A 54,843-nucleotide genomic window follows, 5' to 3' on the forward strand; every position below is an offset into this window, starting at 1 on the left:
GTCCTGACCGAGGGAAGAGCGGCTTCCGGCCGGCAGGCGGCTGCCCGTCCGAAGTCGAACTCCCTCGCCGCTAATCGCGGTAGGGATGTCAGAACGCCTCTAACGGCGTCCGCCAGGCGCTTGTGACATCGCTTCAGCGGCGCAGACGGCGCAGTTGTGCCAGATCGTCTGCGATCGCGTCCCGGCAGCTCGCCTCCATGCTGCGGTAGAGCGCCAGGACCTGATCCCCCAAAGGCGTCAGCGCCGCCCCGCCGCCGCCCTTGCCGCCGGTCAGCGTCGCCGCCACCGGCGCACCGAAGTAGAGGTTCATCTCCTCGACCAGCTGCCACGCCCGCCGGTAGCTCATCGCCATGCGTCGTCCCGCGGCCGAGATCGAGCCCGTCTCGCGGATCCCGTCGAGCAGGTCCGCCTTGCCCGGCCCGAGCATGATGGCATCGAGACGGATCCGCAGCTGGAAATCGAGGCGTTCGCGCATCCGACCAGCTTAGTGGACTACACGACCGCGTAGAAGCGACGCGCGCCGAACCCTTCGCCGGCTCCTCACCGTCCGCCGACGCGTCCATTGCGAGGGTGGGGGCCATGTCTGTCGAACCGCCAGGCCCGGTCGCCTCGTCGTGGATGGCCAAGCCCGTGGATGCGATCCCGACCGGTGCGCTGTCGCGACTCCGCGCCGAAGCCGCCGGGTGCCGCGCCTGCCCCCTGTGGCGTCCAGCGACCCAGACCGTGTTCGGCCGCGGGCGCGCCGCCGCGCGGCTGGTGCTGATCGGCGAGCAGCCAGGCGACCGCGAGGATCTCGCTGGGGCGCCGTTCGTCGGTCCTGCTGGACAGCTGCTGCGCGAGACGCTCGCGCAGGTCGGCATCGATGCCGCCTCCGTGTACTTCACCAATGCGGTGAAGCACTTCAAGTTCGTGCCGCGCGGCAAGCGCCGGTTGCACCAACGCGCCAACGCCGCCGAGCAGGCCGCCTGCCGGCCCTGGCTCGCCGCGGAGCTCGCGCGCATCGCGCCCGAGGTCGTCGTCGCGCTGGGCGCAATGGCCGCGCAGACGCTGTTCGGCAACGCCTTCCGCGTCACGGCCCAGCGCGGTGTCTGGCAGACCCTGCCCAACGCGCGGCCCGCGCTCGCGACCTGGCATCCGGCCGCGCTGCTGCGCATGCGGTCACCTGAACGCGCGCAGGCCGAGCGACAGTTCGCCGAGGATCTGGCCCGGGTCGCCGACCGCCTGGCCCACTGACGCCCTGCCTGCGGCCATTCGCCCCGCGCGGCCCGGTCCGCCCCTCGTGTATCGTCTGGCCCTCGTCCAGCGAGAGGCCAGACGCGCGCCGATGAGCATCTACGCATTGGAATCCGTGTTCCGGCCGGCCTCGGTCGCCGTCGTCGGCGCCAGCCCGCGTCCGCGCTCGCTCGGGCGACTGGTCCTGCAGCAACTGCGCGAGGGCGGCTTCGCGGGCCGGATCGGCCTGGTCAATCCGCGCCATGCGCAGATCGACGGCGTGGACGCGGTCACCACGCTCGAGGCGCTTCCGTTCGCGCCGGAACTGGTGGTCATCGCCGCCCCGCCGGCCGATGTGGCCGACGTCGCGCGCGCCGCCGCAGACCGCGGCGCCAAGGCCGCGATCGTGCTCACGCGTGACATGGGCGAGGGGCCGGGTTCGTACAACGCCGCGCTGGCCGACGTCGCGCGCACCCGCGGCCTGCGCATCGTCGGACCGAACTGCCTGGGGGTCATCGCGCCGCATGCCCGGCTGTTCGCGAGCTTCGCCGCGCATGCGCCGGCACCGGGCGAACTGGCCCTGATCTCGCAGTCCGGCGCCGTGGCCGCGGGCATGATCGAATGGGGCCGTTCGCGCGGGATCGGCTTCTCGGCCGTCGCCTCGCTCGGCGACGCGCTCGACGTCGATTTCGCCGACCTGCTGGACTACTTCGCCACCGACCGCCATACCCGCGCGATCCTGCTCTACGTCGAGCGCGTGCACGACGCCCGCAAGTTCCTGTCGGCGGCGCGTGCGGCCGCGCGCGCCAAGCCGGTCGTGGTGGTCAAGCCCGGCCGGCATGCGCGCAGCGCCGATGCGCCGCAGACGCACACTGCCGCGCTGGCCAGCCCGGATGCGGTCTACGACGCGGCGTTCCGGCGCGCCGGGCTGCTGCGCGTCCACGCGCTCGACGAACTGTTCGCGGCCGCGGCGACGCTGTCGCGGCTGCGGATGCCGCCGGGCAACCGCCTGGCGGTGATGACCAACGGGATCGGCGTGGGCATGCTCGCGCTCGACCGCCTGGTCGATCTGGGCGGCGAGCGCGCGGCGCTGTCGGACGCCACGCTCGAGACGCTCGATGCGGTGCTGCCGCGCGGCTGGTCGCGCCGCAATGCCGTCGACATGCTCGGCGACGCCGACGGCCCGCGCTATGCGGCGACGCTCGCTGCATTGCTGCAGGACCGCGACAACGACGCGATCCTGGTGATGAACGTCCCCACCGTGCTGTCGTCGCCGCCGGAGGTCGCGCGCGCCATCGTCGAGACGCTGCGCGCGCATCCGCGCGAGGCCGCCCGCAAGCCGGTGTTCGGCGTACTGGTCGGCGAGCATCCGGAGGCGCGGCGGATCCTGGCTGACGCCGGCGTGCACGCGTTCACCAGCGAGGCCGGCGCGGTGCGCGGCTTCATGTACCTGGTCCGTCACCAGCAGGCGCAGCGCGCGCTGATGGAGACGCCGCCCAGCCTGCCCGACGACTTCAATGTCGACGCCGCCGGCGCGCGCGCGGTCGTCGAGGCCGCGATCGCCGACGGCCAGCGCTGGCTCGATCCGCCGGCGATCGCCCGGCTGTTCGCCGCCTACGACATCCCGCTCGCCGAGGCGGTCCCCGTGCCCGATGCCGCGGCGGCGGCCGAGGCCGCAGCGGCGCTGCTCGAGCGCGGCGGCGCGGTGGCGGTGAAGATCTGGTCGCGCGACATCCCGCACAAATCCGACATCGACGGGGTCCGGCTGAATCTGGCGAGCGTGGACGCGGTGCGCGAGGCCGCGGACGACCTGTTGCGTTGCGCCCGCGCCGCGCGCCCACAGGCGCGGATCGACGGTGTGACCGTGCATCCGATGATCGTGCGGCCCAAGGCGCGCGAGCTGATCGCCGGCATCGCCGACGATCCGACCTTCGGTCCGGTCGTGGTGTTCGGCCGCGGCGGGACCGCGGTCGAGATCATCGACGACAAGGCCCTGGCGCTGCCGCCGCTGGACCTGCGCCTGGCGCACGAGCTGATCGGGCGCACGCGCGTGGCGCGCATCCTCAAGGCCTACCGCGACGTGCCGGCGGCCGACGAGCGGGCGGTCGCGCTGCTGCTGGTGAAACTGGCGCAGATGGCCGCCGACATCCCCGAACTCCAGGAGGTCGACGTCAATCCGCTGCTGGCCGATCGCGACGGCGTGATCGCGGTCGATGCGCGGGTCGCGGTCGGTCCGGTGCAGCGGCTGCATCCCGGTCGCGGGCACCCGCGCTTCGCGGTGTTCCCGTATCCGAAGGAGTGGGAGCGCACGATCGCGCTGGGCAACGGCACCGACGTGTTCGTGCGCCCGGTGCGGCCGGAGGACGAGGCGATGTTCCTGCGCTTCTTCGAGCAGGTGAGCACCGATGACCTGCGACTGCGCTTCTTCAGCGCGGTGCGCCACTTCAGCCATGAATTCATCGCCCGGCTGACCCAGCTCGACTACGCGCGCTCGATCGCGCTGGCGGCCATCGACCCGGCCAGTGGCGAGATGCTCGGCGCGGTGCGCCTGCTGGCCGACGCCAACTACGACACCGGCGAGTACGGGATCATGGTGCGCTCCGATCTCAAGGGCGCCGGTCTGGGCTGGCGGCTGATGCGGATCATGATCGAGTACGCCCGCTGGCAGGGGTTGCGGATGGTCGAGGGCCAGGTGCTCCGGGAGAACACCACGATGCTGGCGATGTGCCGCCAGCTGGGGTTTTCGATCACCGCCGATCCCGACGACGCGACGGTGGCGATCGTGCGGCTGCCGATCGCCTCCGAGCCACCGCCGCCGGTCTGAACGCCGGCGGGCGGCATCGCGCCGGTCACGACCTTGGCGGCGATAATGGCGCGGTGCGCAAGATCCTCCACATCGACATGGACGCGTTCTACGCGTCGGTGGAGCAGCGCGACGATCCGTCGCTGCGCGGGCGGCCGGTCGTCGTGGCTTGGCGCGGCGCGCGTTCGGTGGTCTGCGCGGCCTCCTACGAGGCCCGGCCCTACGGCGTGCGCTCGGCGATGCCGGCGGTGACCGCCGAGCGGCTGTGCCCGGACGCGGTGTTCGTGCCGCCGGATTTCGCGCGCTACAAGGCGGTGTCGCGTCAGGTGCGCGAGATCTTTCTGCAGCACACCGACCTGGTGCAGCCGCTGTCGCTCGACGAAGCCTATCTCGACGTCACCGCGCCCAAGATTCCTTCGCCCAGCGCGACCGCGACCGCGCAGGCGATCCGCGCGCAGATCCGCGAGGCGACGCAGCTGACCGCGTCGGCGGGCGTGGCGCCGAACAAGTTCCTGGCCAAGATCGCCTCGGACTGGCGCAAGCCCGACGGTCTGTTCGTGGTCAAGCCGGCGCAGGTCGAGGCGTTCCTGACCCCGCTGAAGGTCGGCCTGATCCCCGGCGTCGGCAAGGTGATGGAGAAGAAGCTCGCCGAGCTCGGGGTCACGACCGTGGGCGAACTGCGCGGGCTGTCGCGCGACGCGCTCGAGCAGCGCTTCGGCACCTTCGGCGCGCGGCTCCACCAGCGGGCGCGCGGCATCGACGACCGGCCGGTGGAACCGGACCAGCCGGTGCAGTCGATCTCCTCGGAGGACACCTTCGAGACCGACCTGCCGCTGGAGGACCTGGCGCCGATGATCGAGCGTCTCGCCGAGAAAACGTGGACGGCCACGCGCAAGACCGCGCGCGTGGGACGGACGGTCGTGCTCAAGCTCAAGACCGCGCAGTTCCGCATCCTCACGCGCAGCTTCACGCCCGAGGCACCGCCGGCCTCGCAGGCCGAGCTCACGCGGATCGCGCTGGCGCTGCGCGAACGCGTCGAACTGCCGGCCTCGACCCGCTACCGGCTGGTCGGCGTCGGGCTGGGCGGCTTCCGTGAGCCGGAGGAACTGCCGCTGCAGGCCGGGCTGTTCGGCGATGCCTGGCCCTGAGGCGGCTCAGGCGGCCTGCCAGTCGAAGGCCAGCGTCTCGTCGCGCGCGAAGCGCTGCAGGTGGTTCTCGATGATCTGCTGGTAGCGTGCCGTGGCCTCGGCATCGGGTTGGGTGAGCACGATCCGCAGCGCGTCGCCCTCGACGGCGAAGTCGGCACCCGCGTCCTCGCCGGCGAACGGGATGAAGGCGTGCGCATCGTGATCGCGGCGGATCTCGAACTTGTGCCGCCAGTGGTTGCACAGCGTGCGCAGCAGGCGCGTCGCGTCGTTGGAACGGGTGGTGGCGGTCGTGGTGATCGGCATCGCAGGGCTCCGGAGCAGGCGGCAACGCCGCCGGGCGAGCATAGGCGCGCGATGCGGCGCATGCACGCGTATCGGGGCGAACGCTGCGTTGCAGGCCGCCCGCGCGCGGGATGATGGCCCACACTAGGGCGCTCTTGTAGACGACGAGGCTCCGACGTGAACGATGCATCCGCGAAGACGACCGGCTTTCCCTGGCCGGTTGCGCTGTTCGATCTCGACGGCACCCTGGTCGACAGCGCGTCGGACATCGCCGCATCGGTGAATCGTCTGCTGGCCGACCTCGGCCATGCCGAGGTCGACGAGGCCACCGTGCGCAGTTGGATCGGCGACGGCGCGCGCCAACTCATCACCGCGGCATTGCGGCACGCCGGCGACGAGCGAGAGGTCGAGACGGTGATGCCGCGCTTCATGCAGCACTACCGCGATTGCCTGCTGCTCGATCCGCGCCCCTATCCCGACGTACCGGAGACGTTGCAGGCGCTGCGCGCGGCCGGCGTGCGGATGGCAGTGTGCACGAACAAGCCGGCGCCGTTCGTCGGGCCGCTGCTCGAGGCGCTGGACCTGGCGCAATACTTCGACGCGGTGCTCGGCGCGGGCGCGCTACCCGAGCGCAAGCCGCATCCGCTGCCGCTGCTGCACCTGGCCGGTCATTTCGGCGTCGACATCGAGCAGTGCCTGATGGTCGGCGATTCGTCGGCCGACGCGGGCGCGGCGATCGCGGCGGGCGCGCCGCTGGTGCTGGTGGCCTACGGCTACCGGCGCGACTTCGACCTGCACGGCTGCGGGGCGCACGCGGTCATCGACCGGTTCGGGCAACTGCTCGACCTGTGAGCGTTCGTCGTCGCCGGCGCGCGACACCCGGCGCGAGCGGAGGCGCGCCATGTTGTCCGGATGCACGGTGCGGCTGACATGCCGACATCGGGTCGAGCGCGCGTCTGCAGCGTCGATCCGGTTCAGTCGGGCGTCGAGCCCCGGCGCCCCCCTTTGCGCGCACGCGATGTCGACCTGCGCCTGGCGCGGCGGCCGAACGCCGCGATCAATCGCGCGAGCGCGTCGTCCTCGGCATAGAAGTAGGCGAGCGGCATGTCGAGCGCCTCGGCCAGGCGCTGCTGGATCCGCAGTGCGGGCTGGTGCACGCCGCGTTCGTAACGGTTGATCCGGGTACTGGCCACGAACTCGTCCAAGCCCACCTCGATGCCCAGGTTGCGCTGCGAGATGTCGCGGGTCTCCCGCGCTTCTCGCAGCCGGCGGCCGTAGACGGATGGGGGGTGTTCCTCGGACAAGCGCGCACGGATCCAGGGCGATCGTGCAAGAGAGCTTCCGGACCGCCGCGCGTCGGCGAAACTACGTTTAACGTAGTTCGCCGGAGCGGCCCGTGATCGATCGCGGTCGTTGCGGGGCGGACGCGCGTCGGGGGCCGGCGCGGTGTTGGCTGCGTGGGTCGTGGTCGGGGTGCAGGCGAATCCGCGCAGTGCCTGCCGGGTACCACGCCGAGTCGCGGCCCGATATCCGCTTGGTCGTCGCGGCACCCGGCAGGCGCTTCCGGGCGATCCGTCGGCGGGTCGGATCCAGGCGATCCGTCGGCGGATCGGAGAGCGCGGGTGCGTGAGGTCGATCGTGTGCGCGAGGCCTGCAGGTTCGACAGCGCCGGATCAGCGGTCCTGCGCGGGCACGGAGGCCTGCTGCGCGGCGTACCACGCGGCATACGGCGAATTCCGGGCGAGATGCCGGGTGTAGTCCTTCGCGCCGTCCGTCCACCAGACCGGCCCGCGTTCGCCGAGCGCATGCTTGGCGAGGTCGACCCGGCGGCGCGCGTCGGCGAGCGCAGCGGCGTCGTCCGCGCGCTGCGCGTGCTGGACGGCGCGGCGTGCCGCCATGAGTTCGGAGACCAGGCGCTGGTGTGCGTCCGGGTCCAGGCCCGGATCGGCGGTGCGCCACAGCCGCCCGCGCACGACCAGGTAGCGGCCGTCGGGCGTCGTCAGTGGCGGGGCGCGTGCGGGCATGCGGTCTCCAGGGCGCCCGAGCTTAGGCGGGACGATGTCGTGCGAGCGACACGGGGGAGACGACATCCGCTTCACGGAAATCCAAGGAGGCGGTCGCCAGGATCGGGAATCCGGGCCATGTTGCGACATGGCCGTCCCGCAGGAGGTTTCGATGTCCGCAATGCGCTTCGCTCGTCCGCATGTCCGCCGTTTCGCCCGCGCGGTCGCCCTGGGGCTGGTGTCCGGCAGCCTGCTCGCCGCGTGTTCGTCCGGCGACGACGTGCCGGCCGGCGCGCAGCCGCCCGATGCGCCGGCGCCTGCCGCGCGGCCGGCGCCGCCATCAGCGCCGGAGACGCCAGCGCCTGCGGCGGATACGGCCTCTGCGCCCGCCGGAGAAGGCGGCACGGTCGGCGGCGACGGCTCTCAGATCGAACTCGGTGGGTTGAGCGAGCAGGAGGTCGGCGACGCGGCGCTCGAGGGCGAACTGGCGTGCAGCTTCTCGCAGAACGGCGCGCCGCCGTTGCTGTTCGCGAAGGGCAGCGTGGGGTCGGGCGATCCTTCGCAGGGCGTCGTGAAGGTGGGCAGCTACGTGGAGCCGGTGCGTGCGCCCGGCGGTTTCGACGGCATGACCAGCAACCCGACGTTCTCCGGGCAGGGCAAGACGATCCGCATCGTGGAGACCGGGACGGCGGTCGGGGGCGGCGAGTCGCCCCCGCGTCCGGCGACGCTGACCTACCTGCGTGCCGATGGCGCGAGCCGCACGTTCGAGGGGCAGTGGCAGTGCGGGCCGTGAGCCGGTGCGTTGCCTGAGGCGCCAAGCGCGCCTTTCGGGCGCGTCTGCATCGCAACGGGCCGCAAACGGCGCGATCGGCGCCGTCTGCGCCGCCGCTCAGGGCGCGACGGTCCCTTCGATGGAATCGTCGAGCGTCTTGCCGATCGCGGCGCCGATCGCCATCTTCGTGGCCGCGACGAAATCGCCGTGCTTGTTGTCCCAGTAGTAGCCGGCGACCGGCTGCACGCGGATGACGGTGATCCGCGGGTCGTCCTTGCCCTCGGTGAACCAGGTCTTCATGACCGGGCTCCACAGCGCCTCGATGCGGTCGCGGTCGCGACTGATCGTGGCGTGGCCGTCGAGCACCAGGAAGCCGGCATGCTTGGATGCCTGCAGGAACAGGCGCACGTTCGGATCGGCCTCGATCTCGGCGTTCTTGTGGCTGTCGGCGGCGCTGAGGAACCACAGCGCGCCGGTGTCGTCCGCCTGCTTGATCGACATCGGGCGCGTGCCGCCGGTATCGCTGCCCGGCAGCGGCGTGGTGCAGAAGAAGCAGGAGCCGGCATCGTCGGACATGTCGCGGATGCGCGCGGTTGCGTCGGTGGCGGACAGGTCCCGGCGATTGTCCTCGGGCTGGTTGCGGTTGATCGAATCCATGGCTGTCTCCGTCGTGAGAAGTGGTGGGCCCGTCGCGCCGCGAGGCGCCGGCCGGTGGGACAGCGTGGAAGCGCGGGGGTGATTTGGGCGTGACCCCCGTGGCGCCGCGCCCATGGCGGCCGGGCGGTGTTCCAGCTTGCGTCGCAGCGCGAGGCCTGCGACCGTCGCCGGATGACGAAGGTGATCTCCTCTCCAGCGCTGTCGCCCGCCGGCCGCGCCTTCTCGGTCGTGGCATTGGTCGAAGCGTTCACGTGGGCCGGCCTGCTGGTCGGCATGGTCCTCAAGTACGGCACCGGCACCACGGAAGTGGGCGTGTGGTGGTTCGGACGCCTGCACGGCGCCGCGTTCCTGGCCTATCTGGCGGTCGCGCTCGTCGCCGCGTGGCGGCTGCGCTGGCCCTGGTGGGCCTGCGCACTGGCGATCCTGGCGGCATTGCCGCCGCTGGCGACGCTCGCGCTTGAGATCTGGTATCGGCGCCGTGGGCTGTTGTCGCGCGAGCGGACGGCGGCCTGACGGCGTCGACGGGCCGCACTCGCGCCGTCGCCCGAATGCGCGGCGACGCCTCGCTCAGCCATCGCGACCGAGCTGCTGCGAAAGCTCTCGCGTGAGACGCCGCCGCGCGAGCAAGCCCTGCAGCTGCCGTGCCTTGATCGTGGTCGGGCGCAACTGCGCGATGCCGTCTGGTCCGTCCTCGACCCGATAGCGCCGCGACGCGCCGCACAGCTCGGCGTGGCTGGCGGTGATCGTCACGACGGTGATCTCCACGCACTGCAGCGGCATGTCGGGCCGGATGTCCGGATTTTCGGTGCAGGCGCGTTCGATCATCGTGCTGAAGCGGCCGAGGTCCTTCTCCTCGCCGCTGCGCAACGGGCCGACGTTGGTGGCGCCCCGCGCGTCGTCGGCCTCGACCTGATGCCGGTCCTGCCAGCGCTCGTTGCGCTCGGGAATGACCGCGCGGACGACGCGGCCGTCCGGTCCGGTGAGGTCGAGGACGATGTCGAGCAGGTAGACCGGCTCCAGGCCCAGGTTGGTCACGAAGCAGTGCGCGCTCATGCCGCGTCCTGCGCCGGACGTGATCAGGATCGACGGGCGATGCTGCCGCCGGTAGCTCGACAGGAACACGTTGAGGTAGACGATCCAGATCAGCGCCGTCAGCCCGCTCATGCCCGCGGCGATGAGCGGTGCGTAGTCGAGCAGCGTCTGCAGCACGGAGACCTCCTGGGCCGGCATCGGGCGGGGGAAGGCCGGCCACTGTGACCGCAGCGCCGTGGGGCCGGCGACAAGGCCGGGCACGCGCTGTTTGCCGATCGTGCCCAATCGCATGCGGCCGGCCGCGGCGCGGCGTCGCCTGGGACGCGCGGCGTAGAATGCGGGCTCCCTGCACGCTAGGAGAGCGTCGATGCGTCGTTTCCGTCTGTCCGCGGTTTTCTTCCTGATGTTCGCGACGCTGGCGCTGGCCGCCTGTTCGTCGGGCAAGCCCGAGGCGGCGGTCGAGGCGTTCTACGAGGCCGCGGCGAAGGGCGATGTCGAGAAGGCCACCGCGCAGGTGTCGTTCGCCGACGTGCCGGCCAATGGCATGGTGCAGGCCAAGGGCAAGGTGCAGATGATCGTCGGCGAGATGCAGTCGCGGATCGATGCCAACGATGGCCTGGACGAGGTGGAGGTGCTCGAGTCCACCGTCGACGAGGGCGGCGAGACCGCCCGCGTGCAGGTGCGCGTGGTGTTCGCCAACGGCAAGGACCTGACCGAGACGCATCGCATGGTCCGCGACGACGGCAAGTGGAAGATCCGCCTGCGCTGAGCCGCAGGCAATGATCCGCTGGGCGCTGGCGCTGCTGGCATTCTGCCTGGCGTCGGTGTGCCTCGCAGGCGGCCCGGCACCGCCCGCCGATGCGCAGGCCGGGGATCTGGTGTTCCGGCGCGGGACCGAATCGGTCAGCGCGATGGTGCTGGCGGTCGACGGCGGCGAGTTCAGCCACGTCGGCATGCTGGTCGGCCATGCCGGCGCCTGGCAGGTCGTGCACGCGACACCATCGGAAGTACGCGGCCGCGCCGACGGCGTGGTCGTCGACGACCTGGCCTTCTTTCTCGATCCGGCCCGCAGCCGCGGGCACGCGTTCTACCGCGTCGACGCACCCGCCGGCCGCCGCGACGCCGCCGTCGGGCATGCGCTGGCCAGGCGCGGCACGCCGTTCCGCATGGCCGACCCGGCCGGCACCTACTGCACGCTGCTGGTCTGGGAAGCCTGGCGACGCGCCGGGATCGACCTGGACGTGCACTTCACCCGGCTGGCGCTGCCGTTGATGCAGGGCGACTACCTGCTGCCCACGCCGCTCAGCCGCTCGGCGCGGCTGCGGCGCCGAGCGGTTGCTGAGGACGGCGGTTGACCGCCCATACGGCCCGGATCGCCGCGCGCCTGCGCTGGGCCGGTCGAATCGCTCTGAACGGGCGGATCGCCCGGAGCGATGCCGCCCGGCTGTGACCACGGCCCCATTCGCGCAGGGCGCGGGCGATTAGGCTGGTCCACGGGGGATCCTTCCGACGGACTGGAGGCAGGCACGATGAACAGGCGTGGACGCGTGATCGCAGGGATGGTGGCGTTGGTGCTGGGGATCGTGACGGTGGGCAGCGTCGCCGCGCGCTGGCCGATCCTGGGGCAGGAATGGGCCGAGTGGACGCGCTACGACGCGGCCGGCAATGCGATCGGCGGGGGACGGATCGAGTGCGACGGCACGGTCCAGACCTGGGGCGATGCTGGCCGGGCACAGGGCTTCACGATTTATCCCTGCCAGTAAGTACGGTAGCGGGCGGACGGTGTCCGCCCGCTGTTCCGGCGCCGAAGCAGGGTGCGCCTTCGTGATCGGACACGACAGGTTCGAGTAGGCGAAGAACGGCACCGGCGTGCGGTGCCGGCGCCAGCAAGGCCAAGAGTACGACGGGCAGGATTGCCTTCACACACTGACAAGTTCGGATGTCGCGTCGCGAATGTGCATCGGCGCTACGGTGTGTCATGCGTCGAAATGTTGCACGCCTGCCATCGACTCTGATCGGAGGCAGGACCATTGCGCACCTGCCGCACCTCGAGGCCCGATACGCTTTGGGCCAGGCAGAATTTGCCGGCGTAACTTCGGTTGCTCCAGCCCCGCCGTGTTTCTACCGATGCATTGATGAAAGCGTCGTATCGCACGCCCAGGCGCAGAGCACCCACGCTGCCGCGGGTCTTCAGGCTCGGTCGATCCACGCCGTATTGGATGCAGTCGGACACGGCTAAAGGATCGATGCCATCGGGCGCGACGGCCGTCCATATCTCCCGCACTTCCGCGCCTGCCGCATCGATCTCCGACACGATGATGGCGTCGACCTTGAGGTCCGTGCCCGATGGCCGTGTCTCCGCCGGAATGCTGAAGCAAGGAACTCCTTCCTTGTTTTGGATCGCCATCGTCAGCATGCGTTGGTTCGCATCGCACGCAGGGGCGACCGTGAGAACCGCGAGCATGATGGCGGCAAGGCCGGGCGTGGTTCGTACAGGGCTCATGGCAGGCTTCTCCGGTCGGTCGGATCTTCGATGAAGAGCGACAGCGCATCCTCCAGCAAGACCAGCGCATCGGGATCGTTGCGATATTTGCTCTCGTACATCGCGTGGCGTGCGTTCCTGAATTTCACGAGGTAGTAGTCCGCGATGATGTTGCCCTGGGCTTCCATGTTGAAGTCGCCGATTTTCTTGCCGGGCATCAACGTGTAGTCGTACGAGAGCCCGATCCTGAAGGCGCCGCGCGCCTTGACCGGGTAGTTGAGTTGGTGCTGCCACACATGCACCATTTCGTGCATGAACCAACGCTGGTCCCGGAGGCCGGACGAAGAGAAATCTTCCTGAAAGTACTCCGGATTGAAGTACATCTCCCCGTTCGGCGTCATGGCCGTATCGTCGGGCTGCAGCCCGAACCACAGGTACTCGCCGTTGTGGATGCGGACCTTGTCGTAATCGACGGCGTCGCCGAACACCAGTCGCGACATGGCGATCTCGCCCGCCGTCATCGGCCGCGATTCGCCTTCCGGCGTGCTGACCGGGCGCGTCGAGCTGCCCACCTGCGCATCGGTCGTCGCGACACCTTCGAGATCGAAACGCAGCATCGCCTCGTCGTCGGCGCCGTCGGTTCGCGCGGCGCAGCAGCCAGCCGAGGCCCTGCCGCGAAGCTCGGCCTTCACGATGGCCACAGGCGTATCGGTCGCGATCCGCCGCGTGCGTCCGGCATCGTCGGTGGTGCCTTCCACGATGCGGCCGTCCTCGAGTTCCAGCCGGTAGTCGACGTCGGCCAGCAGCGCGCCGTTCGCGTTGGCGAACTGCAGTTGCTCGTCGTAGCGCGCAGCGCCCACCGCGGCGAGCGCAGCGGCCGCGGCCAGCAGGCCGCCCGTTCCGCCCGACGATGCGCCGCTCGACGTTCCGTCCTCGATCAGGACGCGTCGCTGCGAGCCGGCCACGAGTACGCAGCCGCAGGCGCAGCGGTCGCCGTCGCGCGCCACGGCGGCGCCGTCGATGCGCGTCGTCGGATCGCCCGTGGCGATGCTGGTCGCGCCGTGCCGGCCGCAGACGACCGCATCGCCGACTCGGGCGACGGGCTTGCCCTCGATATCGGTGAACGGAGAGCCGGCGACGATCGCGCCGCCGCTGCTGGTGCCATCGCCCACGACCGCCCACATTCTGGACATCCTTTGTCTCCCGGTGCATCCCTTCGCCTGCCGAGGGTAGCAAAAGGCCGCGACGGCGAGGCGCGGACCGGCACATGCGATCGCGGGGAGGTGTGGAGCGACATGCACGGGCGGCGGCGCGCCCGCCATGCCCGCGCAAGCGGACATCCAGGCGCCAGGCTGCCCAGGAGACGGCGTGCCCCGGCTAGTACACCTGCCGCGCTTCCGGCGGTGGCGGGTTCCACTGGTAGAGCCAGGTCTCGCTGAGCGCGTCGCCGGTGGCCGGGTCGCGCAGGAACAGGCGGATGTCGAGCTGGCCGGTGCCGGGGCCGGGCGGCACGACGTCGAACATCACGCGGTAGCCCTCGACCGCGTGCAGCGGGCGGGCCGAGACGGTCTCCAGGCGGCCTGCGGTGGCCTGCAGGACCGGTTCGACCGTGGCGTTGCGGGCGGCCAGCGCGGCCAGCACGCCGCCGGCGAAGTCGACCGCGAAGCGCTGCGACCACTGTTCGCGCGCGAAGCCGATGCGCCCGCCCAGGCCGGTGCGCGTGGCGACGCACGTGGCCAGCGGGGGGCGCGCAGGCATCGCCTCGCCCCAGAACAGGCGGTAGCCGAACAGCAGCTCGCGGCCGGGCTCGACCGGCTGCGCGGGGTGCCAGAAGGCGACGACGTTGTCGAAGGTCTCGTCGACGGTCGGGATCTCGACCAGCTGCACCTCGCCGCGCCCCCAGCCGTCGCGCGGTTCCACCCACAGCGAGGGGCGGCGTTCGTAGAAGACGCCATCGTCCTGGTAGTGGTCGAAGTCGCGGTCACGCTGCAGCAGGCCGAAGCCGCGCGGGTTGTCGTCGGCAAAGGCGTTGAAGCGCAGCGCACGCGGGTTCTCCAGCGGGCGCCAGAGCCACTCGCCGCCGCCGGTGTGCAGTGCCAGGCCGTCGCTGTCGTGGATCTCGGGCCGCCAGTCCCAGGCCATGCGACGGTCGTTCTCGCCCGTCTGGTACATGCTGGTCGCCGGCGCGATGCCCAGGCGTTCGATCGCGGTGCGCGGGTAGAGCGCGCAGTCGACGTCCATCACCAGCGGCTCGCCGGGGGTGATGGCGAAGCGGTAGGCGCCGGCGACCGACGGCGAGTCGAGCAGCGCGTAGACGACGACGGTGTCGCTGTCGGGCGCGGGACGCTCGAGCCAGAAGTCGGTGAAGTCGGGGAATTCCTCCGGGCGCGGCAGGCCGGTATCGACCGCCAGGCCGCGCGCCGACAGGCCGTACTGGCCGCTGGCACCGACGGCGCGGAAGTAGCTCGCGCCGAGGAACGCGGCGAAGTCGCGCTTGGGATCGCTGCGCCGGTTGAGGCGGAAGCCGGCGAAGCCCAGGTCGGCGGGCAGCGCGGCGCCGTCCAGGCCCGAGGCGCCGTAGTCGAACATCGCCGGATCGTAGGCGATCTCGCGCGCCTGGCCGTCGGCCAGCGCATGCATGCGGACCGGCCGCTTGAAGAACAGGCCCAGGTGGAAGAACTGCGCGAGATGACGCGTGTCGTCCTCGTGCCACAGCGCGTGATCCTGACGGAAGCGCAGGGCCTGGTAGGCGTCCCAGTCGAGCGCGGCGACCGCATCGGGCGGCGTGGCCGGGCGCGGCGCGTGCGGCTGTGCGGCCAGCGCGCGGGCGCGGCCCTTGAGCGCTGCGAAGTCGAACGGGGCCGGCGCGCCCAGGCGCAGCGCGGCGAGGACGGAGGTCGGCAGGGCGGCGGTGCAGAGGGCGGCCAGTCCGCCGTGCAGGAACGAGCGTCGATGCATGGAGGGCGCAGCTTGGGGCGGAGCGCGCATCCTAGCCAAGCGGCGGCAAGGTCCCGTTATGGTGCGACGGCACTGCCTGCACGGGCGCTGCACATCGGCGCCCCTAGGCTGGCGCACCCTCGAAGAGGCCCCGCACGGCCGCGATCCATGTCCGGATCGGCCCCCGCGCGGCGACCTGAGCGCAGCCGGACTTCTCCCATGCAGTTGTTCAAGTGCGACCGTTGCGGGCAGGTGCTGTACTTCGAGAACACCGAGTGCGTGCGCTGCGGCGCGCGACTGGGCTTCGTGCCCGAGCGGGTGACGCTCGGCGCGCTCGCGCCCGACGGGGAGACCTGGACGCTGCAGGCGCATCCGGGCACGCGCTACCGGTTCTGCGGCAATGCCGCGCATTCGGCCTGCAACTGGCTGCTGCCGGCCGACGATTCCGATCCCTACTGCCGTGCCTGCCGCCACAACCGCACGATCCCCGACCTTTCCGACGACGACCGGTTGCAGGCCTGGCGGCGGATCGAGGTCGCCAAGCGCCGGCTGTTCTACAGCCTGCTGCGGCTACGCCTGCCCACGCCCACCGTCGACAGCGGCGATCCCGAGCCGCTGTCGTTCGACTTCCTGGCCGATCCGCCGGGCGGGCCCCGGGTGATGACCGGCCACGACAGCGGCCACATCACCATCGCGCTGTCGGAGGCCGACGACGCCCGCCGCGAGGCGGCGCGGGTCTCGATGGGCGAGCTCTACCGCACGCTGCTGGGCCATTTCCGCCACGAGATCGGTCACTATTACTGGGATCGGCTGGTGCGCGACGGCGGCGAGGCGGAACTCGCCCGTTGCCGCGCGCTGTTCGGCGACGACCGGCAGGACTACGGCCAGGCGCTGCAGCGCTACTACGCCGACGGCGCGCCCCCGGACTGGCAGGACGGCCATGTCAGCCCATACGCCACGATGCACGCCTGGGAGGACTGGGCCGAGACCTGGGCGCACTACCTGCACATCGTCGACACGCTGGAGATGGCCGCCGCGTTCGGCATCCGCATCGCGCCCGACATCGTCGACGACGAGACGATGGAAGCCGAGATCACGTTCGACCCCCACCACGTGGCCGACCTGCAACGCCTGATCGACGCCTGGCTGCCGCTGACCTACGCGGTCAACAGCCTCAACCGCGCGATGGGCCAGCCCGACCTGTATCCGTTCTCGATCGCGCCGCCGGTGCAGGCGAAGATGGCCTACATCCACGGCCTGATCCGGCGCGCGGGCGGGCAGCGGGGCGCGGCTCAGCCGTAGTAGGCCAGGAACATGTCCACGGCGGACTCGGCGACGCGCGTCTGCCGTTCGGCCGATAGCGGCGGCTGGCCCATCGACAGCTGCGGCCACAGCGCGAAGCTCTTGACCAGCCCCTGCAGCTGCATCGACGCGAACGCCGGGTCATCGGTCCTGAGCCGGCCGTCGGCCGCCGCAGCGCGGATCCAGACCGTCATGCCCGCCTCGCGATCGCCCAGGCGCGCGAGCAGGTCGCGCGCCAGAGCGGGGGAATGGATGCCCGCGGCGATGGCGACGCGCGCCAGGTCCACGAACTCGGGATCGTGCAGCAGCCGCAGCTTCTGGCCCACCAGTTCCAGCAACTGCGGGCGCAGCGGGCGGTCGGCGCGGTAGGCGAGGTCGGGGCCGCAGACGCCGCGCTCGAGCATCGACTCGAGGATGCGCAGGAACAGCACGTCCTTGCCGGGGAAGTGGTTGTAGACGGTGCGCTTGGAGACGCCGGCGCGGGCGGCGATGCGGTCCATGCTCGTGGCCTCGTAGCCCGCGGCCCGGAACTCGGCCACCGCCGCGTCCAGGATCGCCAGGCGCTTGCGGTCGGTAAGCCGGGCGGGGGGCAGGTCGGGGTCCATTCCCCGGATTCTACACCGATGGGTTTACTTTCGACCCCGGATAAATAAACTGCACGGTGTAGTTCATCCGGAACCCTGCGATGCGCGGCGCCCTGCCCTCGTCCATGCGGCCACACCGCCGCCGCGTCGTCACCGCCCTGTCCCTCCTCGGAGCCTGCATCGTGAGCGCCTGCCTGCTGTCGTTCTTCCGTACCAGCCATCCGGTCGCCGACTACGCGACCTCTCCCCAGACCGCTGAGGGGCGTTTCCGCAATCCGCTGCCGCGGCCGCCCATGGGTGTGGGCAAGACCGCCAAGCTGTTCTGGGAGATGCTGTTCCGCAAGCCGGCCGGCACGGTGCCGGCCAGCGCGCCGGCGGTGCTGCCGCTGACCCGGACCGAGCTCGAGGCCGCCCCCGACCGCAGCGCGTGGCGGCTGGGTCACTCGACCGTGCTGCTCAAGCTGCGGGGCGGGTTCTGGATCACCGATCCGGTCTTCGCCGAGCGCGCCTCTCCGGTGGGATGGGCCGGGCCGAAGCGGTTCCATGCGCCGCCGATCGCGCTCGAGGCGCTGCCGCCGCTGCGCGGCGTGCTGCTCTCGCACGACCACTACGACCACCTCGACCGCGAGACGGTGCGCGCGCTGGCCGAGCGCGCGGGCGTGTTCTTGACGCCGCTGGGCGTCGGCGACCGGCTGGTCGCATGGGGCGTGCCGGCGGCGAAGGTGCGCCAGTTCGACTGGTGGCAGGGCACGACGATCGGCGGCCTGCGCTTCACCGCCACGCCGGCCCAGCATTTCTCCGGGCGGGGGCTGTTCGACAGCGACCGCACGCTGTGGGCGTCGTGGGTGATCGAGGACCGTGCGACGGTCGACGGCGACCCGGGCCTGCGGCTGTTCTTCAGCGGCGACACCGGCTACTTCGACGGGTTCGCGGAGATCGGCCGGCGCTTCGGGTCGTTCGACGTGGCGATGGTCGAGACCGGCGCCTACGACCGCCGTTGGGCGTTCGTGCACATGCAGCCCGAGCAGACCGTACAGGCGCACCTCGACCTGGGGGCGCGCGTGCTGCTGCCGGTGCACAACGGCACCTTCGATCTGGCGATGCACGTCTGGGACGAGCCGTTCGAGCGTGTCGGCGCGCTCGCGGCCGAGCGCGGCGTCGCGCTCGCGACCCCGCGCATGGGCGAGCGCGTGGATCTGGCTGCGCCGCAGGCCACGACCGCATGGTGGCGGGAGTGAGGCGGCCAGCGATGGCCGCCTCCGCTCACCACAAGCCCAGCACCTTCCACCACAGCAGGCCGACCGTCGCGTAGACCGCCAGCTGCATCACGCACATCGCCAGGCCCACGCGCCACCAGGTGCCGAGGGTCACGTAGCCGCTTCCGAAGATCACCGGCGAGGTGCCGGTGGCGTAGTGGGTCAGCGTCATCATCGCGGTCGAGCCGGCGACCATCATCAGCACGAACGGCACCACGTAGTCCGCCGGGACCAGCTGCACGCCGACGGTGAGAAAGGCGAGCATCATCGCGCTGATGTGCGCGGTGGTGCTGGCGAACAGGTAGTGCGAGAACACGAACAGCAGCACCAGTACCGCCGCGGCCGCCTGCCAGCCCATGCCGCTGCCGGCGATCGCGTCGCGCATGCCACCGGAGAACCAGCCGATCACGCCGAGCTTGTTGAGCTGCTCGGCCATCATCACCAGCGCGCCGAACCAGATCAGCGTGTCCCACGCGCTCTTCTCCGACAGCACGTCGTCCCAGTCGATGGTGCCGGTGATGATCAGCGCGAACAGGCCCAGGAACGCGACCACGGTGGGGTCGAGCAGGAACGCATCGCCCAGCAGCATCGCCGGCACGTTGGCCCACAGCAGCAGGAGCATCGCGAAGGTGCCCAGCATCACCTTCTCCTTGGGCGCCAGCGGCCCCATCGCGACCAGTTCGTCGTGGGCGAAGCGCGGCGCGTCCGGTGTCGCGCGCAGCTCGGGCGGCGACAACAGATGCACGACCAGCGGCATCGCCAGGATGCACACCAGACCCGGCAGCAGCATGCACAGCGCCCAGGTCGTCCACGACAGCTGGAAATCCCCGCCGGTCGCGCGCGCCACGTAGTCGACGACCAGCGGATTGGGCGCGGTGGCGGTGACGAACATGCCCGAGGTGATCGGATTGGCGTGCATGTTCACCAGCGCCAGGTAGGTGCCGACCTTGCCCTGCGTGCCCTTGGCCGGATCGGAGCCGAACGCGCTGGCGATCGAGCGCATGATCGGGTGCACCACGCCGCCGCCGCGCGCGGTGTTGCTCGGCGTGAACGGCGCCAGCAGCAGGTCGCAGGCCGCCAGGCCGTAACCGATGCCGATCGAGCGCCGCCCGAGCAGGCGGATGAACAACAGGCCGATGCGGTTGCCCAGCCCGGTCTTCTTGACGCCGCGCGAGATCAGGATCGCAACGACGATCAACCAGATCAGCGGGCTCGACAGGCTGCCCAGTGCATCGCGCATCGCGCCGGCCGACGAATCGGCGGTCACCTGCGACAGCGCGACGATGACGATCGCCATCATCGCCATGACCCCGATCGGCATCACCTTGAGGATGATCGCCACGATGGTCGTCAGGAAGATCGCGACCAGGCGCCAGCCCTCGGGCGTGAGACCCTCGGGACGAGGCAGCAACAGCAACGTCAGCAGGACCGCGGTGGCGATCGCGGCCGGCACGATGCGGAACGGCACGACGTCGCGGAAGTGGGCGAGGGTGTCGCGGATGGCGCGCAAGGGGGGCTCCGTGCGCGCGGGTCGAGGCGCGCCTCGCGCCCATTGTCGCCGATCGCCGCGGGCGCGCGGTGTCAGCGCCGCGTCGCGAGCACGCCGTCGAGCGCCGGCCGCGCCTGGAAGCCGGCCGCTTCGAGTCGGCGCGCGACCTCGCGCGGCACGTCGCGTCCGGAGGTCAGGCGGTTCGGGCTGCCGGTGTAGTGGAACAGCCGCCCGCCGCGCCGCGGCACGCGCGCCAGCTGCTCGTAGAAATGCCGCGAGTAGAGCTCGCCGGCGATACCGAAGCGCGGCGGATCGTGCAGCGCGACGTCCATCGAAGCGTCAGCGACGCCTGCGATGGCCTCGGCGACGTCGGCATGCGCCAATGCCAGCCGCCCCTGCGCATCGGGGGCGTCGGGATCGGGCGACCACGGATTGAGCGTGCGCAGCCACAGCACGTCCGCGTTCTTCTCGAACGAGCGGACGTGTGCGGCGCCCGCTTCCAGGCAGCAGGCGGCGAAGTAGCCCAGGCCGCCGCAGGTGTCGAGCACGCGCGCGCCGCGCGGCGACACCAGCGCCACCTTGCGCCGCGCGTCCTCGAACGGCGACTCCCTGGCGGTGGGCAGCATCTTGATGCCGTCGATCTCGAACGTGGGCGCGCCCCAGGGCGTGGGGACGAGCTTGATCAACGCGCCGTCGTAGCGCGAGACCGGGGCCCAGTCGTCGCCATCGCGGACGTAGAGCGTGCGGTCCTTCAGTCGCGCGGGCCAGGGATAGCGGATGCCCTGCCATGTCCAGTGCGACGCGGCGAGCGTCGCGACGCCGGTGCTGCGGCCCAGGTCCAGCGACCCGGCCCACTCGGCCGCTCCCATGCGCTGCGCGGCCCGCATCGCCTCCGCGGTCTCTCGGGTCAGCAGGGGGCCGGGGGTCTGGAACACGGGAGCAGGCGGGCGAGAGGTGGGCAGGCATCGTAACCGAGGCGCATCGCGCGCCGCCGCGCAGTTGCAATCGCAGGCGGGTCATGCCTTCGCTCGCAAGTTCCTCATCCCGGTAAACCTGCCTTGAACGCGATCGGCGCGAATGCGTCGAGCGGGGGTGAAGGTTTGCGTGCCCTTCAGGCGGCCCGGTCTTTACTGCGCCCCGCGAGGCTCCCCCGGGCCTTGCGCAATCTCCCGCAGATGCGCGCGTCGCGCATCCAAGAACAAGAAGGATGGCCCCGATGAAGAAGCTCCTGATCCCCGCCGCGATTGCCGCCGCGCTGTGCGCCCCGTCCGCGTTCGCCCAGAGCATGGGCGGCGACACCTACCGCCCCGACCTGCAGGTCGGCGAGGGCAATGCCTTCATCGCGGGCAGCGTCGGCCGCACCGACGGCGGCACCGCCGGCCGCTTCGGCACCGGCGACTTCAACGTCTTCGAGAGCCGCGACGGTCGCAAGACCGGTTACGGCCTGGTCGGCGGCTACCGCTGGAAGGTCGCGCAGAACTTCGGCCTGGGCCTGGAAGGCGGCTACACCGACCTCGGCAACCTGGTCGTCAAGAACGCGTTCAACAGCGACGACATCAACCAGCGCGAGGACACCAACGCGCTGCGCGGCTGGGTCGCCGGCGGTAACGCGCGCCTGAACATCACGCCGCAGTGGTATGTGGGCGCACGCGGCGGCTACTTCCGCGCCTCGGACAACAATGCCGACTACTACAACAACGTCGGCCAGGACCTGGGCCTGGAAAGCGGCGGACGCGATGGCCGCAACAGCTGGTACGCCGGCGTGGGCACCGGCTGGAATGCGACCGAGAACTTCAGCATCGGCCTGCACTACGACTACTTCCGCGCCAAGTCCGGCGACCTGCGCGACCCGGTGTCGGGCGTGAAGTTCGAAGGGCCCAAGCGCTCGACCGCGCTGCTGGGCCTGACCGCCGAATACGCGTTCTGACCGACGCGCAAGGGCCGGGGCCGAATGGCCCCGGCCAGGACGCATACGGGCGCCTTCGGGGCGCCCGTATGCGTTTGCGGAAGCCCGCGGATCGAGCGGCGCGAGGCCGGGGCGTCATGGCGCTCGCGGTGTCGTTGCACGGTGCCCGGTGCCGAATGCCCACGTACGCGCGGACGTGCGCGATGCACCGCGCGCCGTCCGCCGGCGGGGTGGTCGGAATCGAATGCGAAGGTGTCGTGGACCGGCTCGCGCGGGAGCCGCAGGCTGGCGCATCGACGCGCGCCGCCGGACCGCAGCGAACGTCAGCCGGCGGCGAGCATCGTGGGCGCGGCAGGCGAGCCGGTCGCGGGCATCGCGGGAGCGAGCCGGTCGGCCAGGCCGTCCTGGTAGCTGCCGTCGGCGTTGCGGATGCGCAACCGGGCGCTCGGTCCGATGAGGTCGCGCAGCGTCGAGCCTTCGGTGGCGCTCTGGCGGCTGAGGAACGAGGCGACCAGGCGGCCGGACCCGTCCTGGCGCAGGACCCACAGGCGCAGGCTCATGTCGTATTCCAGCGTGAAGCTGTCCATCGATCGCATCCTCGAAAACGGGCACCGTGCGCGCAGGCGCACGAAGACAAGAAGGGATGCGGCGATTGTGCGCAGCGGGGCATCCGGGACACGTGAACCGTGCCGGGCGCGGCGTGCAATGCGTGCAACGAGTCGCGGGTCGAGCACGACGCGTGCGTGGCGCGTTCGGCGAGCCGGAAACGACGGTGGGCTCAGCGCGACGGCAGGCGGCTGCGGCGATGGTGCGCGGCGATCATGCGCGCGAGCGCCTCGTCCTCGGCATAGAAATACGCGACCGGCAGGTCGAGCACCGCGGCCAGGCGCTGCAACGTCTGCAGGTCGGGCTGGTGCACGCCGGTCTCGTAGCGGTTGACGCGGGTACTGGCGACGAAGTCGTCGAGCCCGGCTTCGATGCCGAGGTTGCGCTGCGAGACGCCATGGGCCTCCCGCGCCTCGCGCAGCCGACGGCTGAAGACAGGCAGGTTCTCTCGGACGGCCACGCTCGCATCGCATCCCGGACTTCGGCGTCGGGAAGCTTCCGGAACGTCGCTTGACTTCGATACTACGTTAAACGTAGTTTCGGTGTCTGTCCGCGTCCGGCCTCGCGTGGCCGGGCCGCCCTGCCGGCATGCCGGCGCCCATCCGACGGAGTGCGACATGGACGAAGCCCGCCACCCGGCGCGACGCGGGATGCGCATCGACGACCTCGCGCTCGGCGCGTCGACCCAGGGGCCGCTGCGCCGGATCCTCGACCTCGTGCAGGGCACGCCCGGCGCGGTGCTCGCCGACGTGCGGGTCGCGACGCTGGAGCGCGCGCAGATCGAGACGCTCAGCCGGCTCGCGCTGCGCGAGGCCGACGCCTGCGTCGACCGGTCGAGGATGCTGCTGCACCTGCTCGAACTGTCGATGCCGCGGTGTGCGCCCGATCCGCAGCGCGTCACGGAGATCACCCAGCACGCGGCCCGGCTGATCACCGATGCGAAGATCTGGCGGGAACTGGCCGGCAACGCGACGTTTTACGTCGAGCATCCGGACGTCGCGGCGCGGCTCAGGCACGACCTCGCCGGCGCGCCGCGGGCACCGGTCGAAGCCTGAAGGGCGGGCAGGGCCGCCGCTCGGTCGGGATTACAGCGTGCGGATCGTCTCGCCGCTCGCGGCCGCCAGCGCCTCGCCGGCCCGATCGCGCTCGGCGGCATCGAAGGCGTGGACGACGACGGCCGCCTTGCCCTCGGCCAGCGCCTCGCGAACCTTGAACAGGTAGGGATCGTGATCGGGGCGCAGCGTGACCAGACCGCCGAACATCAGACCGAACACGCCGCCGTAGCCGACGATCAGGCCGGCGGCGAACCAGGGCGAGTTGGTCACCGCGGTGATGCCCGCCGCGTACAGCACGCCGAACACCACCGCACCGATCGCCAGGCCGATCAGTCCGAGCTTGTAGTGCGCGACGATCAGCGTGCGCAGGATGCCGCGGTTTTCAGGCTCGAGCTTGCGCCCGGGCTGGCGATCGTGACGGGTGACGACCTTGACCTGCGATGCCTTGAAGCCCCGTTCGCTCTGCAGCTGCTGTGCGACGCGACGGGCGGTTCGCTCGCTGTCGAAGATCGCGGCGACCTTGCTGTCGGACACCTCGCCGGTCACGGGAGAAATCGTGCTCATGGGACGGGACTCCGCGGGAGGATGACGACCGCAGGCTAGGAGCGCGGCGATCAAGGCGCCGTGACCCCCGCGCGAACGCGCGCACGGGCCATTCAGGGGGACGGGAACGCCGTGCCGCGCCGCGAACGCCGATGCTTCACGTGGGCATGGGCCGGGTTTGCGCAGCATGGTCGCCTGTCCGTTCGCGAGTGCCCCCCATGTCCAGCGCATCGTCTTCGCCCCGGGTCCGCCTCCATGTGGAGGATTCGGGTGGCAGCGGCCGCCCGGTCGTGCTGATCCACGGCTGGCCGCTGTCGGCCGAATCGTGGCAGGCCCAGGTGGGGCCGCTGCGGGCGGCCGGCCATCGCGTGGTCGCTTACGACCGTCGCGGCTTCGGCCGCTCCGACAAGCCTGCCGACGGCTACGAATACGACACGCTTGCCGACGACTTGGCGAGCGTGCTCGAGGATCTCGACCTGCGCGACGTGACGCTGGTCGGGTTCTCGATGGGTGGCGGCGAGGTGGCCCGCTACGTCGCCCGGCACGGCGAGGCGCGGCTGCGCAGCGTGGTGTTCGCCGCTGCGGTGCCGCCCTACCTGCTCAAGACCGACGACAACCCCGAAGGCCCGCTGCCCCAGGACAAGGCCGACGCGATGCGGGCCGGACTCGAGCGCGACCGCGAGGCGTTCTTCGACGACTTCACGACCCAGTTCTTCAGCGTCGACGGTGCCCTCAAGGTCGACGAAGCGCAGCGCCAGGAAGCGATCGCGCTCGCGCGGCAGTCCGACCAGACCGCGGCGCTGGGCTGCATGCACGCCTTCGCGACGACCGATTTCCGCAGCGACCTCGAGGCGATCACGGTGCCGGTACTGGTGCTGCACGGCGACGGCGACGCGACCGTGCCGTTCGAGGGCTCGGGCGCGCGTACGCATGCCGCGATCCCCGGCAGCACGGTGTCGCTGATCGAGGATGCGCCGCACGGCCTCAATGTCAGCCATGCCGGCCAGTTCAACCGCGCGCTGCTGGATTTCCTCGCCCGCTAGTCGCGCAGCGCCCCGCCGCACGCCCGGCATGGGCGTGCCCGACCTCGCCAGGAGCCACGATGTCCGTTCCCAGCCCCTCGGATTTCCAACGCTACGATCCCGTACTCGCCCAGCCCGGCCCGGACGAAGCCGCGCTGTCGGCCGAACTCGACGAGGTCCTGCTGTCCATCTCGCGCAAGACCTGGGAGGACGAGGGCCAGGGGCTGCGCGCGGTGCACGCCAAGAGCCACGGGCTGTTGTCCGCGGTCGTCGAGGTGCCGGCCGGGCTGGCGCCCGAGCTCGCGCAGGGCCTGTTCGCACAGCCCGGGCGTTACGACGCGGTGATGCGGCTGTCGACGACGCCCGGCGACCTCCTCGCCGATCGCGTGTCGACGCCGCGGGGCGTCGCGCTGCGAATCTGCGACGTGCCGGGCGCGCGCCTGGACGGTGGCGACGGCCCGGGCGCGCAGGACTTCATCATGGTCAACGGTCCGCAGTTCAATGCGCCCGACGGCCGCGCGTTCCTGCGCAGCCTCAAGCTGCTGGCCAAGACCACCGACCGCATGGACCGCACCAAGCAACTGATCTCGGCGATCCTGCGCGGCACCGAACGCGGGCTCGAAGCGATGGGCGGGCAGAGCGCCAAGCTCAAGGCGATGGGCGGCGAGCCGCCGCACCACATCCTCGGCGAGACGTTCTTCGCCCAGTTGCCGCTGCGGCACGGGGCGCACATCGCCAAGCTGCAGCTCGTGCCGGTCTCGGCGTCGCTGCGCGCGCTGACCGACGCGCGGCTCGACCTGTCCGACGACGACGCGCTGCGCGAGGCGGTGGTCGCGTTCTTCGCCGGGCAGGGCGCGGAGTGGGAACTGCGCGCGCAGCTGTGCACTTCGCTCGAGGAGATGCCGGTCGACGACGCCACCGCACGCTGGGACGAGGCGCGCAGCCCGTTCCGCACCGTCGCGCGGGTGATCGCACCGCCGCAGCCGGCCTGGTCGCCCGAACGCAGCGCCGCGATCGACGCGGGCATGGGATTCAGCCCCTGGCACGGGTTGCAGGCGCATCGCCCGCTGGGCGAACTGATGCGCTTGCGCCGCTCGGCCTATGCCGCCTCGCAGGCGTTCCGCGCGCGCAAGAACGGCGTCGCGCTGCATACCGGGTGCCCGTTCGGGCACGCAGCGCGCGATCGCGCCGGCTGAGCGCGCCGTCCGCTTACTCGGCGGCGTCGGCCGGCATGCGCTCGAGATCGGGATACAGCGCCAGCAGCGCCAGCGTCACGCCGTTCGACCAGCCGAAGCCATCCTGCAGCGGGTACTCGCCACCGCCGCCGCCCTGCAGCGCGCCGTCGGCGTCGTACTTCTCGACCAGCTTGCGCTCGCGTTCGAACACCGTCTGGACGTTGCCGACGAATCGGGCCGCGATGTCGCGCGCGAGCGTGTGCTCGCCATAGCGGCGCAATCCGTCGACCGCGATCCACTGCAGCGGTGCCCAGACGTTGGGCGCGTCCCACTGCTGGCCGCTGTCGACCGGGGTCGTGACCAGCCCGCCGGGTCGCAGCAGCGTCCGACGGACCGCATCGGCCGTGCGCCGCGCGCGCTCGGGCGAGGCGATGCCCGCGTGCAGCGGAAACAGCGCCGCGGCGGTCAGCGGCTCGCGGACGCGCCCCGTGCGCAGGTCGTGGTCGGCGTAGTAGCCCGCCTCGTGCCAGAGGTGGCGCGCGATCGCATCGGCCCGGGCGTCGGCCATCTCGCGGTGCGTACGTGCGCAGTCGGCGTCGCCCGCCTGCTTGCAGGCCGCGGCGATCGTCGTCTCCAGGTGGTGCAGCAGGCTGTTGAGGTCGACCGGCACGATCGTCGTGGTGCGGATCGTGTCCAGTCGCATCGGATCGTCGAGCCAGCGGCTCGAGTAGTCCCAGCCGCTTTCGGCACCGGCGCGCAGGTCGCGCCAGACTTCGGCCGCCGGCCGCGACGAGGCAGCGGCGGTCTGGCGGTCCTGCTCGAACGATTCGGGCCGGGGCACGTCGCGGTCGTCCCAGTAGCGGTTGAGCAGGCTGCCGTCGGCCAGGCGCACGACGCGGCGCGTCGCCTCGCCCGGCGCGAGCCCGTCGGCGCCATCCATCCAGTACGCATGCTCGCGCCGCAGCTGCGGCAGGTAGCGCACCGCCAGCGCGGGGTCGTCGCGTGCCTCGAGCGCGACCATGTGCGAGAAGAACGGCGGCTGCGAGCGGCTGAGGTAGTAGCTGCGGTTGCCGTTGGGCACGTGGCCCCAGTCGTCGATCAGCTGCGCGAAGTTGTCGAGCATCCGGCGCGACGTCGCCGTCTCGCCGCTTTCGACCAGACCGCGCATGGTGAAGTACGAATCCCAGTAGTAGATCTCGCGGAAGCGCCCGCCCGGCACGACGTAGGCGTGGGGCAGCGACAGCAGGCTGTCGTGCGGCAGCGGCGCGGGACGGGCGCGGGTCAGCAGCGGCCACAGGGCGTCGATGTGCGCACGCAACGTCGGGTGCCGCGCGATCCGGGTCTCGGCCGCTGGCGCGGGCAGCACGAAGTTCGCGTCGACGAACGCGCGCAGGTCGAAGTCGGCGCGGTCGTGCCCGTCGACGAACGCAGCCTCGATCGCCGCGGGCTCGCGGCGCGGGACCGCGTCGGCGAAGGTCTTCTGGTCCTCGAACAGCCAGGCCGCCTGCACCGCGGCGAAGGTGCGCGGCCAGCCGACGTCGGGCGTGACCGGCGCGGCACGCGTGGCGGGCTGCGCGGGCGGTGCGGGGAGGTCCACGCGCCCGCCGGACGCGCAGGCGGCCAGCAGTGCAGCGAGCAGGCAGGCGGCGGGACGGAGGGGGGAGGCAACGCGCGGCATGGCGGTCTCGCTGTCGGGGCGATGCGGGCAGTGTCGCATCGCGGTGCGGGCGGCGTCGCGTCGCGGGCACGGGGGACGCCGGATGCGCCGGGAATGACGAAGCTGCGCGCGGACCCGCCCGTCAGGTCGCCGGCGCGTCGGCGGCGGCGAGCTCGACGCGGTTGCGGCCGTTGCGCTTGGCGGCGTACATCGCCTTGTCGGCACGGCCCAGCAGGCGCTCGTAGTCCGGGTGGCCGTCGTGCGCCGCCACGCCGAGGCTCGCGGTCAGTGAGAGCCGGTGGCCGCCGTCGAGCTCGACCGGGCTGTCGGCGATGCGCCGGCGCAACGTCTCGGCGATGTCCCGGGCGCGGTGGCCGTCCGCCGCGACCAGCGTGACGAGGAATTCCTCACCGCCGAGACGGAAGACATAGTCGCTCGAGCGGACCGACTGGGTCAGCAGCGCCGCCACGTGCTGCAGTGCGCGGTCGCCGGCGCCATGGCCGTGACGGTCGTTGATCTGCTTGAAATGGTCGATGTCGAGCAGCACCACGGAGAACGCATGCCCGTGGCTGGCAGCGAGTTCGATCTCATGGCGCAGCACCGTGGGCAGGAAGCGGCGGTTGAGCAGGTTGGTCAACGCGTCGGAGCCGGCCTCCAGCGCGCCGACCCGGCCGAACAGCTGGCCCAGCAGGTCGCGGATCGAGGCCAGCCGGGCGCGGATTGCTTCGAACGCGGCCGGCTCGAGCCGTGCCTCGCTCGCGCCGGCCGGCGCGAGCATCGCGTCGATCTGCGCGATCAGCGCCAGGATGTGGCGGGTCTCGCTGTTGTCGCCGACGATCGGGATGCCCTTGTGCAGGAACCAGAGCCCGAATTCCGACTCCGACAGCCGCCGCGGACGCAGCGCGCCGCGTGCGCCGGCCAAGGCGTAGAGCAGCGCGTTCTCCCAGTCCAGCAGCAGCGCGCGCTGCCGCTCGCGCTCGGTCCCCACGTTCTGCGCGAGCGAGAACAGGCGATAGGCCGCGTCGGTGCGCGCCGAGCGGTCGTGCGCGTCGGCGTACGCGAGCGTCATCGATTCGAGCGCGAGGTCGATCGAGGCGTTGACGGCGCGGATCGCCGCGAATGCCGTCTCCGGCGCCGCGCCGGCCTCGGCGATGCGCGCGACCATGCCGTCGCGCAGCAGGCGGGTGCCGCGGCTGACCAGGTCTACCGGCATGCCGATGCGCGCGTGGACGACGCCGACCTGGCGGTTGGCGGCGATCAGCGCGTCGATGGTCGCCGGCCCGGCGCGCAGCAGGTCGCCGAGCCAGCGCTGCAGGCTGGCGTGCAGGCGCGTGCGCACCTGGTCGCGCGAGAGGAAATGCGCCGCGCGCGGATCCTCGAGCAGGACCGCGTAGAAGCGGTCGGCGAACGCGCCTGCATGGCGGACCAGGTCGGCGACGAGTGCGGTCGCGGCGGGTGGCGTGGCGGCCAGGCATTCGCGCCAGGACGTGGACAGTCTCGTCGAGGGATCGTCGTCCCCGGCGAGGTCGGTTGACTCGTTCATGGCGGCCAGGAGGGTGGGGCCGGGCCATTCTAAGAGGGATCGCCGCGGGTTGCGGCGACCCGTCCGACGGTGGCTACCGTCGCGTACGGCAAGACCGGACCGCTGCGGGGCCGCCGCGCGGGCGGCCCCGTGGACGCGCTAGAGCCGGAAGCGGATGCCGAGCATGTAGCTGCGTTCGGGCGAGGCGCGGTCGCGCAGGAACTCCGGGGTGCCGAAGTAGTTGTGGGTCTTGCTGCCCAGCAGGTTGGTGGCCTCGAGGAACACGGTGACGTTCTCGTCCATCGCGTAGTTCAGTGCGAGGTCCAGCCATTCCTCCGGACCGTGGAAGACCTCGGACGGCTGGTCGCCCGACGCGCTGAAGCTCACCGCGTAGTCGTCGCGCCAGTTGTAGGCCAGGCGCGCGGAGAACGCGTCGTACTCGTACATCAGTACCGCGTTCCAGGCCCGCTTCGACACGTTCGCCAGCGGCTGCATCACGCCGTCGGGGGACTCGGCCTCCGCATCGATCCACGTCGCGTTCAACTGCGTGCCCAGGCCCGACCAGGCGCCCGGCAGGAAGTCGTAGAACTGGGTGTAGCCGACCTCCACGCCGCGCAGCGTGCCGCTGCCGGTATTGCGCGGCCGGGTGATCTGGTACGTGGTGCCGTCGATCGTCTCGTCCTCGGCGTAGATCTGCACGTAGCCGTCGACGTCGCGGTGGAACGCGGCCAGCGACAGCAGCGCGTTGTCCTGGAAGTACCACTCCAGCGAGGCGTCGAGGTTCTTCGACTCCACCGGGGCCAGGTCCGGGTTGCCGCCGCTGCCGCGCGCGGGCAGCGTGTCGGTGGACTCGAACAGCGCCAGCTGCGGGTTGAGATCGGCGAAGTGGGGCAGCGTGATCGACTGGCTGTGCGACAGGCGCAGCATCAGGTCCTCGCGCAGCGAGACGTTCGCGCTGAAGCTCGGCAGCCATTCGTTGCGCGCGCTGGCGGTCTGCACCGGGGTCTCGACGCCGTCGACCAGCGAGGTGCCGTTGAGCTCGCTCTCCAGCCGCACGTGGCGCACGCCGATGCGGCCGTCAACCGGGATCGCGCCGAGCGTGAAGCCGTAGTTGGCCTGCAGGTAGGCGGCGTGGTTGTCCTCGCGGTTGTCGAAGTACACCGCGGGATTGGCGCCCGGCCGGTCGGGGCCGTGGCCCATCGCCTGGCGGATCAGCGCGGTGTTGCCGAGCAGGAAGTCGCGGTTGGCACCGAGCCAGCGGTCGACGCCGACGTCGCGGTCGCCGTCGATGATGCCGCCGGGTGTGACCTGCGACAGGCCGGGGATGTCGGACATCCGGATCGGCGCGCCGCTGAGGTTGTCGCGCGCGCCCGGGTCGCCGCCGATGTTGGAAGCCTGGCGTCGCGCCAGGCGCACGCCGGCGTCGATCGAGCTGACGATGCCGCCGTCGAACGCGAAGTTGGCGTCGCCGCGCCACGACCACTCGTCGCCTTCCTGCCGGCTCCAGCTGTCGTAGTACTGGCTCAGCCGCCAGGCGTCGGGGTCGGTGACGTCGTAGGGCGTGCCATCGGCGTTCGTGGCCGAGGTGAACGGCACGCCGCTGCTGCTGTCGACGCTGAGCCGCGGCACGGTGGTCATGATGTCGAGCACCATCGACCGGTTGTCCGACTCGCTGTAGGTGTAGGCCAGTTCGCTCGACAGCTTCAGCCGCTCGCCCTTCCAGCTGCCGCCGATCGCGGCCTGCCAGGTGTCGGAACTGTTCTCGTGCGCCTGCGTGCTCGACAGCACGTCGCTGTCGCGCAACGCAATGCGCTGCAGGATGTCGTTGCCGGGCTGGGTGGCCAGCGATTCGGTGTTCTCCGGCGTCAGCGACCCGGGGAACGGCATCCAGTAGTTGACCCGCGGGGTGTTGCGGTAGCCGACGTAGAAGCCGTCGGCCCACAGTTCGACGTTCTCGCTGGGCGCCCACTGGAACGCGACGTTGGCGGCCTTGCGCCGGCGGAAGCCCTGCGCCTGCAGGTTGCCTGCGTTGAACGGCACCAGCAGCTGCCGCGACGGGTCGAGCGGGTCGTCGACGCGGTCGTAGGTGCCGTGGAAGGTGTTGGACTCCAGGTACGGCGTCTCCTGGTACGACACCGCGCCGAGCACGCCCATGCGGCCGGCCCCGGTCTCCCACTGGCGGCTGCCGGTCAGGCTGCCGTTGGTCGCGGTCTCGCGGGCCTGGTCGGCGTACAGCGTCGACACGCTGCCGGCGATCGTGCCGTCCTCGTCGAGGTCGAACGGCCGGCGCAGGCGGATGTCGACCGCGCCGGCGATGCCGCCCTCGATCTGCTCCGCGCCGCTGGTCTTGTAGACGTCGACCTGCTGCAGTTGGTCGGCCGGGATGTCGGCCAGCGCGACGCCGCGCCCGGTGGTGGTGAAGATGTTGCGGCCGTTGAGCGTGGTGACCACGTTCGGCAGGCCGCGCACGAGCACCGTGCCCACTTCCGCGCCGCCGCGTTGGACCTGCACGCCGGTGATGCGCTGCATCGCCGCCGCGACGCTGTTGTCGGGCAGCTTGCCGATGTCCTCGGCGACGATCGAATCGGTGATCTGCGGCGAGCCGCGCTTGGCGTCGAGTGCGCCGGCGACGCTGGCGCGCACGCCGCGGACCTGCACCGCATCGAGATTCTCGACCTCGCCGGCCGGCGGCTCGGCGTCGGGGGCCGCGGTCTGCGCGAATGCGGGCGTGGCGAGGATGGCGGTGGCGAGCGTGGCCAGCGCCAGGCGGCGGGGGTGGGAATGTGCGGCGGACGTCATCGTGCTGCGGAGCCCTCTGTGATCGGTGATCGTCGAGGTCCGTGTCGCCGGCTTGCGGAGGACGCGATGACGCCCCGCCGGACACTGCCGGCAGCCACGCCACCTCGCCCTTCGCGCTCCCATCACATCCGGGAACGGGCGCGGATTAGAGCAACCGGGATCTTAGGATCGTGTGGAGAAGCCGTAAGCAATCTGAATGCGGTAGCGATGCGTTCATGCAGCGTTTTCGCGCCACCGCGTTTCCGCTCACGGGCACGGCACGCCAGCGTGCCTAGCGTGTCGCCTTCCCCCAGACGACACGGAGACGCGACGATGAACCAGCCCGCGCAACAGCAGGACGTGCCCGGCGTGGAGCGCAAGCTCGACCCGGCCGCCGACCACGGCGAGGACAGCTATCGCGGCAGCGGCCGGCTGCAGGACAAGGTGGCGATCATCACCGGTGGCGACAGCGGCATCGGCCGCGCCGTCGCGCTGGCCTACGCGCGCGAGGGCGCGGACGTGCTGGTGAGCTACCTCAACGAGGACGAGGATGCGCAGCAGACCCGGCGTCTGGTCGAGGATGCCGGCCGCCGCTGCGAACTGATGCCCGGCGACATCGCCGACCCCGCGCATTGCCGCGCGATCGTGCGCAAGGCCGTCGAGGCCTTCGGCCGCATCGACGTGCTGGTCAACAACGCCGCTTACCAGATGACCTACGAGTCGCTCGACGAGATCCCCGACGACAAGTGGGACTACACCTTCCAGGTCAACGTGACCGCGATGTTCCACCTGTGCAAGGCCGCCGTGCCACACATGAAGCCGGGCGCGTCGATCATCAACACCAGCTCGATCAACTCCGACAAGCCCAACCCGACACTGCTGCCGTACGCGACGACCAAGGGCGCGATCGCCAACTTCACCGCGGGCCTTGCGCAGCTGCTCGCCGACAAGGGCATCCGCGTCAACTCGGTCGCGCCGGGGCCGATCTGGACCCCGCTGATCCCCTCGACGCTGCCGCCCGACGCGGTCGCCGAGTTCGGCAGCCAGGCCCCGCTCAAGCGTCCCGGCCAGCCGGCCGAGTGCGCGCCGATCTACGTGCTGCTGGCCTCCGACGAGGCCAGCTACATGACCGGCGGCCGCTACGCGGTCACCGGCGGGATGCCGATTCTGTGATTCGCGGATTTCTTCACCTCCGCATGGCGGCGTCGGGCGCATACCCCCACGCAGCCTGCAATTCCGCAGGCGGGAGGAGGCAGTCGTGGACAAGAACCGCAGCGAAGGCATGAAGAACCAAGTCAAGGGCACCGCGAAGGAGGTGGCCGGCAAGGTCACCGGCAACACCGGCAAGGAAGTCGCCGGCAAGGCGCAGAAGACCGCGGGCAAGGCGCAGAGCGCCGTCGGCAAGGCCAGCGACAACGCCCGCAAGGGGCGCTGACCGGCACCGGCATCGCCTGACCACAGGCAGCGCGACAGGCGGCTCCGGCCGCCTGTCGCGTTTCCGGCATGGCCGCATTCCATCGGCCCGTATCGCCGCGGGCCGGGCACCACACGCCCGCGCAGGAACCGCTGGGCCGGTGCAGACTTCCCTTGCGTGTCGATGCCTGAAGCCGCCGCGAGCACGGCGACTTCTTTCGTTCGTTCCCGGCTGCCGTCGCGCCCGCCACCGTGTCTGCCCGCGTCGATCGCGATGCCGGTCGCTGCGTCTGGCGCTGCCCCCACCCGGCGCCGGTGGCGCCGACCTCCCCCGCATGCGGGGGAGGTGATCGCGGCACCGCTCTCCGATCCGCCCTCGCATCCCTGTCCAGTGCCTGTCGGGTGCCGTGACCACCAAGCGGATATCGGGCCGCGACTGGGCGCGGTACCCGGCAGGCGCCCGCGCAATCGTCGCAGCAGCCACGACCGCGCCACACTCCGGCGTCGTTCCCCGTGCGCGATTTGGTCGTCACGCTTTGCAGTCGGCAGACACCGCCATCGCCATGCCGCTCTCCGATCCGCCATCGCATCCGTGTCCAGCGCCTGTCGGGTGCCGTGACCACCAAGCGGGTATCGGGCCGCGACTGGGCGCGGTACCCGGCAGGCGCCCACGCAATCGTCGCAGCAGCCACGACCGCACCACACCCTGGTCTCGTTCCCTCGTGCGCAACTTGAACCGTTATCGCCATCGCCATGCCGCTCTCCGATCCGCCCTCGCATCCGTGTCCAGCGCCTGTCGGGTGCCGTGACCACCAAGCGGATATCGGGCCGCGACTGGGCACGGTACCCGGCAGGCGCCGATGTAATGGATTGGCAGCCCTCACGACACGCGGCTAGCATCCCCGGGCCTATTCGTATCGGACCCACGCACATGGATGTCGACCTTCCGACCCCGGGTGAATCCGCCCAGGACGACGGCTTCACCCAAGACGAACGCGCCCTGCTGCGCGACCACGGCATCGTGCTGTTCGCCGGCCGCGTGATCTTCGATGCCCAGCCGCCCATCGACGACGACACGCTGCGCGCCGTCGACGCCTGCTGCCGCGGCGGCGTCCCCGCCCCCCTGGCCGCCCTGTGGCGCCTGACCGCCGGCGGCCGCCTCGATTACGACCTCGTGCTCCCCATGGACGGCCACGAAGAAGCGATCTCGTGGACCGAACTGTTCTTCCGCGGCAGCGACGGCTACCGCGACCTCGACGGCTGGATCGAGCACGAGCGCGAGCTCGCGCAGGACGATGCCGACGAGGACGGTCGCGACTGGGACGGCCTGCTCGATGTCCTGCCGTTCGGCGGCTTCGAGTACTGCGATCGCCTCTACATCGTCACCGACCCCGCCGCCCCCGACCACGGCCACGTGCTCGCCTGGAAGCAGGGCCTGCCGCCGGCCTGGACTCACGCCCGCCACGAGGACGGCCTGGCGACCGTCGGCGAGCACCTGCACGCCGCCTTCCGCGCGCTCGTCCTCGAGCGCGACCCGCAGGCGCCCGATGCCGACACCGGCACCGAACTGCTCGACTACCCCGACACCCGATGCGCCGAGCACGGCCTCGACGACGCCCTGGCCGCGCGCGTGGCCGACTTCCATCGGCGCGCGCTGCTCGACTGGCGCGGCGCGCTGGCCGGCCGCGGGCTCGCCGCGCAGCCGGCACTCGCATGGCTGGCGCTGTGCACGGCGATCGAGGCCGACGATCCGGCGCTGCTCGCGCAGGTCGCCGATGCCGGCGCGGCGCTGGACGTGCCGCTGCGCGGCAGTGCCGGCGCCATCGATCTGGCGCTGGTCCACGGCGCGCACGCGGCGCTGGCAATGCTGCTCGACCGCGGCGCGCCCGTCGGTCCGCGCGCGCTCGACCAGGTGAACGGCGCGCTGCCGCCCGCACTCGCCGCGCGCCTGTTGGCCGTGCCCGGCCAGGCGACGGTCGAGGCGGTGCTGGCCTGCGTGGTGCAGGGCGCGTCCGACAGCGCGGCGCTGGTCGCCGCGCAACTGCCGGCCGCCGATCGCGCCACGCTGCCCGCACGCTTCGCGGCCGCGCGCGCGTCGCTCGTTGCCGATCTCGACAAGGTGCGAAGCGGCCGCCTCGGCCACTTCCTGGGCGAGGCGGGGCTGCAGCAGCGGATCGACCGGCTCGACGCCTGGCGCGCCGGCTGACGCTCAGCCGATCACGCGCTCGAACGGCGGCAACGCATCGAGGATGCGTTTGCCGTAGCGGCGGGTCAGCAGCCGCGAATCGAGGATCACGACGCGGCCGGTGTCGGTCGAGGTGCGGATCAGGCGGCCGGCGAACTGCGTCAGCGTGCGCAGCGCGTGCGGCACCGCGATCAGGTTGAACGGGTTCAGCCCGCGGGCCTCGAGCCATTCGCCCAGCGTCGCGGTCTGCGGGTCGGTGGGCACCGCGAACGGAACCTGGGTGATGACGACCGTCGTGCAGGCCTCGCCCGGCAGGTCGAGGCCCTCGCCGAAGGAGTTGAGCCCGAACAGCACCGAGCCCTTGCCGGCGGCGACGCGCTCCAGGTGCGCGGCGACGACCTGCGACTTGTTGCCAGCGCTCTGGAGCTGGATCGCGGCGCGGCGCGAGGCCGGCATCAACTCGGCGACCTTCTCCATCTTCCAGCGCGAGGTGAACAGCACCATGCTGCCCTTCTTCCAGTCCAGCTCGCGCGCCAGCCACTCGGCGACGGCCTTCGGATGGCCCTCGCGGTCGTCGGGCGGCACCGGGAACGGCGGCACCACCAGTTGCGCCTGGCGCGGCAGGTCGAACGGCGAGGGCAGCGACGCCATCTCGGCGTGCTCGGGCAGTCCGGTGTCGATCGCGAACGACTGGAAATCGCCGCCGCCGGTCAGCGTGGCCGAGGTCATGACGACCGAGTCGACCTCCTTCCACAGCAGCGTGCGCAGCACGTGCGCGGCCGAGACCGGCGAGCAGTGCAGGGCGAGGTCGCCCTCGCGCGTCGCGGTGACCCAGCGCGCCATCGGCGGCGCGCCGTCGCGGTCCTCGCGGCGCCAGCCGGCCCACAGGTCGTGCTGCTGCTCGACCATCTCCAGCGCCATGCCCAGGCTGCGCTGCAGCTTCTCGCGCGCCGGATCGTCCTGCTTGGCGCGCGCGACCGCCTGCTGCGCGGCGTGCACCCAGTTGAGCAGGGCGCGCGTGTCCTCGGCCAGGCTCTCGATCGCCGGCGCCCAGTCGTCCGGCAGCCGGCCCAGCGGCGCGCGCCACATCGGGTCGCGCTCGCCCGGCTCCGGCTGCCAGACGCGGTCGACGTCGAGCTGGAACGCCTTGAGCGCCTTCGACACGCGCAGCGCCAGTTCGATCGCCTCGTTGGGCAGCAGCGTGCCGATCTTCTCCTTGTCGACCAGGCGATAACTGCCCGCGATCAGGATCTGCATGCGGCCGGTGCGCCTGGCCATGTCGCTCAGCGGCAGGCGCGCGGCGCCCTGGTCGATCGCGACGTTGGCCACGTGATGGCCCTCGTCGAGCACCAGCAGCATCTCGCCCGGCGGCGCCAGCAGCGGCTGGCCGTTCTCGATGTCGCCCATCGCCAGCGACGACAGCAGCAGCGCGTGGTTGGTGACCACGATCTGTGCCTCGCGCACCGTGTTGCGCGCCTTCAGCACCGGGCACTGCTGGGCGAAACTGCAGCGACGCCCGGCGCACCCCGAGGCCGGCGTGGTGATGCGCGCGCGCAGCGCCGGCGAGACCGGCTCGGGCGCCGCGTCCAGGTCGCCGTCCCACAGCCGGTCGGCCTGGGCCTCGGGCAGCCGGCGCGCGGCGTCGACCTCGTGCGGCGCCAGCGGGCGATCGAAGAGCTGGCGCTCGAAGTCGCCGCCCTCGTCGGGGCCGGGCGCGTCGGGCAGCAGCGCGCCCTGGCTGTGCTCGGCGTGCAGCTCGGCGGCGTTGCGGGTGCACAGGTAGCGGGTGCGACCCTTGGCCAGCGCGACCTTCGCTTCCAGCCCGGTGGCGGCGAGGAACGCCGGGATGTCGCGCTCGACCAGCTGCGACTGCAGCGCGACCGTGCCGGTACTCACGACCAGCTTCTTCTTCGTCGCCAGCGCGATCGGCACCCCGGCGGTCAGGTAGGCGAGCGACTTGCCGACACCGGTCGGCGCCTCGGCCACGCCGATGCCGCCCGAGGTCGCGAGCGCGCGCGAGACCAGCCCGATCATCGCGCTCTGCGAGCGACGCGTGCTGAAGCCGGGCGTGTTGGCCTGGAGCTTCGCGTACGCGGCGCGGATGTCGGCCTTCAGCGCCTCGGTGAGTGCGCGCGGCGGCGCGTCGGCCGCGGGCCGGGCCGGCGGCTGGAGTTCGGGTTCGCCCATGCGCGCATTGTCCCATGGCCGGTCGCGCCGATTGAGAGCGGCGCCGCGCCTGCGGACATGAACGGGCCGTCGCATCCGGGCCTGCTAGATTGCCGGCGGCAACGACTGACGGGAACGCGATGGCATCGCACCAGGCTCTAGACGGATTCGTACGCGAGGCGCTGGCGCGCGGCGCGACCCGCGCACAGACCGCGGAGGCGCTGGCCGCCGCCGGCTGGCCGTAGGCGCAGATCGACGGCGCACTGCGCGCCTGGGCGACGGTGCCGTTCGTCGTGCCGGTGCCGCGGCCGCAGCCGTCGCTGTCGGCGCGCGACGCGTTCTGGTACCTGCTGCTGTTCGCCACGCTCTACGTCTGGGCCTGGCACCTGGGCAGCCTGGCGTTCGACCTGATCGCGTACGCGTTTCCCGATCCCACCGATCCCGAGTACCGGGTGCAGCGGATGGGCGCGTCGATGCGCAGCGCGTCGGCCGCGCTGCTGATCGCGTTCCCGGCGTTCGCCTGGCTCGCGCACCGGCTCTCGCGCGAGGTCGCGCGAGAGCCGCCCAAGCGGCTGTCGCCGGTGCGGCGCTGGCTGACCTACATGACGCTGTTCCTGGCCGCCGCCGTGCTGATCGGCGATGCGATCGCGCTGGTCTACAACGCACTGGGCGGCGAGCTGACGGCGCGGTTCGTGCTGAAGGTCGCCGTCGTCGGCGCGATCGCCGGCGCGGCGTTCGCGTTCTACCTGCTCGACCTGCGCCGCGACGAGGCGGTGCCATGAGCGCGGCGACGCTGGGCCGGGCGCTGATCGTCGCCGGCGGCGTGGCGAGCGTGGCCGCCGTGGCGACCGCGCTGCTGCTGATCGGCTCGCCGTCCGCGCAACGGCAGGCGCGGCTCGACGCGACGCGCGTGCACGACCTGCTGCGGATCGAGCAGGCGGCGATGCGACAGCTGGCGCGCGACGGCGCGCTGCCGGCCACGCCCGCGGCGATCGACGCGCCCGACTTGCGCCGCGCCGATCCGGATACCGGCGCGCCTTATGGCTATCGCGTGCTCGCGCCCGACCGCGTTGAACTGTGCGCGCACTTCGCCGTCGACAACCGCGACCCGTTGCGCCAGGTCGAGCCCTGGCTGCGCGCCGAATGGCCGCACGGACCCGGCCGGGCCTGCTTCGCGCGGCGCGTCGACGGGCAGGCGGTCCCGGCGGCGCCGGCGGGCTGAACCAGCTGCGGCGCGGCGGCGCGTCGAGGGCGACCGGTCGGCGCGGACCCGTGGCGCGGCGGCCGCGTGCTCAATCGGTCTCGAACAGCGGCTGCCCGTTCGATGCCGACACGCCGCCGTCCACCGGCAGGTTCACGCCGGTGACGAAGCCGGCGTCGTCGCTGGCCAGGAACAGCACCGCGCGCGCGATGTCGACCGGCTCGCCGAGCCGGCCGAGCGGGATGCGGTCGAGGAACGCCTGCACGGTCGCCTCGTCGCGCTGCTTGTCGGCGGTCATGCCGGTGCGGGTGAAGCTCGGGCACACCGCGTTGACGCGCACGCCGTCGCGGCCGTGGTCGATCGCCAGTGCCCGGGTCAGGTTGGCGACACCGCCCTTGACCGCGTTGTAGGCGGCCATGCCGCGGTCGCCGGCCAGACCCGAGACCGACGCGGTGTTGACGATGCAGCCCGTGCGTTGCTTGAGATGCGGCAGCGCGGCCTTCGCGCCCAGGAACACGCCGGTCAGGTTCACCGCGACGATCCGGTTCCAGTCCTCCAGCGCGGTCGCGTCCGCGCTGCCTTCGACCAGGATGCCGGCGTTGTTGAACAGCACGTCGATGCCGCCGAAATGCGCCACCGCCGCCTCGACCATCGCCTCGACCTCGTCGGGGCGCGACACGTCGAGGCGATGGACCAGCGTGCGGTCCTGCGGCAGCGTGGCGGCGATCGCACCGAGCTCGTCCTGGGCGAGGTCGGCCAGCACGACGTGGGCGCCCGCCTCGGAGAACGCGCGCGCGGTTGCCGCGCCGATGCCCGAGCCGGCGCCGGTGACGATCGCGACCTTGTCGTCGAATCGCATGGGCGGTCTCCTGCATGGGATGGACGCGCACCGTAGCGCTGCGATGGTCGAACCTGGGTGAACCGCGGCGCACCGCCGCGTGGCGCGCTGCGTCCTCGCAGGGGATACTGCCCGGGCCATGTCGTCCCGCCGCCTGCCCCCGATGCTGCTGGCCTGCCTGTTGCTGGCCGCGCCGCTGCTTGCGGCGGCGCAGGGCACGCGCCTGGACGCGACGCTCGACGAGGCCGCCGCGCTGGCGCCGCTGCGCACGGTCATCGTCGCGCAGGGCGGCACGGTGCTCGCCGAGCGCGGCTACCACGGCGCCTCGCCGGCGCGGCCGGCCAACATCAAGTCGGCGTCCAAGTCGGTGGTCTCGGCGCTGGTGGGCATCGCGATCAAGCGCGGTCTGCTCGAAGGCGTCGACCAGCCGGTCGCGCCGCTGCTCGCCGACCGCCTGCCCGACGCGCCCGACCCGCGGATGGCGCAGGTGACCATCGGCCACCTGCTGTCGATGCAGGCCGGGCTGCGGCCGACGTCCGGCCGCCAGTACGGCGCCTGGGTCGCGCAGCGCGACTGGGTGCGCGCCGCGCTGGCGCAGCCGTTCGTCGATGCGCCGGGCGGCGGCATGCTGTATTCGACCGGGTCGACGCACCTGCTGTCGGCGATCCTGGTGAAGGTGTCGGGCAAGCCGACGCTGCAGCTCGCCCGCGAGTGGCTGGAACCGCAGCCCGGCTTCGCGATCGCGTCCTGGGACCGCGATCCGCAGGGCATCCACTTCGGCGGCAACCAGATGGTGATGACGCCGCGCGCGCTGCTGGCCTTCGGCGAGCTCTACCGCAACGACGGGCGCAGCGCCACGGGCGCGCAGCTGGTGCCGGGCGCGTGGATCGCGCAGTCCTGGCGGCCGCGCACGCGCTCGGTGTACACCGGCGACGGCTATGGCTACGGCTGGTTCGCCCGGCGCGTCGGCGGACACGAGGTGCGCTACGCCTGGGGCCACGGCGGGCAGATGCTGTTCATCGTGCCGGCGCTGGACCTCACGGTCGTCATGACCTCCGACGAGCGCACCCCTGCAGGCTCCGGACACCTGGCCGACCTGCTGGCGCTGCTGGAGCGGATCGTCGCCGACCAGTCGGGCTGACGCGCAGCGTTGCACGGCTGCGACGATGCGTCGTGGCGCCGCCGCTTCCGTGCGCCCGGGGCCGCGCCCATCGTGAGGACGTCCCCGCTTCCAGGTGCGCCCATGGCCCCGCTGCCCGCGCTGTACGTGTCCCACGGTTCGCCGATGACCGCGCTCGCGCCCGGCCGCGTCGGAACGCGGCTGGCCGAACTGGCGCGCGACCTGCCGCGGCCGCGCGCGATCGTCGTCGCGTCGGCGCACTGGCTGGCGGCGCGGCCGCGGGTCGGCGGCGCCGCGCGGCCGGAGACGGTCCACGACTTCGGCGGCTTTCCGGAGGCGCTCTACGCGCTGCGCTATCCGGCGCCGGGCGCACCGGCGCTCGCGCAGGAGATCGCCATGCGCCTGACCGCCGAGGGGCTGCGCGCGGACGTCGATCCGCAGCGCGGGCTCGACCACGGGGTCTGGGTGCCGCTGCGGCTGCTCCGTCCCGAGGCCGACCTCCCGGTCGTGCCGCTGTCGATCCAGCCCGCCCTGGGTCCGGCGCATGCCTTCGCGCTCGGGCGCGCGCTGGCATCGCTGCGCGCGCAGGGCGTGCTGGTCGTCGGCTCGGGCAGCATCACCCACAACCTCCAGGACTGGCGCGGCGGCGACGATGGTCTCCAAGCCCCGTACGTGCGGCCGTTCACCGACTGGATCGAGGCGCGGCTGCGCGCGGACGACCTGCCGGCGCTGCTCGACTACCGCCGGCAGGCCCCGTTCGCCGCGCGGGCGCACCCGGCCGACGAGCACCTGCTGCCGCTGTTCGTGGCGATGGGCGCGGCCGGCGGCGCGCAGCTCGGCGCGCACCGCATCGAGGCCGGCATCGACATGGGCTTCCTGGCGATGGACCTCTACCGCTTCGACGGCGCCGGCGCCGCCTGAGACGCGGCCGCCCGCCATGCGCGCCAGCCGGCGCGGTCGTCGAAGTGCGCGGCATAGTGCGACTGCACGTGCCGGCTGATCCAGGTCGACAGCCCGCGGCCGGCCTGCGCTGCGGCACACAGCGCCGCGAAGTGCCGCGCACCGACGTCCCGGCGCGTGTAGACATAGACCGGGCCGTGTCCGAACTCGACGGCGATCGCGTCGTCGTCGATCGCATAGGCGGTGACGCCGCTGTCGCCGTGGCGGTTCGCGTAAGGCCGCAGCGCAGGCATGCTCACCGGGCGGCCGCGAAGCGCAGGGCGTCGGCCATCGCCGCGGCCGGCAGTGCGTGATGGCCGACGTCGGGAATCACGTCGTGGTCGACCTGCGCGCCGCGCGCGGCCAGCGCCTGGGCGAACGCCTGCGCGTGGGCGACCATGTGCCGCTCGCCGAGCACCGCGGCGGCCGCCGCGCCGTCGATCTCCGGCGGCTTCTCGGGTCCGGCCGCCTGCTCGCCCTGGCCGACGCGCAGCAGCACCCGCGCCCCGGCGACCCGGACGTCGTCGCCGCCGTCCAGCAGCGCCGGCAGCGCCGCATCGTCCCACCACAGCGACGGGCTCAGTGCGACGTGCCGGTCGAAGGCCTCCGGCGCCTGCAGCAACGTGTCGAGCACGAACAGGCCGCTGAGCGAATGGCCGAGCAACGTCTGCCGCTGGCGGTCGGCGGCCACCTGCGGCAGCACCGCCGGGCGCAGCGTGTCGAGCAGGAACGCGCGGAACGCGGCGGCGCCGCCGGCACCGGCCGCGTCGGGATCGTCGGGCGGCGTGCGCGGCGGGCTGGTGAAATCGCGGAAGCGGGCGCCGCGGTCGACGCCGCCGTCGTGGTCCCAGTCGATGCCCACGACCACGATCTCGTCGCCGCCATCGTGCAGGGCCTGCTGCATCGGCGCCCACGTGGTCGGCGCATCGAGCAGCCACACGACCGGAAAGCCGCCCCGCGGCCGCGCGCCGGCGGGCGCGTGCACGCGGATCCGGTAACGATGCCCGGCGGCGCTGGTCAGCGTGGACGACATGCACGCAAGCGTGGCGCCGGCCGCGTCGATGGGGCGTGGTGCCCGCGCGCCGGCAGGACCGGCGCCGGCGCTCAGGCGGCCGCGGACTGCGAGGCCATGGTCGCGGCCTCGACGCTGGCGACCAGCTCGTGCTGCCGGAACGGCTTGCCGAGGATCGTCAGGCCCGGATCGAACTCGGCCATGCTGGTGTAGCCCGAGACGATCACGACCGCCGTCCCCGGCAGCCGGTCGCGCACGGTGCGAGCCAGCTCGGCGCCGGTCATGCCGGGCATCAGGTGGTCGGTGACCAGCACGTCCGGGGCCAGGCCGCCCTCGAGCGCGGCCAGCGCCTCCTCGGCCGAGCCGGCCTCCACGACGCGGTAGCCCATGTCGTCGAGCGCGTCGGCCGTGCACATGCGCACGGCGTCCTCGTCGTCGACCACCAGCGCGGTGCCGCGGTGTTCGTTTGTCGTTTCCACGTGTTCGTCCTCGTTGCTGTCCGCGTTCGCGGCCGCGCGGCGGGTCCCCACCGGCAGCCAGAGTTCCATCGTCGTGCCCCGGTCCGGGGCGCTGGCGATCGCCAGCCGGCCGCCGAGCTGGGACGCCAGGCCATGCGCCATCGACAGGCCCAGGCCGGTGCCGCGGCCGATGCCCTTGGTCGAGAAGAACGGCTCGATCGCGCGCTCGCGCGTGGCCTCGTCCATCCCGTGACCGGTGTCGGCGACCGACACCACGACGTAGTCGCCGGGCGCCAGCTCCGCGTCGTGCGCGTCGACCCCGACCCGTGCGTTGCGTGCGGCCAGCGTCAGCACGCCGCCCTCGGGCATCGCGTCGCAGGCGTTGACGCCGAGGTTGAGCAGCGCCATCTCCAGCTGGTTCGGGTCGGCGATCGCCGTCGCCAGGTCGTCGGCGATGTCCAGCGCCAGCCGCACGCGCGGGCTGCTGGAGCTGCCGATCAGCTCGGCCATGCCGGCGATCAGCGGACCGACGTCGACGTCGACCGGCTGCAGCGGCTGCCGCCGCGCGAACGCGAGCAGGCGCTGCACCAGGGTCGCGGCGCGCTCGGCCGAGCGCTGGGCGACGGCGACCATGCGCGCACGGCGCTCGGGCCGCGCATCGGGATCGCGGGCGAGCTCGAGGGCGGCGAAGATCGGCGTGAGCAGGTTGTTGAAGTCGTGCGCGACGCCGCCGGTCAGCTGGCCCATCGCCTCGAGCTTCTGCGACTGGCGCAGCGCCTCCGCGGCATGCCGGCGCTCGGTCGTGTCGATCGCCTCGGGGACGACCGCGATGATCCGCCCGCCGGCGTCGCGGATGGGCCGGATCGACAGGTCGTGCACGCGCCGGCCCGAGGCCAGCTCGACCTCGATCTCGGCACGCACCGTGCCGCCGGCGGTCGCCTCGTCGAACATGCCGCGCACCCGCTCGGGCATGCCCGGCGTCGCGCTGAACCACGGGGTTTCCCACAGCGGCCGGCCGACGACGTCGTCGAAGTCGGCGCCGAGCGCGTCGAGCACGGTGCGGTTGGCGTCGGTCAGCGTGCCGTCGGGCGTGCACAGCGCCTGGAGCTGGTAGCTGGTCTCGAACAGCGTGCGCAGCTGCGCCTGCGAGCGCGTCAGCGCGTCGGCGGCGGCCTTGATGTCGGTGACGTCGCGCGCGCTGCAGTAGAAGCGTCCGCCCTCGGGCGTGGCCACCCACGACAGCGTGCGCACGCCGCCGGCCCGTGTCCGCCAGCGGTTCTCGAAGCGCAGCACCGGCTTGCCGGCGCGCAGCGTGTCGAGCACGCTGCGGGTGACGTCGTGGTCATCGGGGTCGACGAACTCCCACCACGGCCGGCCCGCCAGCACCTCGGTGCGCCAGCCCAGGACGTGCTCCCAGGCCGGGTTGGTGGTCTCCATGCAGCCGTCGGCGTCGACGACCGCCAGCAGGTCGGGCGTCACCTGCCAGGTCAGCGAACGTTCGCGCGCGCGGGCGACGACCTGGCGTTCCAGGTCGCTGTTGAGCGTGCGCAGTTCGGCCTCGCGTGCGCGCAGCGCCTCGTCGGCCAGCGTGCGCGCGGTCACGTCCACGCCCTGCACGAAGATCCCGATCACGCCGCGCTCGTCGGTGACCGGCTGGTAGACGAAGTCCAGGTAGCGCTCCACCGACGGGCCGCCCGGCGTGGCCTGCACCACGTAGCGCGCCCCGTCGGCCGAGAACGTGCGGCCGGTCGCGTAGACGTCGTCGAGCAGCGACTTGAAGCCCTGATCGACCGCGTCGGGCAGGGCGTCGGCGATGGTCCGGCCGATCAGCGCGCGCTCGCCGACCAGCCGCTGGTAGCCGGGGTTGGCGAGCTCGAAGCGGTGCTCGGGCCCGCGCAGCATCGCCATGAAGCTCGGCGCCTGGTCGAACAGCCGGCCCAGCCGCTCGGCCTCGGCCGCCAGCCGTCGCTGGTTGACGACCTTGTGCGTGGTCTCGGTGGTGATGTTCAGAAAGCCCGGGATACCGCCCTGCTCGTCGCGGACCGGCGTGTAGGAGAACGTCCAGTACGTCTCCTCCGGATAGCCGTGGCGCAGCATCGTCAGCGGCATGTCCTCGTGCCAGGTCGAGGTGCCGGACATCGCGCTGTCGATCAGCGGCAGGATGTCGTCCCAGACGTCCGACCAGATGCGGGCCATCGGGCGGCCGAGCGCCTCGCCCTCCTTGGCGCCGAGCATCGGGGCGTAGGCGTCGTTGTAGAAGAACGTCAGTTCCGGCCCCCACGACAGACACATCGCGAACCGGGAGTCGAGCATCAGCGCCAGCGTCGTGCGCAGCGACTGCGGCCAGGCCTCGATCGGGCCCAGCGGCGTCGTCGCCCAGTCGAACGCGGCGATGCGCGCCGCCATCTCGCCATGGGCGGGCAGGAAATCGGTGGGCGCGTGGCTGGCGGCAGGCGGGTTCAACGGGCGGTGCGCGCGGCTCGGGACGGGCGGCATGCTGCCACAGGCACCGGTCGCGGGGGGATGACGACCGCGACACGCGGCCGCAGTCGGCGTCCGGGCGTGCGCTAACGCCGATGCGGCGTCGGCGTCGGCGCCTTGCCGGACCCGGGCCGCAGGCGCCGCTGCAGCGCCGCCGCATCGCCGGTGGCATGGCCGGCGGCGGTGTTGTCGAACACGATCCAGTGGCGGGCGGCGGGGCGGTCGACGACGGCTGCGGCCAGCGCGTCGAGCGCGGCGTCGTCGTAGGCGCTGGCGTAGATCCGCGGCGAGCCGTGCCAGCGCCAGTAGGCGAGATCCGGATCGCCGCCTGGCCTGGCGTCGTCGCCGTGGCGCGCGGGATCGGCCGCCACGCGCGCCACCCGGTGCCGCCGCAGCAGCGCTTCGGCCCGCGGCGCCAGCCAGCTGGCGTGCCGGACCTCGCAGGCGATGCCGCCATCCCAGCGCCGCCGCAGCATCGCCAGGAACGTCGCGGCGCTGCGCGCGTCGAAGGCCAGGCTGGGGGGCAGTTGCACCAGCAGACAGCCGAGCCGGTCCCCCAGTCCGGTCGCGGCCTCGAGGAAGGCGTCGAGCAGCGGGCCGCAACCGCGCAGCCGGTGCTCGTGGGTGATCGTGCGCGGCAGCTTCGCACTGAAGCGGAAATCCGCCGGTACGCTGGCCGCCCAGCGTTCGTAGGTGGATCGCCGGTGCGGCCGGTAGAACGAGGAATTGATCTCCGCCAGGTCGAACCGCGTCGCATAGCGCGCGAGCATGCTGTCGCCGTCGCCGAACAGCGCCGCGTCGCGGCTGCCGATCGACCAGCCGGCGCAGCCGATGCGGATCGGGGGATGCTGTGGCGGGGAGGACGACGGTGGGCGGGCCATGCCGGCTGTCTAGCAGCCCGCATCGGGCGGCGACGTGAGCGGCCGCGCATCGGCTGCACGGGCGTCGGGCCGGTGCGCGGCCGCGCTCACGACCGCACGGCATCGCCGGGTGCAGGCTGCGGTTTTCCCGACCCGAGGGACGAACCGATGCCACGCCGCACGCCCCAGGACGATGCCCCGATTCCGACCCGGCCGCGCAGTTATCCGCACGGCAGCGGCGACCGCAACGCGTGGTCGCCGACCGGCGACGACCGCATGCCCAGGCGCGGCGGCGGTGGGCAGCGGGTGCCCGATCCCGATCCTACCGGGCCGCGTCACCCCGATCCCGCGGCCGACGACGCGCCGGACGCGTGACGGCCGGGCGCGCAGGTCAGCCCTTGGGCTTGGGATAGGGCCGCTCGGCCAGCAGCCGGGCCAGGTGCGCGGCATTGCCGGCGATCGTGCGGATGCCGTCGGCGACGTTGTCCGGGATCCGGTCGAGATCCTTGAAGTCGGTGCTGCCCATCGCCTCGCCGACCCAGTACGGCGAGGCGGCGGCGGGCAGCGTGAACCCGACGTCGGCCAGGCCCTGGTAGAGCTGGGAATGGACGAAATGGGCGCCGTCCTCGTTGCCGACGACCGCGGCGAAGGCGACCTTGCCGAACGTGGGGTAGACGCCGTCGTCGTCGACCTCGCCCAGGATCGCGTCCAGCCGCTCGAGCACGCGTTGGGCCAGGCTCGAGGGATGGCCCAGCCAGATCGGCGTGGCGAGGACCAGGATCTGCGCGTCCATGATGCGACGGCGCAGTTCCGGCCACTGGTCGCCGTCGCCCTCGTCGGCGGTCACGCCGGGCCGCACGTCGAAGTCGGCCACGCGTGCGCTGTCGGTGCGCACGTCGTGCCGAGCGAGCGCGGCGAGCACCGCATCGAGCATCTTCTGCGTCGACGAGGGCGCGTCGCCGGACTTGAGGCTGCAGTTGAGGCCGAAGGCGGCGATCGTCATGACGGGGCTCCGGGTCGGACGGTCCGTCACTATCGGCGTGCGTTCGTACAGGGCGCGTCGTCGCGCGCCACGGGCTGAACGCGCACGGACCGCAACGCTGTGGCGCGCCGGCAGGCGGTGACGCCGATGCTGCGATGCACAATAATTCGCGGCCGTCCTCCCGGAGAGCCGCGATGGCCGCCGCCCCGCACGCGCCGCTGCCGCGCCGTACCGCCTCGCCGATCCTGTTCGCGCTCGCACTGGGCGGGTTCGCGATCGGCACCAGCGAATTCGCGATGATGGGCCTGATGCCCGAGCTGGTCCGCGCCTTCGACGCCAGCGAACCGGAGGTCGGGCACCTGATCAGCAGCTACGCGGTCGGCGTCGTCGTCGGCGCGCCGCTGCTGGCGATCCTCGGCGCGCGGCTGCCGCGGCGCACGCTGCTGCTGGCGCTGATGGCCTTCTACGCGCTGGGCAACCTCGCCAGCGCGCTGGCGCCCAACTACGCGACGATGCTGGTCGCGCGCTTCGTCGCCGGGTTGCCGCACGGCGCCTACTTCGGTGTCGCGGTGCTCGTGGCCGCGTCGATCAGCCGGCCCGACCAGCGCGGCGCGGCCGTCAGCCGGGTGCTGCTGGGCCTGTCGATCGCGATCCTGGTCGGCAACCCGCTGGCGACCTGGCTCGGCCAGCTGTCGAGCTGGCGCTGGACGTTCGCGCTGGTCGCGGCGATCGCGCTTGTGACCGTGGCGCTGCTCGCGCGCTTCCTCGCGCCCGACCCGGCCGAGCCGCGGCAGTCGCCGATGCGCGAGATGCGCGCGTTCAACCGGTCGCAGGTGTGGCTGGCGCTGGCGATCGGCGCGATCGGCTTCGCCGGCATGTTCTGCGTCTTCAGCTACCTGGCGCCGACGCTGGTCGAGGTCACCGGCGTGGGCGAGGCCTGGATCCCGGTGGCGCTGGCGGCGTTCGGCGTCGGCGCGATCCTGGGCAACGTCGCCGGCGGCTGGCTGTTCGACCGGCTGCAGTTCCGCGCGGCAGCCGCGATCCTGGCCTGGTCGATGCTGGTGTTGCTGCTGTTCCCGCTGGCCGCGCAGGCGGCCTGGTCGATCCTGCCGGCGGTCGTCGCGCTCGGCACGATGGGCGCGCTGGCGCCGGTGCTGCAGACCCGCCTGATGGACGTCGCCGGCGAGGCGCAGACGCTCGCGGCGGCCTCCAACCACGCCGCGTTCAACACCGCCAACGCGCTGGGGCCGTGGCTGGGCGGGCTGGCGATCAGCGCAGGCCTGGGCTGGACCTCGACCGGGCTGGTGGGCGCGGCGACGGCCGCGGGTGGCCTGCTGGTCTACGCGTGGGCGCGTCGCGACGAGCGCCTGCGGCCGGCGCCGTCGGCCTGCTGAGCGCAGGCGGGCGCCGTCGCCTTCACGTCGACGGGGCGGACGGCCTTCGACACTGGCCGTCGATCCCCCACATGCGGAGTGCGCGATGGCATCGCCCAGCAAGGCCGAACAGGACGCGAAGACGATCGCGACGCTGATCGAGGACATCGACATCACGATGTTCACGACCGTCACCCGGGACGGGGCGCTGGTCAGCCGGCCGCTGTCGACGCAGAAGGCGCAGTTCGACGGCGAGCGGGTCTGGTTCTTCGTCGCCGCCGACAGCCCCAAGATCGACGAGATCGCAGGCAACCCCAGCGTCAACCTCGCCTACGCCTCGCAGCGCCGCAACACCTACGTTTCGGTGTCCGGACAGGCGCGCGTCAGCGAGGACCGGGCGAAGATCGAGGCGTTCTGGAACGATGCGCTCAAGGCCTATTTCCCCGGCGGCATCGACGATCCGAACCTTGCGCTGATCGAGGTCGCCGCCCACACCGCCGAGTACTGGGACGGGCCCGCGACGCTGATCGGCAAGGCGATCGCGTTCGCCGCCGCGCGCGTGACCAAGCGCGAGGAGGGCATGGGCGAGAACCGCATCGTCGACCTGCAAGGTGGCCGCAAGACCTCGCGCCTGCCGCCGTCGCATGCGGATGCGCGCGGCGGCAAGAGCACGGGCGCCAAGGGCACCGGCGCCAAGGGCACTGGCAAGACGGCCGCCAAGACCGTGGCCGCGCCGGCGAAGAAGTCTTCGGCGGGCAAGGCGGCGGCGAACACGCCGGCCGCCGGCAAGGCCGCCGCGAAGAAGGCGCCGGCGAAGAAGGGCGCGGCCGGCAAGACCGGGGGTCGCTGACCGATCGCCGGCACGAGGCTGCAATGCGGCCGCGCCGGCGGCACACTGCACGCCCCCCTCGCCGATCCATCCGCCATGTCGCTGCCCGACACCGAATTCGACCCCGACGACAACTTCGCCTTCCTCGGTGACGGCCGGGCCGAGGCGGAGGACGATCCGGAGGCCGAGATCGAGGCGGTCGTCTGGCAATGGCTGCTGCTGGTCAATCCCGGCGACGAGGAGGCGGCGGGGCAGCAGTTCCGCGACTGGCAGGAGACGGTCGCCTCGCACGACGACCTCGACGCGGTGCGCGATGCGCTGCTGGCGGCGACCGACTGGCGCGCGAGCTTCCGGATCGCCGAGGACGACCGTGTCGCGCTCGTCGAGGCGCTCGTCGAACTGGCCGCGCGCTTCCGCGTGGACATCGACTGGGACCTCGAGGACCCGACCGACGCTCGCGCGCTGGCCGACGTCCCGCCCTCCGCGCTGCTGGGCCTGGCCCACGACCAGTTGCGGGTCGCCGGCTACACGCTGTGGACCTGGGAGACGGGCGACGACACGTTCGCCGGCGCGATCGCCGCGCGCGACGACGACGATGGGATGCGTGCGATCGGCCACGCGCTCGGTCTGGAGCTGCGGCCCGGCGCCTGAAGGGCCCGCGCGCGGAAGCGTCGGCCTGCCGCACGCGTTCTGCACATCGCCCTGCCCTCCGGGGTGCTAGTGTCCGGCCATCCGTCAGCGCGTGGGAGGGTGCGATGGACGCGATGGCAAGACCCCGATACCTGCACTGGGCCGCACCGGCGGCGCTCGTCGCGATGGGCCTGTGCGCGCCCGCCTGGGCCAGCGAGGCCGCGGGCCCCGGAGATCCCGTCTCGGCCGTGGCCGCCGACGCGCAGCCATGGGCCCAGCCGATCGGCGAGACCTGGCCGATCCGGCGCACGTCCTCGCTCAAGTCCGAGTACCGGCGCATCCGCGCGCTGCGGCGCGAGCAGATGCAGCCCGAGTACGAGCGGCGCTACGCGCTGGCCGGCGCCGACGAGGCCGAAGCCTGGCGCGAGGCCACGTTGCGCGACATCGCGCGGCAGGACCTGCGCGACCTGCGCGCACGCCTGGACCGCTGAGCTTCCGGGCTCGGCCCCAACGCCTGCGCGGCGCGCGCTCAGCGTGGTGCGGCGTCCACGTCCGCATCGACCTCGTCCACCGCGGCCCGCGCATCGTCGCGTGCCCGAGCGTCGGGGGACAGGCCGGCGTCGTCCTGGTTGCGGCCGGGCGCAAGCGCGAGCTCGACCAGGATCGGGAAATGGTCCGAGCCGATCGCCGGCAGCCGGCGCATGCACACGAGCGTGAAGTCGCGACTGTGGAACAGGTGGTCGAGCGGCCAGCGCAGGCCGGGCAGGCGTGCGTGGAAGGTGTTGTACATGCCGCGGCCGATGCGCGGGTCGAGCAGCCCGCTGATCCTGCGGAACAGGCGCGTGGTCCGCGACCAGGCGACGTCGTTGAGGTCGCCGGCGACGATCACCGGATGCGCGGCCTCGCGCGCCGCCCGGCCCACGAGCACGAGCTCGGCGTCGCGCGGTTCCGAGCCGTCGGCTTCGGTCGGGCTCGGCGGGCGGGGATGCAGCGCGTGCAGCACGACCCGGCGGCCGCCGTCGAGCGCGAGCGTGGCGTGCATCGACGGGATGTCGTCCTCGACCAGATAGCGGACCTGGGCATCGTGCAGCGGCAGGCGCGAGTACAGGTGCATGCCGTAGAGGTTGTCGAGCGGGCAGCGCAGCGCGTGCGGCAGCAGGTCGTCGAGGCCGTCGAGCGCGCGCCCCCAGTGGCGGTCGGTCTCCACCGCGATCAGCACGTCGGGCCGGTGCTCGCGCACCAGCGCAAGCAGCGGCGCGGTGTCGCGGTTGTGCATCAGCACGTTGCTGGCCATCAGGCGCAACCGCGGCTGCGCCCCGTCGGGCGCATCGGCGACCTCGGGTCGGCGCAACCGGGTGTACGGAAGGATCCACCAGGCCTGCCAGAGCACGCAGCCGGCGTTGACGGCGACGATTGCCGTCGTCCACGGATCGTCGATGGGGTGCAGGACCAGTTGCGCCAGCAGCACCGCGATCGAGAGCAGCAGCAACTGCAGCCGCGGAAAGTCGAATCCCCGGATCCACCACGCCCCGCTGCGGATCGTGGGCATCAGCGTGGCGACCGCGAGCAGCATCGTGGCGATCGCGAAGACGGGGGTCAGCATGGCGGGACCGGCACGGAGGATGCCGGACTATCCGTGATCGCGGCCCGCGCCGATGTGAATGCGGCCAGGACGGGGGGCGCCGGACGGGGCGTGGCCGCCGTCCGGCGCGCGATGCCTCAGCGCGGTTCCGGTGCCCGTCCGGAGCCGGCACCGCCGGGACCGCCCTGCGACGACGAGGTGCCCGCGTCGCGGTGGGCGCCCGACGCCAAGTCGCCGGCGGCGCCGCCGGTCTCGTGCCCGCGCGCGGAGGTCGACAGCGGCCCGGCTGCGCCGGGCCCGGCGGCCGGGGGCGCGCCGGTCGAGGTACCCGTCGACGGCGTGCCGCCGGACGACGTCGCGCCGGAGGGTCCGCGGCCCGTCGCCTCCGACGTCCCGTCGTCGTCGCCGCCCGCCTGCCAGCGGCCCGCGCCGCGCACGCGGATCCGGTTCTCGACGTCCTTAACGCCCGAGCAGGCCTCGGCGATGTCCTCGATGCGGTGCTTGACCCAGCGCTGGTCGACGTGGCCCTCGAGCGTCACGACACCGTCGTGGACGCGTACCGACACCTCGCGCGCGTCGATCTCGTCGCTGTGGGTGAGCTGCTCGCAGACGTCCTCGGTGATCCGGGCATCGGAGCGCGCGTAGCCCTTGGGGCCGACGCCGCGGAAGCCGCGGCCCGACGCCCGCCCGGGCTCGCCGCCCGGCGTCGCCCGGCCCACGCGGCCCTCGCGGTCGTACGCGCCGAAATGCGCGAAGTCGGGGGCGCCGCCCAGATGGTCGACATCGTTGTACCAGCGCGGTGCGCGATGGCCCCAGTCCGACAGCCGGTCGTCGCTGTCGCGCAGGTCGGCACGGCCGCCCGCCCCGTAGGCGCGGCCGGCACCGCCATGCGCCTCGTGCGGGTCCTGGCTGCGCGCGAACTGCGCGTACGGCGCGCCCGCGCCGTAGCCCTCCGCGGTGCGGCTGCGGTCGTCGTGGCCGCGCGGACCCTGCTGCCGGCGCCATTCGCGCTGCTGGGCGATCGCCGGGTCGCCGTAGCCGCCGCCCTGGTCGTCGTCGCGGCTCCAGCCGTGCGCATCGCGGCGATGGGGGGCGTCGCGATAGGCGCGGCGGCCCCCGTGGCGCTCGGGTTCATGGCGATCGTCGTCGCCGTCTCGGGACGTCATCTGGTCTCTCCTCTCGCTCAGCCAGCGCCTGCCGGCGTCGATGTAGCGCGCTCCGGTGGCCAGCAGCTCTTCGCCGAAGGCCTTCATTTCCGAGGTGCCGGTGTTGTCGTCTTTGCGGTCGTGCATCGCGGTCTCCTCGCCGACGGGCGGCGATCGCGACGGTGCACCCTGCGGTGCCCGTTCGACGGCCGTGTGGACACCCGCGTCGCGGATGCGCCGCCCACCGGGGCGGCCGGCCGTGCGGCATCGCCCGGAACGTCGGCGGCGTCGCGTCGCGCGCGCCGGTGGGCGATACCATTCGCCGACGGTGCGCGCGGGTGCGTTCGAAAGGCGTCAAATTCGCGCGGCGATTCCGTGTCGCGCCGGCAATCGCGCCCGCGGCGGCGCCTCAGCGCCCGAGCGCGGCCATGCCGGCCAGCGGATAGCGCGTGCCGGCCGCGGCATCGGGCGGAAAGATCGCGTCGATCCGCGCCAGGTCATCGTCGGTCAACTGGATGTCGAGCGCGGCGATGTTCTCGTCGAGGAAGCCGATGCGCTTGGTGCCGGGAATCGGCACGATGTCCTCGCCCTGCGCGAGCACCCAGGCCAGGGCGAGCTGGCCGGGCGTGACGCCGTAGTCCTGCGCGATCGCCTGCACCTGCTCGACCAGCGCGAGGTTGCGGTCGAAATTCTCGCCCTGGAAGCGCGGCGAGTGGCGGCGGTAGTCGTCGGCGTCGAAGTCCTCGACGGTGCGGATCGTCCCGGTCAGAAAGCCGCGGCCCAGCGGCGAGTACGCGACGAAGCCGACCCCGAGCTCGCGGCAGGCGGCCAGCGTGCCGGCGGTCTCGGGGTCGCGAGACCACAGCGAGTATTCGCTCTGCAGGGCCGTGATCGGATGCACCGCGCAGGCGCGGCGCAACGTGTCGGCCGAGGCCTCCGACAGCCCCAGGTGCCGGACCTTGCCCTGCTCGACCAGGCGCGCCATCGCGCCGACGGTGTCCTCGATCGGCACCGCCGGGTCGACGCGGTGCTGGTAGTACAGGTCGATCGCATCGATGCCCAGCCGCGACAGGCTGGCCTCGCAGGCCGCGATCACGTATTCGGGCCGGCCGTCGACGCCGCGGGCTTGCGGATCGTCCGGGTCGAGCCGGATGCCGAATTTCGTCGCCACGAACGCATCGTCGCGGCGACCCTGCAGTGCGCGGCCGACCAGCGATTCGTTGGTGTGCGGCCCGTACATGTCGGCGGTGTCGAGCAGCGTGATGCCCTGGTCGAGCGCGTGGTGGATCGTGCGGATGCCCTCGGCGTCGCTCTCGCGGCCGCCGTAGAACGCGCTCATGCCCATGCAGCCCAGTCCGATCGCGGACACGCTGGGGCCGCCGAGGCCGAGGTGACGGGTCTTCATC

54 protein-coding genes and 2 pseudogenes (1 of these 56 only partly in view) are annotated in these 54,843 nt (G+C 72.3%); 27 read left to right on the forward strand and 29 right to left on the reverse strand.

Annotated elements, in window-relative coordinates; all coding sequences use genetic code 11:
* Positions 1–133 precede the first annotated feature (133 nt).
* Entirely contained in the window at positions 134–475 is a 342-nt protein-coding gene (locus WQ56_RS14260; RefSeq protein WP_047137810.1) for a LysR family transcriptional regulator, read from the reverse strand.
* A gap of 104 nt (positions 476–579) precedes the next feature.
* On the opposite strand from WQ56_RS14260, the gene WQ56_RS14265 reads away from it, so the two are divergent.
* The 3 genes from WQ56_RS14265 (at position 580) to dinB (ending at position 5,163) form a co-directional block, all read left to right on the forward strand.
* The gene (locus WQ56_RS14265; RefSeq protein WP_047137811.1) at positions 580–1,233 is read left to right on the forward strand and encodes a UdgX family uracil-DNA binding protein; all 654 of its coding nucleotides are present in this window, start codon (positions 580–582) and stop codon (positions 1,231–1,233) included.
* Positions 1,234–1,324: 91 nt separating this feature from the next.
* Positions 1,325–4,036, forward strand: coding sequence for a bifunctional acetate--CoA ligase family protein/GNAT family N-acetyltransferase (locus WQ56_RS14270; protein ID WP_047137812.1), 2,712 nt, complete (start codon positions 1,325–1,327; stop codon positions 4,034–4,036).
* 53 nt (positions 4,037–4,089) lie between these two features.
* Positions 4,090–5,163 (forward strand): DNA polymerase IV, encoded by a 1,074-nt coding sequence (gene dinB / locus WQ56_RS14275; protein WP_047137813.1) that lies wholly within the window; start codon positions 4,090–4,092, stop codon positions 5,161–5,163.
* Positions 5,164–5,169: 6 nt separating this feature from the next.
* Here dinB and WQ56_RS14280 read toward each other — a convergent pair whose 3' ends face one another.
* Entirely contained in the window at positions 5,170–5,466 is a 297-nt protein-coding gene (locus WQ56_RS14280; protein WP_047137814.1) for a DUF2218 domain-containing protein, read from the reverse strand.
* 156 nt (positions 5,467–5,622) lie between these two features.
* On the opposite strand from WQ56_RS14280, the gene gph reads away from it, so the two are divergent.
* Positions 5,623–6,297: a phosphoglycolate phosphatase gene (gene gph / locus WQ56_RS14285; protein ID WP_047137815.1), complete on the forward strand. Its 675-nt coding sequence runs from the start codon at positions 5,623–5,625 to the stop codon at positions 6,295–6,297.
* A 122-nt stretch (positions 6,298–6,419) separates the two neighbouring features.
* On the opposite strand, the gene WQ56_RS14290 is transcribed toward gph, so the two are convergent.
* Positions 6,420–6,749 (reverse strand): helix-turn-helix transcriptional regulator, encoded by a 330-nt coding sequence (locus WQ56_RS14290; protein ID WP_047137816.1) that lies wholly within the window; start codon positions 6,747–6,749, stop codon positions 6,420–6,422.
* Between the two features lie 369 nt (positions 6,750–7,118).
* Entirely contained in the window at positions 7,119–7,469 is a 351-nt protein-coding gene (locus tag WQ56_RS14295; RefSeq protein WP_047137817.1) for a hypothetical protein, read from the reverse strand.
* A gap of 151 nt (positions 7,470–7,620) precedes the next feature.
* On the opposite strand from WQ56_RS14295, the gene WQ56_RS17780 reads away from it, so the two are divergent.
* Positions 7,621–8,241, forward strand: coding sequence for a hypothetical protein (locus tag WQ56_RS17780; RefSeq protein ID WP_156170551.1), 621 nt, complete (start codon positions 7,621–7,623; stop codon positions 8,239–8,241).
* Positions 8,242–8,337: 96 nt separating this feature from the next.
* On the opposite strand, the gene WQ56_RS14305 is transcribed toward WQ56_RS17780, so the two are convergent.
* Positions 8,338–8,877, reverse strand: coding sequence for a pyridoxamine 5'-phosphate oxidase family protein (locus WQ56_RS14305; protein ID WP_047137818.1), 540 nt, complete (start codon positions 8,875–8,877; stop codon positions 8,338–8,340).
* 180 nt (positions 8,878–9,057) lie between these two features.
* Here WQ56_RS14305 and WQ56_RS14310 point away from each other — a divergent pair, with 180 nt between their 5' ends.
* Complete coding sequence (locus WQ56_RS14310) at positions 9,058–9,390, forward strand: DUF3817 domain-containing protein (protein ID WP_197076497.1); 333 nt, start codon at positions 9,058–9,060, stop codon at positions 9,388–9,390.
* Positions 9,391–9,444: 54 nt separating this feature from the next.
* Here the strand turns inward: WQ56_RS14310 and WQ56_RS14315 are convergent, their stop codons facing one another.
* Positions 9,445–10,086: a hypothetical protein gene (locus WQ56_RS14315; protein ID WP_156170552.1), complete on the reverse strand. Its 642-nt coding sequence runs from the start codon at positions 10,084–10,086 to the stop codon at positions 9,445–9,447.
* A 190-nt stretch (positions 10,087–10,276) separates the two neighbouring features.
* Between WQ56_RS14315 and WQ56_RS14320 the strand changes: the two genes are divergently transcribed.
* The 3 genes from WQ56_RS14320 to WQ56_RS14330 all read left to right on the forward strand — a co-directional run bounded on the left by WQ56_RS14320 (position 10,277) and on the right by WQ56_RS14330 (position 11,672).
* Positions 10,277–10,678 carry a DUF4878 domain-containing protein gene (locus WQ56_RS14320; protein ID WP_082132429.1) on the forward strand — a complete coding sequence of 134 codons (402 nt, stop codon included), beginning with the start codon at positions 10,277–10,279 and terminating at the stop codon, positions 10,676–10,678.
* 10 nt (positions 10,679–10,688) lie between these two features.
* Positions 10,689–11,264 carry a YiiX/YebB-like N1pC/P60 family cysteine hydrolase gene (locus tag WQ56_RS14325; RefSeq protein WP_052773024.1) on the forward strand — a complete coding sequence of 192 codons (576 nt, stop codon included), beginning with the start codon at positions 10,689–10,691 and terminating at the stop codon, positions 11,262–11,264.
* Between the two features lie 174 nt (positions 11,265–11,438).
* Entirely contained in the window at positions 11,439–11,672 is a 234-nt protein-coding gene (locus WQ56_RS14330; RefSeq protein ID WP_156170553.1) for a DUF6289 family protein, read from the forward strand.
* A 203-nt stretch (positions 11,673–11,875) separates the two neighbouring features.
* Here the strand turns inward: WQ56_RS14330 and WQ56_RS18750 are convergent, their stop codons facing one another.
* From WQ56_RS18750 to WQ56_RS14340, 3 genes are all read right to left on the reverse strand, one after another.
* Complete coding sequence (locus WQ56_RS18750) at positions 11,876–12,412, reverse strand: hypothetical protein (protein WP_156170554.1); 537 nt, start codon at positions 12,410–12,412, stop codon at positions 11,876–11,878.
* Entirely contained in the window at positions 12,409–13,584 is a 1,176-nt protein-coding gene (locus WQ56_RS18190) for a PAAR domain-containing protein (RefSeq protein ID WP_197076498.1), read from the reverse strand. The genes WQ56_RS18750 and WQ56_RS18190 overlap by 4 nt, the downstream gene beginning before the upstream one ends.
* 184 nt (positions 13,585–13,768) lie before the next feature.
* Positions 13,769–15,349, reverse strand: coding sequence for a glucan biosynthesis protein D (locus tag WQ56_RS14340; protein ID WP_047137866.1), 1,581 nt, complete (start codon positions 15,347–15,349; stop codon positions 13,769–13,771).
* Positions 15,350–15,547: 198 nt separating this feature from the next.
* On the opposite strand from WQ56_RS14340, the gene WQ56_RS14345 reads away from it, so the two are divergent.
* On the forward strand, positions 15,548–16,630 hold the full coding sequence (locus WQ56_RS14345) for a putative zinc-binding peptidase (RefSeq protein ID WP_047137867.1): 1,083 nt from the start codon (positions 15,548–15,550) through the stop codon (positions 16,628–16,630).
* Here WQ56_RS14345 and WQ56_RS14350 read toward each other — a convergent pair.
* Positions 16,621–17,235, reverse strand: a complete 615-nt coding sequence (locus WQ56_RS14350) for a TetR/AcrR family transcriptional regulator (protein WP_047137822.1) — start codon at positions 17,233–17,235, stop codon at positions 16,621–16,623. The genes WQ56_RS14345 and WQ56_RS14350 overlap by 10 nt on opposite strands.
* 104 nt (positions 17,236–17,339) lie before the next feature.
* Here WQ56_RS14350 and WQ56_RS14355 point away from each other — a divergent pair, with 104 nt between their 5' ends.
* Positions 17,340–18,452, forward strand: coding sequence for an MBL fold metallo-hydrolase (locus WQ56_RS14355; RefSeq protein ID WP_082132435.1), 1,113 nt, complete (start codon positions 17,340–17,342; stop codon positions 18,450–18,452).
* Positions 18,453–18,477: 25 nt separating this feature from the next.
* On the opposite strand, the gene WQ56_RS14360 is transcribed toward WQ56_RS14355, so the two are convergent.
* Positions 18,478–19,980, reverse strand: coding sequence for a DASS family sodium-coupled anion symporter (locus WQ56_RS14360; protein WP_047137823.1), 1,503 nt, complete (start codon positions 19,978–19,980; stop codon positions 18,478–18,480).
* A gap of 71 nt (positions 19,981–20,051) precedes the next feature.
* The gene (locus tag WQ56_RS14365) at positions 20,052–20,846 is read right to left on the reverse strand and encodes an SAM-dependent methyltransferase (RefSeq protein WP_197076502.1); all 795 of its coding nucleotides are present in this window, start codon (positions 20,844–20,846) and stop codon (positions 20,052–20,054) included.
* A gap of 329 nt (positions 20,847–21,175) precedes the next feature.
* Between WQ56_RS14365 and WQ56_RS14370 the strand changes: the two genes are divergently transcribed.
* A complete protein-coding gene (locus WQ56_RS14370) occupies positions 21,176–21,886 on the forward strand; it encodes an outer membrane beta-barrel protein (protein ID WP_052773025.1) in 711 nt (236 codons plus the stop codon).
* 302 nt (positions 21,887–22,188) lie between these two features.
* On the opposite strand, the gene WQ56_RS14375 is transcribed toward WQ56_RS14370, so the two are convergent.
* On the reverse strand, positions 22,189–22,452 hold the full coding sequence (locus WQ56_RS14375) for a hypothetical protein (RefSeq protein ID WP_047137825.1): 264 nt from the start codon (positions 22,450–22,452) through the stop codon (positions 22,189–22,191).
* A gap of 191 nt (positions 22,453–22,643) precedes the next feature.
* Positions 22,644–22,931 carry a helix-turn-helix transcriptional regulator gene (locus WQ56_RS14380; RefSeq protein WP_047137826.1) on the reverse strand — a complete coding sequence of 96 codons (288 nt, stop codon included), beginning with the start codon at positions 22,929–22,931 and terminating at the stop codon, positions 22,644–22,646.
* A 157-nt stretch (positions 22,932–23,088) separates the two neighbouring features.
* On the opposite strand from WQ56_RS14380, the gene WQ56_RS14385 reads away from it, so the two are divergent.
* Positions 23,089–23,526, forward strand: a complete 438-nt coding sequence (locus tag WQ56_RS14385) for a hypothetical protein (protein ID WP_047137827.1) — start codon at positions 23,089–23,091, stop codon at positions 23,524–23,526.
* 30 nt (positions 23,527–23,556) lie between these two features.
* Here WQ56_RS14385 and WQ56_RS14390 read toward each other — a convergent pair whose 3' ends face one another.
* Complete coding sequence (locus WQ56_RS14390; RefSeq protein ID WP_047137828.1) at positions 23,557–24,090, reverse strand: hypothetical protein; 534 nt, start codon at positions 24,088–24,090, stop codon at positions 23,557–23,559.
* 197 nt (positions 24,091–24,287) lie between these two features.
* Between WQ56_RS14390 and WQ56_RS14395 the strand changes: the two genes are divergently transcribed.
* The gene (locus tag WQ56_RS14395; protein ID WP_047137829.1) at positions 24,288–25,112 is read left to right on the forward strand and encodes an alpha/beta hydrolase; all 825 of its coding nucleotides are present in this window, start codon (positions 24,288–24,290) and stop codon (positions 25,110–25,112) included.
* A gap of 59 nt (positions 25,113–25,171) precedes the next feature.
* A complete protein-coding gene (locus WQ56_RS14400; protein ID WP_047137830.1) occupies positions 25,172–26,287 on the forward strand; it encodes a catalase family protein in 1,116 nt (371 codons plus the stop codon).
* A 13-nt stretch (positions 26,288–26,300) separates the two neighbouring features.
* Here the strand turns inward: WQ56_RS14400 and treA are convergent, their stop codons facing one another.
* The 3 genes from treA to WQ56_RS14415 all read right to left on the reverse strand — a co-directional run bounded on the left by treA (position 26,301) and on the right by WQ56_RS14415 (position 32,244).
* On the reverse strand, positions 26,301–27,944 hold the full coding sequence (gene treA / locus WQ56_RS14405) for an alpha,alpha-trehalase TreA (protein ID WP_052773027.1): 1,644 nt from the start codon (positions 27,942–27,944) through the stop codon (positions 26,301–26,303).
* Between the two features lie 121 nt (positions 27,945–28,065).
* Entirely contained in the window at positions 28,066–29,466 is a 1,401-nt protein-coding gene (locus WQ56_RS14410) for a GGDEF domain-containing protein (RefSeq protein ID WP_047137831.1), read from the reverse strand.
* A gap of 138 nt (positions 29,467–29,604) precedes the next feature.
* The gene (locus WQ56_RS14415) at positions 29,605–32,244 is read right to left on the reverse strand and encodes a TonB-dependent receptor (RefSeq protein WP_047137832.1); all 2,640 of its coding nucleotides are present in this window, start codon (positions 32,242–32,244) and stop codon (positions 29,605–29,607) included.
* 312 nt (positions 32,245–32,556) lie between these two features.
* On the opposite strand from WQ56_RS14415, the gene WQ56_RS14420 reads away from it, so the two are divergent.
* From WQ56_RS14420 to WQ56_RS14425, 3 genes are all read left to right on the forward strand, one after another.
* Positions 32,557–33,396, forward strand: coding sequence for an SDR family oxidoreductase (locus tag WQ56_RS14420; RefSeq protein ID WP_047137833.1), 840 nt, complete (start codon positions 32,557–32,559; stop codon positions 33,394–33,396).
* 85 nt (positions 33,397–33,481) lie between these two features.
* Positions 33,482–33,658, forward strand: a complete 177-nt coding sequence (locus tag WQ56_RS18195) for a CsbD family protein (protein ID WP_082132432.1) — start codon at positions 33,482–33,484, stop codon at positions 33,656–33,658.
* A gap of 909 nt (positions 33,659–34,567) precedes the next feature.
* Positions 34,568–35,842, forward strand: coding sequence for a hypothetical protein (locus WQ56_RS14425; RefSeq protein ID WP_047137834.1), 1,275 nt, complete (start codon positions 34,568–34,570; stop codon positions 35,840–35,842).
* A gap of 3 nt (positions 35,843–35,845) precedes the next feature.
* Here the strand turns inward: WQ56_RS14425 and dinG are convergent, their stop codons facing one another.
* Entirely contained in the window at positions 35,846–38,008 is a 2,163-nt protein-coding gene (gene dinG, locus WQ56_RS14430; RefSeq protein WP_047137835.1) for an ATP-dependent DNA helicase DinG, read from the reverse strand.
* Positions 38,009–38,268: 260 nt separating this feature from the next.
* Between dinG and WQ56_RS14435 the strand changes: the two genes are divergently transcribed.
* Both WQ56_RS14435 and WQ56_RS14440 read left to right on the forward strand, forming a co-directional pair.
* Entirely contained in the window at positions 38,269–38,769 is a 501-nt protein-coding gene (locus WQ56_RS14435) for a DUF5671 domain-containing protein (RefSeq protein ID WP_197076499.1), read from the forward strand.
* The gene (locus tag WQ56_RS14440; protein ID WP_047137836.1) at positions 38,766–39,209 is read left to right on the forward strand and encodes a hypothetical protein; all 444 of its coding nucleotides are present in this window, start codon (positions 38,766–38,768) and stop codon (positions 39,207–39,209) included. Before WQ56_RS14435 ends, WQ56_RS14440 begins: the two co-directional genes overlap by 4 nt.
* A 70-nt stretch (positions 39,210–39,279) precedes the next feature.
* Here WQ56_RS14440 and WQ56_RS14445 read toward each other — a convergent pair whose 3' ends face one another.
* Positions 39,280–40,047, reverse strand: a complete 768-nt coding sequence (locus tag WQ56_RS14445) for an SDR family NAD(P)-dependent oxidoreductase (RefSeq protein ID WP_047137837.1) — start codon at positions 40,045–40,047, stop codon at positions 39,280–39,282.
* Positions 40,048–40,165: 118 nt separating this feature from the next.
* On the opposite strand from WQ56_RS14445, the gene WQ56_RS14450 reads away from it, so the two are divergent.
* Complete coding sequence (locus WQ56_RS14450) at positions 40,166–41,167, forward strand: serine hydrolase (protein ID WP_047137838.1); 1,002 nt, start codon at positions 40,166–40,168, stop codon at positions 41,165–41,167.
* Positions 41,168–41,269: 102 nt separating this feature from the next.
* Positions 41,270–42,067 carry a class III extradiol ring-cleavage dioxygenase gene (locus WQ56_RS14455; RefSeq protein ID WP_047137839.1) on the forward strand — a complete coding sequence of 266 codons (798 nt, stop codon included), beginning with the start codon at positions 41,270–41,272 and terminating at the stop codon, positions 42,065–42,067.
* A gap of 62 nt (positions 42,068–42,129) precedes the next feature.
* Here WQ56_RS14455 and WQ56_RS14460 read toward each other — a convergent pair.
* The 4 genes and pseudogenes from WQ56_RS14460 to WQ56_RS14475 form a co-directional block, all read right to left on the reverse strand.
* Positions 42,130–42,330 (reverse strand): annotated as a pseudogene (locus WQ56_RS14460) (hypothetical protein); the annotation flags it as partial.
* A gap of 11 nt (positions 42,331–42,341) precedes the next feature.
* On the reverse strand, positions 42,342–43,118 hold the full coding sequence (locus WQ56_RS14465; protein WP_047137840.1) for an alpha/beta hydrolase-fold protein: 777 nt from the start codon (positions 43,116–43,118) through the stop codon (positions 42,342–42,344).
* A gap of 71 nt (positions 43,119–43,189) precedes the next feature.
* Positions 43,190–46,018: a PAS domain-containing protein gene (locus tag WQ56_RS14470; protein WP_197076500.1), complete on the reverse strand. Its 2,829-nt coding sequence runs from the start codon at positions 46,016–46,018 to the stop codon at positions 43,190–43,192.
* A gap of 104 nt (positions 46,019–46,122) precedes the next feature.
* On the reverse strand, positions 46,123–46,917 hold the full coding sequence (locus WQ56_RS14475; RefSeq protein WP_047137841.1) for a DUF72 domain-containing protein: 795 nt from the start codon (positions 46,915–46,917) through the stop codon (positions 46,123–46,125).
* A 147-nt stretch (positions 46,918–47,064) separates the two neighbouring features.
* On the opposite strand from WQ56_RS14475, the gene WQ56_RS14480 reads away from it, so the two are divergent.
* Complete coding sequence (locus WQ56_RS14480; protein WP_047137842.1) at positions 47,065–47,271, forward strand: hypothetical protein; 207 nt, start codon at positions 47,065–47,067, stop codon at positions 47,269–47,271.
* A 16-nt stretch (positions 47,272–47,287) separates the two neighbouring features.
* Here WQ56_RS14480 and WQ56_RS14485 read toward each other — a convergent pair whose 3' ends face one another.
* On the reverse strand, positions 47,288–47,899 hold the full coding sequence (locus WQ56_RS14485) for an NAD(P)H-dependent oxidoreductase (RefSeq protein WP_047137843.1): 612 nt from the start codon (positions 47,897–47,899) through the stop codon (positions 47,288–47,290).
* 173 nt (positions 47,900–48,072) lie between these two features.
* Here WQ56_RS14485 and WQ56_RS14490 point away from each other — a divergent pair, with 173 nt between their 5' ends.
* The 4 genes and pseudogenes from WQ56_RS14490 (at position 48,073) to WQ56_RS14505 (ending at position 51,201) form a co-directional block, all read left to right on the forward strand.
* Positions 48,073–49,272 (forward strand): MFS transporter, encoded by a 1,200-nt coding sequence (locus WQ56_RS14490; RefSeq protein WP_047137844.1) that lies wholly within the window; start codon positions 48,073–48,075, stop codon positions 49,270–49,272.
* A gap of 85 nt (positions 49,273–49,357) precedes the next feature.
* A pseudogene (locus tag WQ56_RS14495) lies at positions 49,358–49,861 on the forward strand (pyridoxamine 5'-phosphate oxidase family protein); the annotation flags it as partial.
* Between the two features lie 315 nt (positions 49,862–50,176).
* Positions 50,177–50,731 (forward strand): hypothetical protein, encoded by a 555-nt coding sequence (locus WQ56_RS14500; protein WP_052773029.1) that lies wholly within the window; start codon positions 50,177–50,179, stop codon positions 50,729–50,731.
* A 113-nt stretch (positions 50,732–50,844) separates the two neighbouring features.
* Complete coding sequence (locus WQ56_RS14505; RefSeq protein ID WP_156170555.1) at positions 50,845–51,201, forward strand: hypothetical protein; 357 nt, start codon at positions 50,845–50,847, stop codon at positions 51,199–51,201.
* Between the two features lie 38 nt (positions 51,202–51,239).
* On the opposite strand, the gene WQ56_RS14510 is transcribed toward WQ56_RS14505, so the two are convergent.
* The 4 genes from WQ56_RS14510 to WQ56_RS14525 form a co-directional block, all read right to left on the reverse strand.
* Positions 51,240–52,313 (reverse strand): endonuclease/exonuclease/phosphatase family protein, encoded by a 1,074-nt coding sequence (locus WQ56_RS14510; protein WP_047137846.1) that lies wholly within the window; start codon positions 52,311–52,313, stop codon positions 51,240–51,242.
* Between the two features lie 116 nt (positions 52,314–52,429).
* Positions 52,430–53,584 (reverse strand): BON domain-containing protein, encoded by a 1,155-nt coding sequence (locus WQ56_RS19115; RefSeq protein WP_052773030.1) that lies wholly within the window; start codon positions 53,582–53,584, stop codon positions 52,430–52,432.
* Between the two features lie 262 nt (positions 53,585–53,846).
* Entirely contained in the window at positions 53,847–54,842 is a 996-nt protein-coding gene (locus tag WQ56_RS14520) for an aldo/keto reductase (RefSeq protein ID WP_047137847.1), read from the reverse strand.
* Positions 54,839–54,843, reverse strand: partial view of a mechanosensitive ion channel domain-containing protein gene (locus WQ56_RS14525; RefSeq protein ID WP_082132434.1) — the final stretch only. Its footprint extends 1,210 nt past the window's final position; the window shows 5 of its 1,215 coding nt (coding positions 1,211–1,215); the start codon falls outside the window, past its right edge; its stop codon occupies positions 54,839–54,841. The genes WQ56_RS14520 and WQ56_RS14525 overlap by 4 nt, the downstream gene beginning before the upstream one ends.

The sequence above is a fragment of the Luteimonas sp. FCS-9 genome (assembly GCF_001014645.1).
Classification (GTDB): domain Bacteria; phylum Pseudomonadota; class Gammaproteobacteria; order Xanthomonadales; family Xanthomonadaceae; genus Luteimonas.

Coding starts and splice junctions, on each gene's coding strand:
- WQ56_RS14260 (WP_047137810.1), bottom strand. CDS start 475: ATGCGCGAACGCCTCGATTTCCAGCTGCGGATCCGTCTCGATGCCATC.
- WQ56_RS14265 (WP_047137811.1), top strand. CDS start 580: ATGTCTGTCGAACCGCCAGGCCCGGTCGCCTCGTCGTGGATGGCCAAG.
- WQ56_RS14270 (WP_047137812.1), top strand. CDS start 1,325: ATGAGCATCTACGCATTGGAATCCGTGTTCCGGCCGGCCTCGGTCGCC.
- WQ56_RS14280 (WP_047137814.1), bottom strand. CDS start 5,466: ATGCCGATCACCACGACCGCCACCACCCGTTCCAACGACGCGACGCGC.
- WQ56_RS14295 (WP_047137817.1), bottom strand. CDS start 7,469: ATGCCCGCACGCGCCCCGCCACTGACGACGCCCGACGGCCGCTACCTG.
- WQ56_RS17780 (WP_156170551.1), top strand. CDS start 7,621: ATGTCCGCAATGCGCTTCGCTCGTCCGCATGTCCGCCGTTTCGCCCGC.
- WQ56_RS14305 (WP_047137818.1), bottom strand. CDS start 8,877: ATGGATTCGATCAACCGCAACCAGCCCGAGGACAATCGCCGGGACCTG.
- WQ56_RS14320 (WP_082132429.1), top strand. CDS start 10,277: ATGCGTCGTTTCCGTCTGTCCGCGGTTTTCTTCCTGATGTTCGCGACG.
- WQ56_RS14325 (WP_052773024.1), top strand. CDS start 10,689: ATGATCCGCTGGGCGCTGGCGCTGCTGGCATTCTGCCTGGCGTCGGTG.
- WQ56_RS14330 (WP_156170553.1), top strand. CDS start 11,439: ATGAACAGGCGTGGACGCGTGATCGCAGGGATGGTGGCGTTGGTGCTG.
- WQ56_RS18750 (WP_156170554.1), bottom strand. CDS start 12,412: ATGAGCCCTGTACGAACCACGCCCGGCCTTGCCGCCATCATGCTCGCG.
- WQ56_RS18190 (WP_197076498.1), bottom strand. CDS start 13,584: ATGTCCAGAATGTGGGCGGTCGTGGGCGATGGCACCAGCAGCGGCGGC.
- WQ56_RS14340 (WP_047137866.1), bottom strand. CDS start 15,349: ATGCATCGACGCTCGTTCCTGCACGGCGGACTGGCCGCCCTCTGCACC.
- WQ56_RS14345 (WP_047137867.1), top strand. CDS start 15,548: ATGCAGTTGTTCAAGTGCGACCGTTGCGGGCAGGTGCTGTACTTCGAG.
- WQ56_RS14350 (WP_047137822.1), bottom strand. CDS start 17,235: ATGGACCCCGACCTGCCCCCCGCCCGGCTTACCGACCGCAAGCGCCTG.
- WQ56_RS14355 (WP_082132435.1), top strand. CDS start 17,340: ATGCGGCCACACCGCCGCCGCGTCGTCACCGCCCTGTCCCTCCTCGGA.
- WQ56_RS14365 (WP_197076502.1), bottom strand. CDS start 20,846: ATGCGGGCCGCGCAGCGCATGGGAGCGGCCGAGTGGGCCGGGTCGCTG.
- WQ56_RS14370 (WP_052773025.1), top strand. CDS start 21,176: ATGAAGAAGCTCCTGATCCCCGCCGCGATTGCCGCCGCGCTGTGCGCC.
- WQ56_RS14375 (WP_047137825.1), bottom strand. CDS start 22,452: ATGGACAGCTTCACGCTGGAATACGACATGAGCCTGCGCCTGTGGGTC.
- WQ56_RS14385 (WP_047137827.1), top strand. CDS start 23,089: ATGGACGAAGCCCGCCACCCGGCGCGACGCGGGATGCGCATCGACGAC.
- WQ56_RS14390 (WP_047137828.1), bottom strand. CDS start 24,090: ATGAGCACGATTTCTCCCGTGACCGGCGAGGTGTCCGACAGCAAGGTC.
- WQ56_RS14395 (WP_047137829.1), top strand. CDS start 24,288: ATGTCCAGCGCATCGTCTTCGCCCCGGGTCCGCCTCCATGTGGAGGAT.
- WQ56_RS14400 (WP_047137830.1), top strand. CDS start 25,172: ATGTCCGTTCCCAGCCCCTCGGATTTCCAACGCTACGATCCCGTACTC.
- treA (WP_052773027.1), bottom strand. CDS start 27,944: ATGCCGCGCGTTGCCTCCCCCCTCCGTCCCGCCGCCTGCCTGCTCGCT.
- WQ56_RS14410 (WP_047137831.1), bottom strand. CDS start 29,466: ATGAACGAGTCAACCGACCTCGCCGGGGACGACGATCCCTCGACGAGA.
- WQ56_RS14415 (WP_047137832.1), bottom strand. CDS start 32,244: ATGACGTCCGCCGCACATTCCCACCCCCGCCGCCTGGCGCTGGCCACG.
- WQ56_RS14420 (WP_047137833.1), top strand. CDS start 32,557: ATGAACCAGCCCGCGCAACAGCAGGACGTGCCCGGCGTGGAGCGCAAG.
- WQ56_RS14425 (WP_047137834.1), top strand. CDS start 34,568: ATGGATGTCGACCTTCCGACCCCGGGTGAATCCGCCCAGGACGACGGC.
- dinG (WP_047137835.1), bottom strand. CDS start 38,008: ATGGGCGAACCCGAACTCCAGCCGCCGGCCCGGCCCGCGGCCGACGCG.
- WQ56_RS14440 (WP_047137836.1), top strand. CDS start 38,766: ATGAGCGCGGCGACGCTGGGCCGGGCGCTGATCGTCGCCGGCGGCGTG.
- WQ56_RS14445 (WP_047137837.1), bottom strand. CDS start 40,047: ATGCGATTCGACGACAAGGTCGCGATCGTCACCGGCGCCGGCTCGGGC.
- WQ56_RS14450 (WP_047137838.1), top strand. CDS start 40,166: ATGTCGTCCCGCCGCCTGCCCCCGATGCTGCTGGCCTGCCTGTTGCTG.
- WQ56_RS14455 (WP_047137839.1), top strand. CDS start 41,270: ATGGCCCCGCTGCCCGCGCTGTACGTGTCCCACGGTTCGCCGATGACC.
- WQ56_RS14465 (WP_047137840.1), bottom strand. CDS start 43,118: ATGTCGTCCACGCTGACCAGCGCCGCCGGGCATCGTTACCGGATCCGC.
- WQ56_RS14475 (WP_047137841.1), bottom strand. CDS start 46,917: ATGGCCCGCCCACCGTCGTCCTCCCCGCCACAGCATCCCCCGATCCGC.
- WQ56_RS14480 (WP_047137842.1), top strand. CDS start 47,065: ATGCCACGCCGCACGCCCCAGGACGATGCCCCGATTCCGACCCGGCCG.
- WQ56_RS14485 (WP_047137843.1), bottom strand. CDS start 47,899: ATGACGATCGCCGCCTTCGGCCTCAACTGCAGCCTCAAGTCCGGCGAC.
- WQ56_RS14490 (WP_047137844.1), top strand. CDS start 48,073: ATGGCCGCCGCCCCGCACGCGCCGCTGCCGCGCCGTACCGCCTCGCCG.
- WQ56_RS14500 (WP_052773029.1), top strand. CDS start 50,177: ATGTCGCTGCCCGACACCGAATTCGACCCCGACGACAACTTCGCCTTC.
- WQ56_RS14505 (WP_156170555.1), top strand. CDS start 50,845: ATGGCAAGACCCCGATACCTGCACTGGGCCGCACCGGCGGCGCTCGTC.
- WQ56_RS14510 (WP_047137846.1), bottom strand. CDS start 52,313: ATGCTGACCCCCGTCTTCGCGATCGCCACGATGCTGCTCGCGGTCGCC.
- WQ56_RS19115 (WP_052773030.1), bottom strand. CDS start 53,584: ATGCACGACCGCAAAGACGACAACACCGGCACCTCGGAAATGAAGGCC.
- WQ56_RS14520 (WP_047137847.1), bottom strand. CDS start 54,842: ATGAAGACCCGTCACCTCGGCCTCGGCGGCCCCAGCGTGTCCGCGATC.